The sequence below is a fragment of the Shewanella sp. A22 genome (assembly GCF_053850585.1).
In genome coordinates this window covers 1-44,522 of sequence record NZ_JBSQBN010000019.1, presented here as the reverse complement: position 1 = coordinate 44,522, position 44,522 = coordinate 1, and the positions used below count along the sequence as shown (strand labels likewise).

Sequence of the window (44,522 nt, the reverse complement as noted above, 5' to 3'; positions counted from 1 at the left end):
TCTCAGGTATTCCACTTCTGTGTTACATCGATTTAAAAGGCAACAACCATTTCTACATCAATGTGCCTTGAATTGAAAAACCTGAGAGACTCTGAACTGACCAGATATTTAATGAGATTGGTATTACGTCGTATTTAGGTTGTTTACACTTAGTTTGGCCCAAACATCCTTTGCCATTGCACTTCAAACACTTCCCCTTCTTCAACCACGTTTTGTGTATTGATTTACTGTATTTATTGCTTTTTAGTACTTTTTTTGAAAATAAATGAATTTTTTTTCAAAAAAACCAATTTGTTCGGGCTTGTTGATCTGGCGACTAAACTCATATTTAAAGCGCTAAAATACAAATGAATTATTACGTTGACGTTAACGTAAGATTAAAACGGTTGTTTAAATCATCTTTGCAAATGATGGTACTTAATATACTGTTTTGTATGGTTAATTTTCAATTACGTATAGGTAAGCTCAAAACGTTATCAAATTGTTTAATTCAACGTTATAGACTAAAGTTTAGTAATGATTTATTTACACTTGGTTTTTTAATTACAACCTTTTTTACCAAATGGGCATGTTGGTAAATTGGTAAGATGATTTATCATAACTCAACTTAAAGTATAAGCTCCATTTCATTATTTGCCTATTTTTCAACTGTTTGTGGTTTTTAATTGGCCTTGGTAAGACCAATTTATGTGATCGGGAACAATAGGTTTTAGATTGTTTGGTAAAGGTCAGACTGTTGCAATTACAAACGTTTTTGGTTAGTTTTTAGTACGAAACAGACATTTGAAAGTTTTTGTTGATAACGATTTGCATCACTGAGCCTTACACTTGTTAACAAAATGTTTGAGCTCATAAATATCTATCACTAAAGCATAATACTAATAAGCTTTACTGAAGATGAGAGTGAGACGAATAGGTCGATAACGCCTAATAACAGTGAATGATAATAATCAACATCAAAACAAACAGCATTTAGGGAGCCATTATTATGACAGCAGAACAATTGGTAGCTCAGTACGGTAAGTCAACAGCAAATGCTGATGAGTCGCTTAAAACCGACCTAACGTTTATTGGTCCTACTGTTAATGGGCAAGATGAAGTCTTTAATTCTGGCGCGGTGGCTTTCCTTGACTCTTTATGTGCCAAGTTTGCAGATGAAGTGCCTGAACTATTAAAGCAGCGTAAACAAAAGCAGGCTCGTATTGATAATGGCGAATTACCAGATTTTTTGCCTGAAACTCGTGCGATACGTGATGGAAGTTGGACTATTCGCGGTATGCCTGAAGATTTAACTGATCGACGAGTTGAAATCACTGGACCAGTTGATCGTAAGATGATTATCAATGCATTAAATGCGAACGTAAAAGTGTTTATGGCTGACTTTGAAGATTCATTAGCGCCGAGTTGGACAAAAATTGTCGAAGGACAGATTAACCTTCGTGATGCTGTTCGTGGTGATATTGAATTTACGGCACCTGAAACAGGTAAGCATTATGCTCTGAACCCTGACCCAGCGGTATTGATTGCTCGTGTTCGTGGACTACATTTGATTGAAAAACACATCGAATACAAAGGTCAAACCATTCCCGGTGGTTTAGTCGATTTCGCAATGTACTTTTATCATAACTATCGCCAATTGCTCGCTAAGGACTCTGGACCTTATTTTTATATTCCTAAATTGGAAAGCCATGTTGAAGCGCGCTGGTGGGCAAAAGTGTTTGCGTTTACGGAAGAACGTTTCTGTTTACAGCCTGGAACAATTAAATGTACCTGTTTAATTGAGACCTTGCCTGCGGTGTTTGAAATGGAAGAAATCTTATATGAGCTTCGTTCAAATATTGTTGCATTAAACTGTGGCCGTTGGGATTACATTTTCAGCTATATCAAGACGTTAAAAAATTATCCAGATCGAGTATTGCCAGATCGTCAGGCGGTGACCATGGATACCAAATTTTTAAGTGCTTATTCTCGTTTACTGATTAAAACCTGTCACAAACGTGGTGCATTAGCCATGGGCGGTATGGCTGCATTTATCCCTGCTAAAGATGCCGAGACGAATGAGAAAGTATTACAAAAAGTACGTGGTGATAAAGAGCTTGAAGCTCGTAATGGTCACGATGGTACTTGGGTTGCGCACCCTGGTTTGGCTGATACAGCCATGAATATTTTTAATGAATATATTGGTGGCGATAGGACTAATCAATTGCACATCACTCGTGACGTTGATGCACCAATTTTAGCAAGTGAGTTACTTGAACCATGTGACGGCGAACGTACTGAAGATGGTATGCGTTTAAACATTCGTATTGCTTTGCAGTATATCGAGGCATGGATCCAAGGTAATGGTTGTGTCCCTATCTATGGTTTGATGGAAGATGCCGCTACAGCAGAAATATCACGCACTTCTATTTGGCAGTGGATCAAGCATGAAAAGAGCTTATCAAATGGCAAGCTTGTGACAAAAACCTTATTTAAAGAAATGTTGAAAGAAGAAATGGTTAACGTGGAGAAAGAGCTAGGGACTGAGCGCTTTAATGCTGGTCAATTTACTAAGGCCGCCGCGCTATTTGAACAAATTACTACTTCTGATGAGCTAGTCGATTTCTTAACATTACCAGGATACGAACTGTTAACAGCGTAAAGTATAAAACCAAATATTAATTACAACACTAATGAATTAGGCAAAGTTGATATATTCACTTTGCCACCCTCATACAGGAAGGAGCAATACTATGACTACACAATTAACTCGTCAGCAACAGGTTGATGCAATTAAAAAAGATTGGGCAGAAAATCCACGTTGGAAAGGCGTAAAACGTCCTTTCACTGCAGAAGAAGTAGTGGCATTACGCGGTTCTGTTGTGCCAGAAAACACAATTGCGAAGCGTGGGGCTGCGAAGTTGTGGGAACTGGTTAATGGCGGTGCTAAAAAAGGCTATGTTAACTCACTCGGTGCATTAACAGGGGGCCAAGCTGTACAACAAGCTAAAGCGGGTATCGAAGCCATTTACCTTTCGGGCTGGCAGGTTGCTGCAGACGCTAACCTAGCGGGCACTATGTACCCAGACCAATCATTGTACCCAGCAAACTCTGTACCTGCTGTTGTAAGCCGTATCAATAACTCTTTCCGCCGAGCTGACCAAATTCAGTGGGGCAAAGAAGTTAATCCAGGTGATGATAATTACACTGACTATTTTTTACCTATCGTTGCAGATGCAGAAGCGGGCTTTGGTGGCGTACTAAATGCATTTGAGTTAATGAAGTCGATGATTGATGCGGGTGCAGCAGGTGTTCACTTTGAAGACCAATTAGCATCAGTTAAAAAATGTGGCCACATGGGCGGTAAAGTTTTAGTACCGACTCAAGAAGCTGTGCAAAAGCTAGTTGCAGCACGTTTGGCGGCAGATGTTAGTGGTGTTGATACTTTGGTTATTGCACGTACTGATGCCAATGCAGCTGATTTAATGACATCAGATTGTGATGAGTATGATCGTGACTTTGTTACAGGTGAACGCACAAGTGAAGGTTTTTACCGTGTTAAAGCTGGCTTAGATCAAGCGATATCTCGTGGTCTTGCTTATGCACCTTATTCAGACCTAATTTGGTGTGAAACCGCTAAGCCATGTTTAGAAGAAGCGAAGAAGTTTGCTGATGCTATCCATGCACAATACCCAGATCAACTACTTGCTTATAACTGCTCTCCTTCGTTTAACTGGAAGAAGAACTTGGATGATGCAACTATTGCTAAGTTCCAACAAGAGCTATCGAACATGGGTTACAAGTACCAGTTCATCACGTTAGCGGGCATTCATAACATGTGGTACAACATGTTTGATTTGGCCTATGACTATGCTCGCGGTGAAGGCATGAAGCACTATGTTGAAAAAGTTCAAGAACTTGAATTTGCTGCAGCTGAAAAAGGTTATACATTTGTGTCGCATCAGCAAGAAGTGGGCACTGGTTACTTTGACCAAGTTACAACGTGTATTCAAGGCGGCAAGTCTTCTGTTACAGCCTTAACGGGTTCAACTGAAGAAGAACAGTTTTAACCGTTAGTTTTACTGTTTTACAAGTTTGGTCACTTTGTGACTGTTGTAACCCCGTACGGCTCACCTACAGGTCGTGCGGGATTTTTATCCAACTATGATGGGTCATAAGTGAATGCTTTGTTGTTGACTTTGATTATGTGGGTAACTTCCTACCCGTAAGCTTTTCCAACCACGAATTTGTGATTGCGGCTCTTGTGAGCCGTTTTTTTTTTACATTTTTGCTTGATCGAAAACTCTCCTCTTGGGTATTTTTTTAGACCTGTGTATAACAACCGACATTCAATCCATCACTCTTTGATGAAATTGAGTATACTAAAATCAACATTTGTTACATTTAGGTTAATTGTTTTTTGAAACCCATCACTCAGCAGAAAGGGGCGGATTACTGGACCAAACGGATCAGTGATGAAGAAATGCCTGCATTATGCTCAACGGTAAGAGACTTAGAGAAACTCGCCAAAGATGATGTATCTTCTTTAGCCTTACTCGGACGGAGTGTGATGCATGATAACGCGCTCACATCGCGTATTTTACGTGTTGCAAATAGTGCTATTTATAATAAAGGCATTAATCCTGTATCGACAGTAAGTCGTGCAGCAGTGGTATTAGGCTTTGATACTATCCGCAATATATGTATTACCGCTAAACTGTTGGCTAATTTACTTGAAAGTCATCACCTTACAGAAAGTGTCTATAAGCGCTTATTAAAACTCATGGCACAATCGTTTCAAGCGGCAATGCTTGCTAGGATGATGATGAATGACAGAGATGATTCATTACGTGAAGAAGTGTTTATTGCTTCATTATTGTATCGGATAGGTGAGAGTGCGTTTTGGAGTATGGGGGGAGAAATTACAGAACTGCTCGATAGAAAATTATTAGCCACTGACGATCAAACAGAACAAAGTTCGTTGATACGGTCTGAACTCGGAACATCGTTTCCCCAGTTAACTCAGAGTATTGCCAGAAGTTGGGGGTTAGGTGAAGTACTGATTAAGTCATTGGCGCAACCTAATGAACGCATGCCTGAAATTCGTTGTATATTTCTAGCGGATAAATTATCGGAAGTGGTATCTCAACCTGTCATAGATACTGAAGAATTACATAAACGTCTTTCCCAAGCTGCAAACATGTTAGACATCAGTGTGGCTGAATTTACAGAAAAGTTTATTGATTGCAGCAATGTTACCCATAAGTTAGCTATTGAATATGGTGCTAAAGCTATTGTGTCATATTTACCCCATACGGAAGACGTATTAGCACATGCCGACGCGGTAGTTGAACCTGTGTTGATAAGACAATCTAACCAAGGTTATCAACTAACAAAACTCAGACAGCTTACTCATTATGCCGTGGTCAAAACGGATTTTAATCAAATAATACACACGGCTTTGGAAGGGATGTTAACGGGGGTTGGATTGGATAGATGCGGTGTCTTGCTGCTATCACCTAGTCGTAAATTATTACAACCTAGGGTCATGATTGGTGATGATATTGATTTGTTAAAACAAGCTTTTGTGATTGAACTTGATAATCCACAATCTGTTTTTACCCAATGTGTTCAACAAAAAAAGAGTATTTGGGTTAATGCGCCAACTGAAGCAGAATGTAAGGTACAGATTAATGATGCATTGGTTGAACGTTTTTCTAGTAATGGTTTTTTGCTGGCTCCATTGGCTGTTGGCGCAAAAGTTTTAGGTGTATTTTATGCCGACAGACATGGCTCTGTTAGAACATTTGAACAAGAAGATTTTGACAGTTTTACGCATTTTAGTGAGCTAGCAAATGTCTGTTTTGGTACATCGATGACATAGTACTATTTATTAATGATAATAATCGGTAATTTATCGGTTTGATTATTGGTGTTATGGTGGTTGCCATGACCACCATAACACTATGTTATTACTGCATAATTAAACTGGTAATGCGTTTTGCTTTGTCATTTGGAATAGGAAAACTTAAGTGGTATTGGGCAATTTTCCACCCACTTTCAGTTTGTACTAATGCCCCTGTACCTCTGCTTACGCCGTAAGCTGGACTATATAATTGCTCATCAAATAAAATCGTGTCATCTATTTGCAGCAGATGACGAGATTTAACTTCATAACGCCAGCCTTTAGTTGGTTTAGCATAACGCTCAAACTCAACCATACTCCAACGCTCAGAGGCATCAGTGCCAATAAACACAGCTTGTGGATGATAAAGCTTAAAGTAAGTGGCCCAGTCTGCCACTGCCGCACTCTCATGTAATTGATTTAATAAAGCACTAACGGCTTGGCTGTCTTTAGCGGATAAACCTTGGCTATCGATTAACTCATTTTCTTGGTCGATATTTTTAATTATCGCTTCGCTTTCGGAGCTAATATGTTGACTCACCTGTTTATTTTTTTGTGCGACTTGACTTTTTTCTGGTGCAGACTCATCGGCTTCAGTGGCGTGTAAGTCGAAGGCCGCCACTGTTGTTATTAACACGGCAATAAAACCGAGTCGGTGAATAATTGATTGCATAGTATCCCTTTAAACGTAATGAATTATTATCTTGGTACTTTTTAATGCCAATTAATGGGGTCGAGTTGATAAAATTGGCTTAATTCTTCATACAATTGTTGATGTTGTTGGTAAAGCTCCACTGGTCGTTCAAAAAATGTTTCACTTATCACTGCAAAAAACTCTGCCGGATTGGTTGCACCATAATAGTTAAATAATGACGGGATATGTTGTTGAGCGCAATGTTGAAGTTGCTCAAATTCTTTTCCTAATGTGGCAGACCATGAACGATACGAAGTGATATCGTGCAAGGGTGGGGCGCCATTAGCGGTACCATCTTCTTGATCAAGTTGGTGAGCGAACTCGTGTATAACCACATTACTACCATCGAATGGATCTGCAGCACCTTCAAGTGTGCTGTTCCATGACAATATAACTTTACCATACTCCCAAGATTCGCCCAGTAATACATTACGTTGGCTTGAATGTACACCTGCATGATCCACTCGATTCTGCTCAACAATGAATGCACTAGGATAAACTAGAATTTGTTTCAATTTAGGGTAATAGTTCGTGTTGCGGTTGAGCAATAATAAACACGCTTGGGCTGCAATGGTGACTTTGACTTCATCATTAATTTTGAAACCGTCACAACCGACAAACTGTTTTTCGTCAATAAACACTTGAATATGTTTTTTGAGCTGAAGCTGTAAATCAGTTGGCATGGCTTTGAAATAAGGAAAACGTTTTTTGAGTATATTACGCCACCGTGTTGGGAAAGGCTTACTAGTAATAATTTGACGTTGACGATTAATACGCCATTGGCTACTCATAATCCATCCAACAGCGGTTATTGATGTAACGAGTAATATTACCATCGCGATCATAGAGTTGCCCTTGCGCCTAGAGAGATCAACAGCATATCGTGTCTCAAAAAAAGATTAACCCCGATGATCAACAAACCTTCAATGTCGAAGGGGCACTTACATTATTAACTCAAAATTACGGTAAGATTTGAGTTTGCATGCTTGAGCATGATTTCGCCTTTTTGACGCTATAAAAGATTAATGGGGTGGCTAGCTAACTAATTCAAGCTTCAGTGATAACTAAATTATGATTAAGATGTACAGGCTTAGATTTTTGCAATTTACATATTGTGTGTTTGGGTTAACTTAGGCAACACAGTTTTAGTTGTTATTGCCTCTTGGTTAAGCTTATTAGCGCAGTTACAATTGCGTAATTATCATAGAACCATGGGGTTCATAAACAATGAATGAGCAGCAGTTATTAGACGCGATTAATCAAACTATGCCATTTGGCAAATATGCTGGTCGAAAATTATTACAGTTACCTGAACCTTATTTAGTGTGGTTTCATTCTAAGGGATTTCCCGAAGGGAAGTTGGGCGAGCAACTCGCATTGATGTATGAAGTAAAGCTTAATGGGTTGGAAGAAATGCTACAGCCGTTGTTAAAACGTTAAAATGGAAGAGTCATAAAAGCCTAGGGACGAGATTGCTTCGCTATTTATGTGCCGCAGCTAAGGTAATTATGTTTCTTGCTGTTAGTGCTTCGAGTCGAGATCGCATGACGAACCTCTCCCTAGTCTGTTAATGGTTTTTTCATGTAAAAACCGTTAAATGTTTGACCGCGTTTTTGTTGATAGCTTGTTTGTTGCAAAACAAACCCCATTTTCTCAAATAACGGTTTAGATAAATATGAGGCGTCAACACTCAGCACTGGATATTGTTGCTGCTTTGCCCAATGTTGTAGATGTGTGTAAAGCGCGTAAGCGACACCTTGGTGTTGATAGTCTGGCTGCACATATAGACAGTCGATATAGCCGCGATGGGCGAAATGAGTCTCTAGACTAATAAAACCGACAACCTGCTGATTATTTAGCATTAACCACGCTTTGTTTTGTTTATATTTTTGTTGCCAAAATTTTGTTGATCGCGGAGCCGATGACCATGCATCGAGTTTGATAGCAGGGTATCTTGGGTGAACAATTGCTTGTACTGCCGTATGATATAATTGGCTGACTTGAAGTGCATACTGTGGTGAAAAATCAACAATTTGATTCGTTTGTTTTATTGCGTTTTTCATAAAAAAGACCAATCGCTAAGATTGGTCAATTATGAAAGGTTTTCACCGTAAAACGAACTATTTTTTAGCAATATTTCCGACAAACATGATTTTATCAAATGTTCTATTAAGGCTTGAACTTTTAAAATCAGTCATCCACATTTGCTCAGAAACTTCAACTTTGTCGCCTTTATTTACTTCAGTTTGCGGACCTGCAGCCCAATATGTTTGATCCGCTTCTTTTAACTGAACATAGGTATAACCACCGCCGTTCATGGTGTCGAGTACTTCACCTTGATGTAAAGCACCTTGAGCCCATGCAGAAGAAACACCTAAAGCCAAGGTGGCAGCGGCAGCAAATGCGATTAATTTAGCTTTCATGTATGTATTCCTATTTTGCTTATAAAGGGAAGTAAAATATTATGTTTACGCTATTTAACCATCTAAGCTCTTAAAGGTCTGTGATCTACCGCGAATTATTGTTGTCTATCAGATGTTAGGCATTATGAGTTTACCGTTTAATCATTGTGGCTAATGTAGTGTACATTTGCGAACAGCAATCCATTAATGAGATGGCCATGTTGGCTGACAAAATCGACAAAAGCTTCTGATAATGTTTGATGACTAATGGGTTGTTGCCAATGAGCATGTAACAGTGCTTCATAACCTTCTTTACCTGCCGCAGTATAAGAACTTGATACGCCTAAATACAATTTATTGGCTTCAAGTTTTTGCCATTGATCTTGCTTGTATATCTCAATTTTGGTGATCCTTTGGCCTTTAGTTTGTTTACCATCATAGAAGTAACGTAAACCATAAGGATATGGAAAACTACCAGCACCTGTACCCATTATGCCATTATTCGTCGCAGAATTTATGGATGACTCAAGCGCTTCGATAACATATTTACCCTGAATTTTATACAAGGTAAGTGGGAGTTCGAATGGTAAAATACGCCCTACAACATCGGCTAGCGATAGTTGGCCTTTATGCAGCGACTGCCTAACCCCGCCAGCATTGTGTAATGCAAAATCGATTGACGGTTCAATATTTTTAGCGGCTTTATACATACTACGACTAATCCAAGGCGCTATTTCACTTCCGTGAGGTAAATGTTTACTGGGTAAGCGCGTATGAATAAAGTCTCGTGGAATATGGGCCAAAATTTGATTTTCTATGGCATCTAATGACGGCCTATATTGGGTGCGTATGACAGAGTGAATCACTTCATCATGTTGTGCGCCTTTAATGTTAGGGTGAGCAAAAAGCTGTTCAATTACTTTTGTTGCTGTATTACTGTCAATGCATTTACCGTTTGGGGTGGTTACGGTGATATTGTTATCAAGCATAAAATAGTTGTTGCCAAGCAGTTCGACTATTTTGCCGTGCTGATCAAAACAAATGTCAGCCAGCCCAATTGTTTCAGCGTATTTTCCTGCATGCAAAATGGGGGTTGAATTGATTGTTTCGGCATACGGGATATTACTCCAACCGATATCACTGAGTTCACCTTGAAGTGTATGTGAGTGCCCACCTACAATTAAGCTTATTCCATCAACTTTTGATGCAAGCTCCCGGTCTTGGTCTAAGCCTAAATGGCTGAGTACAATAATGTGTCGAATACCTTGATGCTGCAAACGTTGTATTGTGCGTTGGGTCGTTTCTATTGCATTAACAAAATGCGTGTCAGGGTCGGGTCTGGCAATTAAACGCATTTGGTCTAAGGTAATCCCAATTATCGCGAGTTTTGTGTCATGAAAGGGTTTAATTAACACTTTGGCGGTTTCGGTTGAATCATCAAAATCGTATAGCATAGGGTGGCCGTAAAGTCGGCCTGTTTTGAGGCGGTCTTCTTGGCTTAAATCCATATTGCCTGCAAGTACAGGAAAATCGATACGATTTAAGAATGCTTGAACTGGACTGTTACCTGCATCAATTTCGTGATTACCCAGAACCATAGCATCTGGTTTTAGCAAGTTGAGTAAATGGGCGTTGGCTGCGCCTTTAAATTCTCTAAAGTACAAGGTACCTTGAAAACTATCACCACCATGTAAAAATAAAAAAGGTGATTGCTTGGCTATTGCTTGCTGTCTAGCTTGCTCAATTTGATAACCCAAACGTGCGTAACCACCAGAATATGCTTCGAGGGAATAAATTTGTTGTTGGTTCTCGATGCTAAACTGAACGGGGCTGGGTTCAAAATTGGAATGGGTATCATTAATGTGGGCTAAGGTTAACGTATAGCGTTGCTTCATAATTTCCCTCTTTAATTGGAAATAGATTCTAGCATTAATTTATCAATATTGGGCGCCAAATAACGTGAGTGTTTGGATTTTATGGTGATAACAAGGCTACTTTGATTACTAGCTAATCTTGGCAAGCATCTGTATAATTCGCCGCCCTGTTACAGGTTTTGGTGTTTGAGGTTAGGCAGATGAGTGAAAAGAAAATCAATTTATTAGATCTTGATCGTAAAGGACTGCGAGCATTGTTCAGTGAGATGGGCGAGAAGCCGTTTCGTGCCGATCAATTAATGAAGTGGATCTATCACTTTGGTGTCAGTGATTTTGAGGAAATGAGCAATATCAACAAAGTATTGCGCACAAAATTGGCTGCGAAATGCGAAATTGTTGCGCCTGAAATTGCGAGTTTCCAGAAGTCTAATGATGGCACCATTAAATTTGCTATCAATGTCGGACAAGGTCAGGAAGTTGAGACGGTTTACATTCCAGAAGAAGACCGTGCGACCTTATGTGTGTCGTCACAAGTCGGTTGTGCTTTAGAATGTACTTTTTGCTCTACTGGTCAACAAGGGTTTAACCGTAATTTATCTGTATCTGAAATTGTCGGTCAAGTTTGGCGAGTGTCGCAGTTTTTAGGTTTCCACAAAGACACCGGTGATCGTCCTATTTCAAATGTGGTCATGATGGGCATGGGTGAACCTCTACTTAATCTTGCTAACGTTATCCCTGCAATGGACATTATGCTAGATGATTTTGGTTTTAGCTTATCCAAACGCCGAGTGACGCTGTCGACTTCTGGTGTTGTTCCTGCTCTTGATAAATTAGGTGATGTCATTGATGTCGCATTAGCCGTTAGTATTCATGCACCAAACGATGAACTGCGTGATGTATTGGTGCCGGTTAATAAAAAGTATCCACTGCAAGAATTTTTGGCGGGTATTCGTCGTTATTTAACCAAGTCTAATGCTAATCGCGGCCGTGTCACGGTTGAATATGTGATGCTTGATCATATCAATGACAGCACAGACCAGGCACATGAACTCGCTAAATTGATGAAAGATACGCCATGTAAGATTAACCTAATTCCGTTTAACCCGTATCCTGGGTCTCCTTATGGTCGCTCGTCTAATTCACGTATCGACCGTTTTTCAAAAGTATTGATGGAATATGGTTTAACGGTCATTGTGCGTAAAACCCGTGGTGATGATATTGATGCAGCTTGTGGCCAATTAGCTGGAGATATTCGTGACCGGACGAAGCGTTTAGCAAAAAAACAAATGCAACAGAGCCAGATTTCAGTCACAATGGAATAACTTGTTGTTTGCATAGATAATAGGCTTATAAATGAAGCACGGAATGCAAAATATTTGTCTGATCAGTTTAGTTGCCTTATTTGTCACGGGTTGTGTGACAGAGCGCACTTATAGCGGAACTGATACCCCTGTAGCTGAACGCCAATTTGATAAGCAGGGGGCTGCAAGGGAACGCATGCAGCTTGGGCTAACTTATCTCAGTCGAGGCAATAGTGAACAAGCCAAGTATAATTTAAATAAAGCGGTAAAATATGCGCCGAATATCAGTGAAGTTCACATGGCAATGGCATATTATTATCAAACCGTTGGTGATATAAAACGAACTGAAGAGTCATACAAGAAAGCCATTAGCCTTAGTGATGTAACTGGCGATGCGCGTAATAATTTTGGCGTGTTTTTATGCCAGCAGAATAAGTTTGTTGAGTCTGAAAAAATGTTTCTCGCTGCGATTGAAACACCTAATTACACGCGTACCGCATCGAGTTATGAAAACTTAGGGGTATGCAGTCGCAAAGCAGGAGATAAAGAAAAAGCGCGACAGTATTTTAATATGGCGTTAAAGTATGATCAAAGAAGACAAATAGCATTATTAGAATTAACCGAGTTAGCCATGGAAGATGCTGACTACGGCAATGCGCGCAACCAACTCGCAAGATACCATCGAGTTGTGAGTGAATCTGCAGAAAGTTTAGCCTTAGGGATAAAGATTGAGCGGGCGGCGAATGATTTAGAGGCCGTAAAACGATTTGGCATTTTATTAATTGCGAAGTTTCCTGCATCTCCACAAGCCAAAAATTATAGAGCTAACTTGAATTAATGACTAAAGAATTCGAAGTAGAACAAGAAGACGCTGAGAAAGCGACTTTACTAAAGGATGTTGTTACTGCTGGCGCTATTTTAAAAGCGGCTCGCGAAGCAAAGGGGATCTCAATTGAGACCGTAGCAACCCAATTACATTTACGGCCCAAGATTATTAATGATCTTGAAAATGATACATTTGAAAATATCGCCTCTACTACTTATGTGAGAGGTTATGTTAAAAATTATGCACGTTTAGTGAATGCCGATATTAGCCAAATTCAACAATGTTTAGCGCATCAATTACCCGAAATTGTTGCGCCTACAATGCAAAGCTTTTCACGTAAAACAACTCATCAAGCCCGTAACAGTCGCCTTAATTTAGTCACTTATTTTATTGCTGCGGTTTTGATTGCGATGTTAGTTGTGTGGTGGGTTCAGAAATCATCATTGTTGACGAGTGTTGATTTTTCTAAACCCACAGTTGAAGAAATAGCCGCAGAAAGCAACCAGCTTGAACCACAACAAATCATGGTAAGTGAACCTGCGCAGTCCAATGGCAATGAGTTAGAACAAGTCGCGGATAACCGCAATGTTATGGACACAGCAAATAAGGCTGCAATAGAAGCCGAAGATAAACTTATCCAAATCGCACAAAATAATGCTAATACTTCACCGGCAAGTAATGGTGTAGAGTCGACTCATACCGAATTAGCGTCAACCGCAACAGACTCAGATCTCGCTAATAGCGACAGTATTTTAACGATAGAGTTTTCTGGTGACTGCTGGGTAAACGTGACCGATGCGAATGGCAAAGTGATTGTTGATGGCGTGAAAAAGGCCTCTCAAAAAGTTGAAGTTCGTGGTAAAAAACCTTTTAAAGTGATTCTTGGTGCTCCTCAAGTTGCCAGTATCAATTTAGATGGCAATAATGTCAGTTTAGCTGAGTTTGCCAATGGTCGAGTAGCAAGATTAACCCTGCCTAAAGCATCATAGTGCTTTAGCAACAGTAGAGCATATTTGCATGTATAACGAATCCCCAATTATTCGCAGACCATCTACACGTATTTATGTGGGCAATGTGCCTATTGGTGATGGTGCGCCGATTGCTGTCCAGTCAATGACGAATACAAAAACCACCGATGTTGAAGCAACAGTGGCACAAATTCGAGCATTAGAAAAAGTCGGTGCAGATATTGTGCGTGTTTCAGTGCCAACGATGGATGCCGCAGAAGCGTTTAAATTAATCAAGCAGTCTGTCAATGTACCGTTAGTTGCTGATATTCATTTTGATTACCGTATCGCCCTTAAAGTGGCTGAATATGGGGTTGATTGTTTGCGCATTAACCCAGGTAATATTGGCAATGAAGAACGCATTCGCAGTGTTGTTGAATGCGCTCGTGATAAAAATATACCTATCCGCATTGGTGTTAACGGCGGATCGCTTGAAAAAGATTTAATGGACAAATATCGCGAACCAACGGCTGAAGCATTATTAGAATCAGCCATGCGTCATGTCGATATTTTAGACCGTTTAAATTTCGATCAATTTAAGGTTAGTGTTAAAGCCTCTGATGTTTTTCTTGCCGTTGAATCGTATCGTTTACTTGCTAAACAAATTCGTCAACCTTTGCATTTAGGCATTACTGAAGCGGGTGGTATGCGTTCTGGTTCTGTAAAATCTGCTGTTGGTTTAGGGATGCTATTGGCTGAAGGCATCGGTGATACTTTACGTATTTCACTGGCTGCGGATCCGGTTGAAGAAATTAAAGTTGGCTTCGATATTTTGAAGTCTTTGCGCATTCGTAGCCGTGGTATTAACTTTATCGCTTGTCCTTCTTGTTCTCGCCAAGAGTTTGATGTGATTAGTACCGTTAATGAACTTGAACGCCGTCTTGAAGACATTACTACGGCAATGGATGTGTCTATCATTGGTTGTGTCGTTAATGGCCCAGGTGAAGCGTTAATTTCGGATATCGGCTTAACTGGCGGTCATGCTAAGAGCGGTTATTATGATGGCGGCGTACGTCAAAAAGAACGCTTCGACAATAATAGTATTGTTGATGGTTTAGAAGCAAAAATCCGTGCTAAAGCGAGCATGATGGCTAATCGAATTGCGATTAGCGACAAAACCGAATAATCATTAATTCTTCGCATGACAGCTTATATGTTGTGCATGTTGAGGTTATATTTACACATTATTAGCACTAGCTAATTAAAGAATTGGGCACGTTAACTGTGGCAAAGCAAATCCAAGCTATTCGCGGAATGAATGATATTCTGCCTACGCAAAGTCCTTTATGGCAAAAAGTCGAAGCGGTATTACGTTCATCTGTTAGTGCATTCGGCTATAGCGAAATTCGCACACCTATCGTAGAAAGTACTGATCTTTTCAAACGTTCTATCGGTGAAGTTACCGATATTGTTGAAAAAGAAATGTATACGTTTGAAGATCGTAACAGTGATAGCTTAACCTTACGTCCTGAAGGTACCGCTTCAACGGTGCGAGCCGGTAATGAGCACGGCCTTCTTTATAACCAAGAACAACGTTTATGGTATATGGGGCCGATGTTTCGCCATGAGCGTCCGCAAAAAGGTCGTTATCGTCAATTTCACCAGTTTGGTGTTGAAGTGTATGGTATTGGCAGTGCCGATATTGATGCTGAAGTATTAATGTTATCTGCTCGTTTATGGGATCAATTGGGTATTAAAGAGCATGTAGCATTAGAGCTCAATACGTTAGGAGACCCTGCTGAACGTGCTGCTTATCGTGATGCCTTGATTGCTTTTTTAGAGCAACATAAAGACAAATTAGACGAAGATAGCCAACGTCGGATGTATTCAAATCCATTACGCGTACTCGACAGTAAAGACCAGCAAGTGCAAGCTATTTTAGGTGATGCACCAGCCTTGATGGATTACCTTGGTGAAGACTCTAAGACACATTTTTCAACTTTATGTGAACTCTTAGACGCGGTTGGCATCCAATACATCATCAATCCTCGTTTAGTGCGTGGTTTAGATTATTATAACCGTACTGTATTTGAATGGGTTACCACTAGTTTGGGGTCTCAAGGTACGGTATTAGCGGGTGGACGCTATGACGGTTTAGTTGGCCAGCTCGGTGGCAAAGATACGCCAGCTGTTGGTTTTGCAATGGGTCTTGAGCGTATAGTGCTGTTACTTGAAACACTTGAACTCACCAGCGATATTGCCCCTGAAGTGGATGTTTATGTCACTGCTATGGGCGATAATTGTGTTGTTGAGGCCATTAAAGTAGCACAAGAGTTGCGTCAACAGTTGCCAACGCTTAAAGTCATGAGCCATTGCGGTGGTGGTAACTTTAAGAAGCAAATGAAACGTGCTGATAAAAGTGGTGCACAGATTGCGTTAATTATTGGTGAAAATGAAGTAGCCAATAACCAAGTCGCTGTAAAACCGTTAAGAACAAACAATGAACAACAATTGGTTACGCGTAGTGAACTCGTAGCTAAAATTGCAGAACTGATTTAAGAACAGATTTTAAAGGGGAAGTGCAAGTGGAAATTTATAGCACAGAAGAACAACAAGTAGATGCTATCAAGCAGTTCTGGAAAGATTATGGTACTTCAATTGCCGTAGGCGCAGTTGTTGGCTTAGGCGGCCTATATGGTTGGAATACTTATTCTGATATGAAAGTGAAGGCGGCAGAAGACGCATCTGAGTCATTTCAGTCTATCGTTACTCAGTCGACTAATCCTGCTGCATTATTGGTTCAGGCAGAAAGCTTTACATCAGAACATGATCAACAAGGTTACCAAGCATTACTTGAATTAATGGTTGCAAAATCTGCGGTTGAAGCTGGTGATTTAGCAAAAGCTGAAGCCTCATTTACCAAGGTTATTGCCGCACAACCTGGTTCAGGTTTAGGTATGGTTGCAATGCTCCGCTTAGCGCGTATTCAAGCTGAGCAAAATAATTTAGGTATGGCGTTGGCTACGTTAGAACAGGTCACAGATAAAGCATTTGCATCGCAACGCGAAGAATTAAAAGGCGACTTTTTAGTGCGTCAAGGCGATTTGGATAAAGCCAAATTAGCTTATCAAGCAGCAGTGGATAATGGTGGTGCGTTAGCCAGTCCAGCGCTGACCATGAAATTAGACAATCTAAATAAGGCATAAGGAATTTAGCCGATGAAGTCGTGGTGTAAAAATCTACTTGCCCTTGGGTTAAGTGTTGCTCTGATGTCTGCTTGTTCTTCAAGTGATGTTGAAGAAGAGCCTGTAAGTGAACTCGTTGATATTCAAGCGACAGTGTTTCCTCAAATTAGCTGGGACACCAGCGTAGGTGATGGTGTAGGGGATTATTACTCGCAGCTTCGTCCTACTGTCCGTTATGGAAAATTATTTGTTGCTGACCGTGGTGGTGTGATTGTTGCGTTTGACGAAACAACGGGTGATGAGTTGTGGAAACAAGACTTCAATGATGCCTTTGAAAAGCAACTTGAAACCAAAACCAAAGGTGTTCGTTTAGCGGCTGGTGTCACCGCGGCACGTAATAAAGTTTTTGTTGGCGGTGAGACGGGTTTATTGGTTGCGCTTGATGAAGCTACAGGTGATGTAGTGTGGTCTGCACAAGCTAATGGCGAACTATTATCAGCACCTTCTGTCGCAGAAGATGTAGTTGCTGTTAATACCAGTAAAGGCGCATTTGAAGCATTTGATATTGATAACGGTAAAAAGTTATGGACATATGAAATGCAGCTGCCCAACCTTACCTTGCGCGGTACCGGTTCTGCCGCTTATGAAGCGGGTGGTTTCTTTTTAGGCACTGCAGATGGCAAAGTGGCTGTGGTGGTTAAAAGCAATGGTCAGGCAGCATGGGAACAAACCGTTTTTAACCCAACGGGTGCTAATGAGTTTACTCGTATGGCTGACATCGATATGACGCCATTGATATTGGGCGAAAATCTATATGTAGTCAGTTACAATGGTAATTTAGCTTCTATGGAGCTGCGCAGTGGTCGCGTAGTGTGGTCGCGTAAATATTCAAGCTTTAATGAGTTAGCGTCTGCAGGTGCCAGCTTGTATTTAGTGGATGATCATAGCCGTATTTACTCTGTCGACCGCCGCAACGGCTTAGAGTTGTGGAGTAATGTAGAGCTTCAAAATCGTGAGCTAACATCTCCTGCGGTATTAAATAATTATCTTATCGTGGGTGACTTTGAAGGTTACTTGCATTTTATTGACCGTAATAATGGCAACATTGTTGGTCGCATTCAAGTTGATAGCGATGGACTATATGGTCAGCCTTTAGTGGTTGATGACAAAATTTATATTCAAGGACGTAGCGGCAAAGTTGCAGTCGTGACCTTGGACAAAGAAAAGCAAATGAATGTACAGGAAGATACCGAAACTGATGCGGAATAAGTCCTAGCACTATTTTGCATTAATTAAGGTATAATATCCTCACTAGAGCCCCTGGAAGCGTTCCGGGGGCTTTTTATTGAAAAGTTTTTTAGAGGCAAAATCATGATCCCTGTAGTGGCCCTTGTCGGGCGACCCAATGTTGGTAAATCGACATTATTTAACCGTCTTACACGTACTCGTGATGCGTTAGTTGCTGATTTTCCTGGCTTAACACGTGACCGTAAATATGGCCGTGCATTTTTAGCTGGGTATGAGTTTATCGTTGTTGATACTGGTGGTATTGATGGTAGCGAAGAAGGGATCGAAACCAAAATGGCTGAACAGTCATTGGCGGCGATTGAAGAAGCTGATGTCGTATTGTTTATGACAGATGCTCGTGCAGGTCTTACTGCCGCCGATTTAGCCATTGCTCAACATTTACGCAGCCGCGATAAGGTCACTTTTGTGGTTGCCAACAAAGTTGATGGCATTGATGCCGACTCTGCTTGTGGTGAGTTTTGGTCACTTGGTCTAGGTGAAGTGTATCAAATGGCTGCCGCACAAGGCCGTGGCGTAACCAATATGATTGATTATGCGTTAACGCCTTATGCTGAAGCCATGGGTATTGTTCGTGAAGTAGACGAAGAAGGCGAACAAGTCGAGCGTGAATATACTGAAGAAGAAGCTGAAGCGGAACAGACTCGACTACAAAACTTACCTATTAAACTTGCCATTATTGGTAAACCTAATGTGGGTAAATCTACACTTATTAACCGTATCTTAGGTGAAGAACGTGTCGTCGTTTATGACGAACCAGGCACCACTCGTGACAGCATTTATATACCTATGTCTCGAGAAGGCCGTGAATATGTTTTGATTGATACAGCTGGTGTTCGTCGTCGTAGTAAAGTGCATGAGGTTATCGAGAAGTTTTCGGTGATTAAAACGTTAAAAGCCGTTGAAGATGCTAACGTGGTACTTTTGGTTGTTGATGCAAGAGAAGGAATCGCTGAGCAAGATCTTGGATTATTAGGCTTTGCGTTAAACGCTGGTCGTGCGTTAGTTATTGCGGTGAATAAGTGGGATGGTATTGACCAAAAAGTGAAAGATCGAGTAAAAAGTGAACTTGATCGCCGCTTAGGTTTTATCGATTTTGCGCGTATTCACTTTATTTCTGCTTTGCATGGCACTGGTGTTGGACATTTGTATGAGTCGATTGAAGAAGCTTATGACAGTGCAACTCGTCGAGTGAGCACTTCTATGTTGACCCGTATCATGCAAATGTCACAAGATGATCACCAGCCACCATTGGTGAATGGTCGTCGCGTGAAATTAAAATATGCTCATGCTGGCGGCTATAATCCACCGATTGTGGTGGTGCATGGTAACCAAGTGAGTAAACTGCCTGACTCATATAAACGTTATATGATGAATTACTTCCGTCGTTCATTAAAAGTGGTTGGAACGCCTATTCAGCTTCGTTTCCATGAGGGAGCCAATCCGTTTGAAGGTAGAACAGAGAAGCTAACTCTAGGACAGGAACGTCGTCGTAAACGTGCTATGAGCCACATTCGCGATCGTAAGAAGTAATCTCCTTTTTTGTGAGACTGTATTTCTTGTGTAAAGAGCCTGACTTGTTCAGGCTTTTTTGTGGGTCACTTATTGAATAGAAGGGGATAGAATGAAGCAAAAAATAGTCGGTTATCATGTGGATGAAGAGCATCATTGGGTTGCTGTATTGGCCTGTGGGCACTTTCAGCATGTACGTCATGATCCCCCTTGGACAGTGCGTCCGTGGGTGACGACGGTAGAAGGTCGGCAACAACAATTGGGGATGATTCTTAATTGTAAAAAGTGCGATATTGCGGCACCGCCAGATAGTCTCGGTTAGATTGAATTCTCCTATCTTAAGACGTTAAATCACCCGTGGTTCGACACCACCATAAATACGCGGCAATGTAAGTACATATCATGCTGTCCATTACCATTGATAACCAAAAAACATCGAAAAAAGCTTGATTTGCATGACTCAATACCAAGCTAACAAAAAACAGCTTTTCAATGATCGCAATGCAAAACAGCGGTTTTATCCAAGCTGAACGCACCATCGCAATAAAAAAACTGCATCCAACCATTAATACCATAAATCCCCAATGCTGAATAAATATCGTGTCACTGGGCTGATAGGTTAGTTTGTTAAGGTTCGGGGCCGCCCACTGCGGGAATAAGGTATAAAGTCCGCCTAATGACGTGCCTATCCCGGCGATGAATAATGCCACCTGCCGAGTTTTTTGAAAAAATGAGTCATGTGTGAATCCGTTCATCGTTATCCATAAGTGACTGTTAAGATTTTTGCGTGATAATGGCCTCCATCATCGCAATTCTATCGAGGTTTATATGCAAACACAGACTACTTATTATCCGCTACTTCATCGACTCATTCATTGGGGATTGGCATTGACCATGATGATCATGTTATTAACCGTATTATTAAGGCTTGGGTGGATGGAGAAAAACCATATGGCCGCCATAATTCATCAAGGCTTAGCGAAAATCGATGTGATGATTACCGACAAGCAAGCTGTGAGCATAGCCAAAAGTATTCGTGGTGTTATGTTCCAGTGGCACATTTATTTTGGTTATGCTGTAGGCGTATTTGTGACAGCACGGTTTATTCATATGGTTAAGTTTGGTCTGCATTATCCATCACCATTTTCACGCCAAGCGACAACCAAACAAAAGTTTCAGGCATGGGTGTATTGGGTGTTTTATGCTGGCGTAGCGTTATCGGTAATAACAGGTTTGTTGCTGAAGTTTGGTCCAGAAGCAATAGAAGAGCAGGCTGAAACCATTCATAAGTTGGCTTTGTGGTATTTCATTCCATTTACAAGCTTACATTTAGCTGGAATTTTAGTGGCTGAGGCTGGCCATGAAAAAGGCATCGTGTCAAAAATGATTGGAGGATAGTTTTCTTGTAAATTTCCATGAAAATGGTTGTTCTTTTTGTCATTTAGTCGGCTAGTTTCATTGCTTAAGTAAACCTTAAGATTGGTAATTTACTTTGTAAACTATCAAATTATTAGGCGAAAATATGATGTCAAAGAAGTTATTTTCACACTTAAGTCCGTTAACCATTGCAGCCCTAAGTTTGCTCTTGGGGCTTAGTGTAAGCATAACGGCTCAAGCCACCCCATCATTGGATCATAAACTGATTGATCAACAAGGACACGCTGTTAGTTTACAACAATTTGCAGGCAAAGTGGTTTATGTCGATTTTTGGGCTTCTTGGTGTGGTCCGTGTCAAAAGTCGTTCCCGTGGATGAATGCCATGCAAGCCAAATATCAACAACAAGGACTAGAGGTTGTTGCCATTAACCTGGATGTAGACACTGCACTTGCCCATGAGTTTTTGGCTCAAATGCCAGCACACTTTACTCTTCGTTTTGACCCTGAAGGTGATATTGCCCAAGCTTTTGACCTACAAGGCATGCCAAGTAGCTTTTTGTTCAATCGTAAAGGTGAATTAGTACAGACTCATATGGGCTTTTTTACCGAAAACATTCCCGCCTACGAGCAAGAAATCCAAATGTTGTTACAGGAGTAAATTCATGACAAAAGCGTTATATCACCCCTTTGCCAAGGCTGCAGTCGCATTAGCTATTGCCAGTAGTTTGGTTGGATGTTCTAGCCTAGGTGTACAACCTTGGGAAAAAGAGCAATTTGCTCGTGAAGACATGGCCTTAAACAGTGAAAAGCTCGACTTGGCCCTAGATGACCATATTTATTTTAGTAAAGAGGGCACCAGTGGTGGTCGTTCTTTAGCGGGCGGAGGTTGTGGATGCAATTAACATCTAAACAAAACATTGCTAGCGCATTAGCCATTGCCAGCTGTAGTCTAATTAACCAGCAAGCCCATGCTGCTGAAACGTCGTCGGGTAATGATGAATGGAAAGTCGATGCCGCCATTATGTATTATGGCGAGCAAGATCGTGTTCAAGCTGCTGAAGCCATTGGTAATGTACAAAAATCATTTGGTGATACTTCGTTATTAGACATGAAAATTGTGGTCGACAGCTTAACTGGCGCATCAGCTTCTGGTGCGGTTGCACAAAATGATAGTCAAACTTTCACTCGCCCCTCAGGCGATGGGCTGTATACCGTAGATTCTGGCGATACTCCGCTTGACGATACCTTCCATGATACTCGTGTTCAGCTGAGTGCTAATTGGCAAGAAGTGCTTAATCAAGATTGGACTGGTAATATTGGTGTGTATGGCTCGAAAGAGTTTGATTATTTATCCATGGGCATTAATGGTGGGCTTGAGCGTAGTTTTAATAAAAATAATACTACCTTGTCGTTATCGGGAGCCTTTACCAATGATGTTGTCGATCCCGTTGGCGGTCGCCCTGTTGCAATGTCAGAAATGGTGTTTCGTGGCAATTATGACAACGATGCCGATTATCAAGCGGCCTTTGATCAAACTCGTTTAGCTGGTGATGATACTAAACAAACTAGTGATATTATGTTTGGTGTGACTCAGATTATTAATCGTAATTGGTTGATGCAAGCTAATTATGGTTTATCAAGTGTGTCAGGATATATGACTGACCCATATAAAATCTTAAGTGAAGTTGATGTTAATGGTGTCACTCAAGCTTACCGTTACGAGAATCGTCCAGACTCACGTCTAAAACACAGTGTATTTTTACTCACCAAAGGTGCATTGGATTCAGGGGTAGTTGATTTTTCATATCGCTATAGTACTGATGATTGGGAGATTCAATCGCATACTTTAGAAACGCATTACCGCTATAATTTTAGTCCAACTATGTACGCACAATTGCACTTACGTTATTACCAGCAGCAAGCCGCTGAGTTTTATCAACCATTTTTGATGAGTGGCGATGCAATACCTGAATATGCCAGCGCGGATTATCGCATTGGTGATATGACGGCTTATACCATAGGGCTTAAATTTGGTCAGCATTTATCGGGTGGACATGAACTAAGTTATCGTATTGAGTATTATCAGCAAAATCCTGAAAATAATGGCACTGAGATACCTGGTCAGCTACAAAACTACGATTTATTTCCTTCTGTGAAGGCGATAGTAGCTCAAGTGAGTTATTCGTTTTAAGATGAACGTATCATCAATAAACAGAGTGATTTAATTTGCTTGAACCAATCAAAACAATGTCAAAAGCCCCAAAGGTGATGAGCTTACAGCCTCGTCCTTGGGGCTTTTTAGGTTCATTTAGCGCTATGGCTAGTCCGTGTGAATTATTAATGGCGGTTGATGACGAGCACATAGCGAGGCAAATGCTGAACATTGCTTATGATGAAGCAAAGCGTATAGAACATAAATTCAGCCGTTTTATTGAAGGTAACGTGGTGTGGCAGTTAAACCATGCCCAAGGTGAAACCACACCGATCGATGCCGAAACAGCACATTTATTTCAGTTTGCTCAACAGTGTTTTCAATTAAGTGAATCGGCATTCGATATCAGTGCTTGTCCATTAATGGCGTTGTGGCGCTTTGACGGTAGCCATGGTGTGCCGTTACAAACTGAGATTGATGCAAGTTTGCTTAAGGTGGGTTTTGCTCGTATTGCATTAACTAACAACAGCGTTTGTATGCCAGCAGACATGAGTGTCGATTTTGGCGGTATCGGTAAGGAATATGCGGTTGATCGCACCGCACAAACTTTAGTGAATCGTTGGCCAAATTATTCGGTATTAGTCAACTTTGGTGGCGATATTGCTTGCCCAATTCTCAACAATAATGGCTGGCAAGTGGGGATTGAAAATCCTCAAAAACTTGACAATGCTGCGGCACTGTTAACCATTCGCCAAGGGGCATTAGCTACTAGTGGTAATACTCGCCGCTATATTGAGGTAGATGGTAAACGCTATGGGCATATTATTAACCCTAAAACAGGCTACCCCGTAGAGCAGGCGCCGTTATCTGTTACTGTATTGGCCCCTAATTGTGTTATGGCGGGTATGTTAGCGACTATGTCGATGTTAAAAGGGCCGGATGCAGAGGTTTTTTTACAGCAACAAGGTGTTGATTTTAAGGTGTTTCGTTAATGATAAAGGAAAATGAATGCGGGTATTATTAATAGAAGACAATAAGCTTTTAGCGCAAGGTATCGTTATGAGCTTAGCCAAAGAAGGCATTCAGGTTGATCATTTAGCATCATATCATCAAGCTCAAGTCGCCTTAAACAATGAAGATTTTAGTGCAATTATTTTGGATCTTAGTTTACCCGATGGCAATGGTGCCGACCTGTTAAAACAGTGGCGCAAAAATGGTGTTTCGTTACCCATTATTGTGTTGACCGCAAACACGGATTTTGACACCCGCTTAATGTGTTTAGATATTGGCGCCGACGATTATTTAAGTAAGCCTTTTGATGTAAGAGAGCTGATTGCCAGACTAAAAGCGATTATTCGTCGTCAGCATGGTTTAGACCATAACCAATTCAGCTATGGGACATTAACCATTGATTTTACTCGCTGTGAAGTGCATTTTCGTGATCAACTGATTTCTCTTTCTCGGCGTGAATACCAATTATTGTTAGAATTCGCTCAATCTGCTGGGCGTGTGTTGACCCGAAATCAGCTAGAGCAGTTAACTTATGGTTGGGATGAAGTTGGCAGTAACTCGATTGAAGTGCATATACATCATTTACGTAAAAAAACCGCCACTGAATTGATTAAAACGGTACGAGGTATTGGTTATATTTTAAATGAGATCGCATAATTTATTGATGAGTGAGATAAATTAAATGGTCGATAGCCCCAAGCTGCCGATTGATAGTATTCAGTTCAATAAGGACATTATGTTTTCATTACGATTATTACTTAGTTTGATTATGCTAGTCGGTATTGTCCTCACGGTAACCTTCTCGAGCATACTAAGCACCCGTGATGCCATACATGAAGTGGAAGAGTTGTTTGATGCTCAAATGGTACAAACCGCCAAAATGCTTGAACAATTTTATGTGGATCAGCTAACAGAAGATCAGTTGGCACAATTGATATCTCAGCCAATCTTATTTCATGTCGATGATTCGAAAATTGAAACATTTGCTGAGCAAGCCAATCCTAGTACCTTATCTTATGAACACAAATTATCTTTTCAATTATTGTCTAGTTCAGGGCAGATACTGGCGTATTCTGACAGTTCTGGGGAACAAAAATTAACCACTTTTACCCCAGGTTATGATACTCGTAGCATAAACAATGAATTATGGCATGTGTACAGTTTTTTCTCAGAACCGCACCAAGTCTGGATCATTACTGCGCAGCGTGATGATGTTAGGCAAGAGTTAGTGTCATTAATCATCAGCAACAATTGGCGAGCACCGTTAATCATTACCCCTATTATGATGTTTTTTATGTTGGTGCTAACTTATTACTTATTTAAACCAGTTAAGTTATTAGAACGCCATTTAGACAAACGTCCGGCCCAAGACTTAAGCCCAATCAATTTCACTCTACCGACGGAATTGGCATCCACCCAAAAAGCGCTTAACAGCTATCTACTGCGTATTAGCGAGACTATGATCCGTGAACGTCGTTTTAGTGCCGATGCAGCCCATGAACTTAAAACCCCATTAGCCATTATAAAGTTACACAGCGACGGCTTAAGCGACGTGCTGAGCAGTCAATCCCCAGACGTTAAGCAAGCTACCTTGCCTTACATTGAAGCTATAGGCGAGGGGGTAAATCGTATTAGCCATACAGTAGAGCAGTTGTTGTTATTATCACGAGTTGATGCCATTGAGGCGTTAAATAAAACCGATTGTAAGCTGCAGAATATTATAGAGAATGTGATAAATCAGTTAGTACATATCATTGCCGATTACGAGTGGTATATCGTTGTGCCTAAAGATATGATCATCAATGTCGATCCGTTTTACATCGAATTAGTACTGAAAAATATTATCGAAAACGCCTGTAAATATAGCCCTACAGAATCATTGATAAGCATTAAGGTTACTCAGGACGAGCAACAGACTATGATTTGTGTGGCTGACCAAGGTTGCGGTATGTCAGATGAGGAAATTGCTTTAGCCAAAAATCGATTTTATCGTGTCGATGAAAACACCTCACAAGGTGCGGGTTTAGGATTGTCTATTTGTCAGCACATTATCAGCTTACATCATGGCGAGCTGACTTTTAGTCGGGTACAACCTCATGGACTGGATGTGTGTATCGTATTACCTCGCGCACAAGTTTAATTTAAATCGATAAAAACAACATGAGAAAGGTTATCGACTCATATTGTTTTTATCTGTTATCTGCTACCTGATTACTGCTTACTGTCTTTCTCTCGATGACTTATTTTCCCTTGACTGGCTAGTGCGTGATGATGAACTATCACGTTGCTTGCTCACTGAGCGTGAAGCCTGCTGAGGCGCAGATCTAGTCGTTGAGCGAACTTGCGTTTTTTGCGGTTGACTCCTGCTAGTTTGCTTAACTTGCTGTTGTTGACTGCGCATCTGGTTAACTTGCGGTTGACGTGCTTTTTCAACTCGGGTGTTACGCTGAGCTTGTTGTAATGTTTGTGTACCTGGCTTACTTGTTACATTAACTACTGATTTTGCCTCATTTCTAGGGTTAGTTTTGGCAACATCGCGTTGACGACTATAGCTTGATTTTATTGGCTCACCTTTACGATCAAATGACTTAGTGTTTGTAGTCGGTTGACGTTGCTGACTTAACTCGCGTTTTAACTGGGTGCTTTTGTGTTTAGCTTGGTCATTGTGGTTCACACTTCTTACCACTGCTTTCTCGCTGCGTTTGTCTTGCTTAACGCTGTGGCTTACCTGTTGACGTTTAGGTTCACGTGAATAACTCACTGGCTGATTACGTTTTTCATAATGGCCATTGTAACGTTTACTGATCACCTGGCTGCGATACGCCACGCCCTTGCGATGTTTAGGTTTATGTTGCCAATGTTGGGCACCATTGCTGTAACTTACTTTACGTGGTGTGTAGTAACGATAGTGTTGACGTACAGGTACCACAATCACACGGCGGTCATGCCACTGGAAACCACTAAAGAAGAAGTTAAAGCTAATGCGTACTCCGCTGTTCCAATAAATGGCACTGTGGTTAGGGCGATAATGCACATAAGCTGGCGCATTCCAATAAATTGGCGGGTACCGGTTCCAGCGCCAGTTGCCGTAAACGATACGGCTGTCGTAATAAGGCACATAAATGATTTCTGGACGAACCGATTCAATGATAATCCTGCGTTCAACTCGCGTGACTTTTACTTGCTCAAGGTTGGCCAAATTATTGGCTTCATCAGCTTGTTGTCTTAGGGTTTGAATACTGTCTAGCATTCGGCCTTCATCTTGTAAAAATGCATCGCCTACACTTTGGGTCCAAGCTAAATCATCATTTAAACGATCGAGAACATTAGGGAAAGCCACTAAGGCTTTTACGCTTGGGTCCCAGTCTTGTGACTCAACTGCTGTCATTATTTGGTTTGTGTCGTTATTACCTTGGCTTGATAACCAACGTTTGGCTTGGACAATTTCTAACGGATAAGTAGACGCAATTAAGATATGCGTTAATAAACTGTCAGGATATAGTGCAATGGGGGCGAGCATTTGGGCTAATTCAGCATCGCTAACAACTTCATCTTGGGCGGTGTAAGTATATGACTCTGTTGGTTGCGCTGCCTGCACATGTGTTAATGGCATACAAACCAAGGCTAAGGCGAGTAATGCCTGAATGGGTACGTGAATGGCTTTTTTCATGTTATCTCCAGTGTCATTGATGACTGTTAACTCGATAATAACGAGTCGAAGATGAACATAAGCTGAAGGCTAAAAAGTGATTAGGTTTTTAAGCCAAGCGAGACATATGCGATCTATTGCCTAAGTGTGGGTTATTAATGTGTAAATTCAAACTCAAATACTGCGCCGCCTAAGGTAGCTGATTGACTTACTGTAAGTGTGCCGTGATAGCTGTTGACTAGGTCGCGCGCAATCGCCAAGCCAATGCCATGGCCTTGCTCGTATGTATCTGCGCGCATGCCTCGTTCAAAAATCTGTTGTTGTTTATCTATCGGCACTCCAGCGCCATCGTCTTCCACACAAATTCGTAAACGATTTTGCTGTTGCTTTACCGTCACCAAGACCTGGTGTTTGGCGGCTTTGCAGGCATTGTCGAATACATTGCCGAGCATTTCGGTTAAGTCCGCCCCATCGCCTTTAAAGCGGGCATCTGGATCGCCCTGATACTCAATACTGAGCTGTTGTTGTTGGTATATTTTGCTTAATGTGCGCACTAAGCTGGCAACAATATCGTCGACACTGACCCCTAAATGCCAACCGCTGCCAGCAGCACTTTGAGCCCGTTTTAGTTGGTATGCGATAATTTGATTAATACGATTAATTTGTTTCAGCGATGCGTCACTTAAATCAGCTTGTGTTTGCATTACCGCAAGTGGGGTTTTTAAGCTATGGGCAAGGTCTGCCAGGGCGTTGCGATAACGTTTGCGCTGGTTTTGTTCGGTTTGCAGTAAGGTATTTAATTGTTTGGCCACTTTTTGCAGTTCTACCGGATAGTGGTTACTGAGTTGTGTTGAAGAACCTTGCTCTACTGCACTGAGCTCTTGGCTAAATTGACCTAAAGGCTTTAGCGTCCATAGCAACCAGCTTAACTGAACAATAACTAATAAGGCGGTTAAAATAAGTAACCAAGTCCACAAGGTATTAGAGAAGTTTTTGATTTGTTGTAAGTATTCTTGTTGGTCTTTTATAATGTGCAGCGTCATCGTGAAAGGTTGTTTGCTGGTGGCAAAACTAACGCTAAAGCTATATATCAGCTGTGGCTTATCATTAATGATGACTGAATTGAACACGCTTTTACCTGTTGCGAGTATGGGTAAGTTAATTGGCGTGTCTAAACCTAAAAAAGAGTGAGAGGCCCACAGTGGTTGGCTGTCTTTGGTGGTAATTAACGCATAAAGACCAGAACCAATTACATTAAACTGATTTTCGAGTAAATGTTCTGGCATTTGCAGTTGATTATCTTCAACTTCTGCCATTGCTAACACTAAATAAACATATGCTTTTAATTGGTTTTTAGCGGCCACATTTATTTGGGTTTCAAAGGCATTGTATACTGTTACACCAATAATAGGTAATAACACCAAAATTAGCAGTAACGCACTAATAACAATGCGAACTTTAAGTGAGTCCAGTAATTTATTCATGCTGACCTAATTGACGCAGTCGATACCCTTGGCCGCGCAAAGTTTCAATTAGTTGGTACTGGTTGTCTGGATCGAGCTTTTTGCGAAGGCGACGAATAAACACTTCAATAACGTTAGAGTCTAAGTCAAAATCTTGATCATAAATGTGTTCAATTAAACTGCTTTTCGAATGCACCGAACCTGGATGTAACATAAGGTATTCAAATAATTTGTATTCAGACCCACTTAAATTAACGCTTTGGAGATCCTTTTTAATCTCTAAGCTGCGGGTATTAATACTAAAGGGACCGTTTTGAATCACAGGGCTGGCTTTACCTGCCGAACGCCTAATTAATGCATTGATACGGGCGACTAATTCTTCTAGTTGAAACGGCTTACTTAAATAATCATCAGCGCCAGCATCTAATCCAACCACTTTGTCTTGCCAGCTGTCTCGAGCGGTTAAAATGATAACTGGGTAGCTGATGTTTTGCTCTCGTAATTGGCTGATTAATGACAAGCCATCGAGCTTAGGTAAACCAACATCTATAATAGCCACATCGTATTGATATTCTTGCGCTTGAAATAAACCTTCTTCACCATCGCTTACGACATCAACAGTATACTGCGCTTCAATAAGATGTTGTTTGATATTATCTTGTAAGGCTAAATCGTCTTCAACTAATAATAATCTCATGGACTAGTTCCTTGTGACCGAGCCATTGCTGGCGTCAATTGACACATAAAAAATTACCCCATCATTGGTGAGTAATTTAACTCGATACCCTGGATGTCCGTTGACATTAGCTGATTGTACTTTTAACACTTTGCCTGAATAACTGCGTTTGGCTATTTGAATGGCTTGTTGTGAACTGGTCACGACTAAATTATTGTCTTGGCGATTATTTTTAGGGCCTGGGACAAGCTGTAACCCAGCGGATGAACTTAATGCAGACACCAGCGAAGTACCAGCAAAGCTGGGTGATGACATTACTAATATTAAGCCTAATAGAGTGGCACTGAGCTTGAGCATACGCTGCATTGTATTAATCCTAATAACCTCATTATTACTAGTGTAAAAGATCCCTTTTTATATAGAAACATCTACTTATAACTCAACTCAGTATAAGAGAAGTGATAAGTCGATATAAACCGCTTTATTTCAAACTAACCAATGTCTGAATGTTTTGTCAGTACAGTATACGGGGTAACAGATGAACATTAACTGAATAACAAGTATTAGCAGCCTTATTGGGTATTAAATAATGCTGCGGAGTTGATGTTCAGCTTGTGTTCATTTTAAGTGGGCTTTAATGATTGCAACATTTACGGTTGTGAGGAATAACCATGAAACAACATTCAAATAAGATGCTCAACATAGCCCCAAGTCGTAAACAGTTTCAGTTGGGATTAAGCTTATGTGTTGCTTGTGCGTTAGGGCTAAGTTCAAGTGCGGCATTCAGTGCTGAAGAGTCTACTAGTCAAGTGAGTGGTGCCTTTAGTCAAGCGCGCCAACTTGATACCTCTGCAATCATTTCAGACACTGAAACTCAACAGCGAGTAGCAGAGCTACATCAACAAGCAATGGTGTTATCTGGTCGTGCGGCGACGACTCAAAAAGTGACTCGTGAACAAATGATGGCTTTACATCAAAAAGAGGCTGCGACTAAAGAAAGCCAACAACAGCGGGTTTTAGCTCAGCAAAATCAGGTGGTTTACTATGACTTCTCGTTCTATGGTGCCGACTCTTTTTTACTTGAAGACAACGATTACGACGGTTTTTATCAAACGTTTAGTGTGATCTTTGATGCTGATATTAATAGTAGTGCCGGTGATATTCAAAGTGATGTATTTGCTGAGCTGTATTTAAGTCAAGACGGTGGCCCTTGGATTCATTATTATTCGACTGACGTTTTTAGTTTGTATTCTAATTCTAGCGATGATGATTATGAAGTGATGACGACCTTGGCTAGTGGTTATCAAACCGATCATTATGATGTATTAATAGATTTGTATGAGTTGGGCTATGGCGACCCCGTGGCAACGGTGAGTAGCGACAACGCGAATCATCTTTATGCTTTACCACTTGAAAGTAGTGATCGTGATACTGTTTATGTTGAAGAGGTGTATATCGAAACTGAGCATTCTGGCGGGGCTTTATCTTGGTTAAGTTTTGGCTTGCTTGGGAGCTTTGCTTGGTTTCGTCGATTTTATATGAACAAAAAATAACGCAATGATTGAATTTATCTAAGGTAGAATCGAGGTTTTTGATATTGTTAGTTTTTATTTATCATCAAGAATAAGTCATTCAATCTCTGTTTGGAGTAATAACGTTATTCCATGTCTTAATCCAAACTGAGGTTATTTAGGAGTGTGTATGCTAGTTAAGTTAAAAACATCGTTGTTATGCGGTTCATTAATGGGGGCGACACTGTTGTTGTCTGGTTGTCAATTACCTAACCCTTATACAGGCGAATCAGAAAATGCCAAAGCGACCAATGGTGCAATTATAGGTGCAATTGGCGGTGCAGTTATTGGTGTGGCCTCATCAAGTAAAAGCGATCGCGGTAAAGGTGCGTTAATTGGTGCTGCATCAGGTGCTGCTGTCGGTGGCGGTATTGGTTATTATATGGATGTGCAAGAGGCTGAGTTACGTAAACAACTTAGTTCAACGGGTGTGAGTGTGACTCGAAACGGTGACACTATTGTATTGAATATGCCCAATGAAGTGACCTTTGCCGTTGATCAAACCGTCTTAAGTTCACGCGCTAAATCAGTATTAAACAGTGTGGTATTAGTTGCCAAAGAATATGATGATACTCGCTTAAACGTGATTGGTTATACCGACAGTTCGGGTTCTGACTCTTACAACCTGCGTTTATCGCAAGTACGAGCAAGTGAAGTTGCCCAGTATCTTACGAGCCAAAACATCAGTGGTTCACGCGTATCGTCTACTGGTATGGGTGAGTCTAGCCCAATTGCAAGCAATGCTACTGCAAGTGGTCGTGCTCAAAATCGCCGCGTAGAAATAGTGCTAACGCCTATAGGTAAGTAATATTTTAAGGTGATTCAAGGCAAAAATGGCACTAAGTGATTGATTCACTTAGTGCCATTTTTTATGATTATATTTGCTTGTTAACCCGTCTATGTAGCGTGTTTACCACGACTTATCATAACTATTTAGTTATTTAACTATTGAGGCTATGTTGCCTTGTGCAAGTTGAGTGTTAATTTCATCCCCCGATTTTACATTAGCAATATCAAATAATACTTTGCCATTGTTGTCTTTCGTTATTGAATAACCACGACTTAATGTGGCCAACGGACTCACAGTGTCAAGCTGATGTGCAGCGTTAGTCAGTTTTTGTTCTGATTGCGTCAATTTATGCTGTATTACATCAACCAAACGAGTTTGCAGGTATGACAATCGATTCGTTTCTAGGGTTAGAGTATTAATCGGCGATCGTTGCTGTAAGCGATTATGTAATTGCTGGTGGCGTAAAGTTAACCGGCTGAGCTTATGCTGTAAGGCATTTTCTAAACGCATTTGTATTTCATCAAAACGTTGTTCAAATTGCTGCAGTTTACGTTGTGGCTCATGGCGTTGCAGTTGATGGGATAACTGAGTTAAGCGTCCATACTGCTGTAATTGGTAATGTTTCATGCCTTGTTGCATACGCGATAACAACAATGCCAATTTTTCTGCTTTATTGCCTTTGTCTTTTGACAATAACTCTGCACCTGCGGACGGTGTTGGCGTGCGAACATCGGCAACATAGTCACTAATGGTGGTATCAATTTCATGACCAACAGCACTGACAACCGGTAAGGCGCTATTATAAATAGCATGGGCTAAATGTTCGCTGTTGAAACACCATAAATCCTCTAACGAACCGCCTCCACGGGTAAGCAGCAGAACATCAACTTCCATGCGTTGGTTTGCAGCAACAATCGCTTGGCAGATTAATTGGCTGGCCGTGGCACCTTGTACTTGAGTGGGGTACACAATCACTTCGATAGAGGGATCTCGACGTGCTAATACATGCAATATGTCTCGTAGTGCTGCGCCTGTTGCCGATGTAATGACCCCAATTCGTTGGATATTGGTTGGAATAGGGCGTTTGGTTTCTAGTGCAAATAAGCCTTCAGCGGCCAATTTTAGTTTTAATGCTTCAAATTCTTGTGCCAGTAGTCCGTCACCTGCAGGTAACATTGACTCAAGTAGTAGTTGATAATCGCCACGAGGTTCGTAAACGCTGATGGAACCTTTAATTAACACCTGTTGACCATTGATGGGTTTAAAGCGAACAGATTGATTACGGCCCTTAAACATGGCACAACGAACCTGTGAATGAGCGTCTTTTAAAGTGAGATACCAATGCCCAGAGCTGGGTGCCGAAAAGTTTGATATTTCACCATTTAGCCAAATTTTACCGATTTGACCTTCAAGAATATGCCTCACTTCGCTATTTAATTGCGACACACTGTAAACATTGTTTTTTGTGGCACTCATGAGAGTTCTCATTCTAACGTTAATAAAAATCTATTTTCCATTTACCAACAGCAATATGCAAGGTATAATCTCGCCGCAATATTTCACCTCAAATCCTACTTACTAGGGAGATGTTGCCATGTTACGTTTACTGAAAGATGCACTAACCTTTGATGATGTGTTGTTGGTTCCTGCCCACTCGACCGTACTCCCTAATACCGCAGTTCTTAAAACTCGTTTAACGAACAAAATCGAATTAAATATTCCACTTGTGTCTGCCGCTATGGACACTGTGACTGAATCTCGTCTTGCGATTGCGATGGCGCAGGAAGGTGGTTTAGGGTTTGTTCATAAAAACATGAGTATTGAGCAACAAGCCGAAGAAGTCCGTAAAGTTAAAAGTTATGAAGCCGGTATTGTTCAAGACCCCGTTACTGTTACCCCCGCCACCAGCCTTACTGATTTACGTTTATTAACTGAACGTAACGGTTTTGCCGGTTACCCCGTGGTAAATGACGCACACGAGCTTGTGGGTATTATTACGGGGCGTGACGTGCGGTTTGTGACGGACTGGAGCAAAACGGTTGCCGACATGATGACGCCCAAAGATCGTCTCGTCACCGTGACGGAAGGCACTAAATTAGATGAAGTGCAAAAGTTAATGCATTCTCATCGTATTGAAAAAATCTTAGTGGTTGACAGCAACTTTAAACTTAAAGGTCTCGTCACTGTTAAAGATTTCGAAAAAGCGGAACGCAAGCCAAACGCATGTAAAGACGAATTAGGTCGTTTACGTGTTGGCGCAGCAGTCGGCGCAGGTCCTGGCAATGAAGAACGTGTTGACGCGCTCGTAAAAGCCGGTGTTGACGTGTTATTGATAGACTCATCGCATGGTCACTCAGAAGGCGTATTACAGCGCATTCGTGACACCAGAGCAAAATACCCTGACTTACAAATTGTGGGTGGCAACGTTGCCACTGCATCTGGCGCACTTGCGCTAGTTGAAGCGGGCGTTAACGCCGTTAAAGTGGGTATTGGCCCAGGTTCAATTTGTACTACTCGTATTGTAACGGGTGTTGGTGTGCCACAAATTACTGCGGTATCAGACGCTGCAGAAGCGGTTCTAGCGTTAGGCATTCCAGTGATTGCTGATGGCGGTATTCGTTTTTCTGGCGACTTAGCCAAAGCATTAGCCGCAGGTGCATCATGTATCATGGCGGGTTCTATGTTTGCTGGTACTGAAGAAGCCCCTGGTGAAACTGAACTTTACCAAGGCCGAGCTTATAAGTCATACCGTGGCATGGGATCGCTAGGCGCAATGGGCCAAACTCAAGGTTCATCTGATCGTTACTTCCAAAGTGACAACGCTGCAGACAAACTAGTGCCTGAAGGGGTTGAAGGCCGTGTGCCTTACAAAGGTAAGTTGAAAGAAATTATTCACCAACACATGGGCGGTTTGCGTTCATGCATGGGCTTAACGGGCTGCGCTACCATTAAAGAGTTAAATGAAAAAGCGCAGTTTGTAAGAGTGACTTCAGCAGGTATGGGTGAGTCACACGTACATGACGTGACCATTACCAAAGAAGCACCAAACTATCGTTCATAATTACTGTAAGGGCGACATTATGTCGCCCTTGTTTATTAGCGCTAATGTGCCCGCATCAGTTGGATGCGAGTTATTACACTTAATTAATATGTAAAGGTTATTCATGAGTAATATTCACGATCATAAGATTCTAATCCTCGATTTTGGTTCTCAGTACACTCAACTTATTGCGCGTCGTATCCGTGAAATTGGTGTGTATTGTGAGTTATGGGCGTGGGATGTGAGCGAAGCGCAAATTCGTGAGTTTGCCCCAAATGGAATTATTTTAGCTGGTGGCCCTGAAAGTGTTACTGCAGATAATTCCCCTCGGGCACCTGAATATGTGTTTACTGCCGGAGTACCTGTTTTAGGTATTTGTTACGGCATGCAAACCATGTCAGAACAGCTTGGTGGCAAAGTGATTCAAGGCGTGGGTGAAGGTGAGTTTGGTTACGCACAAATTGAATTACAAACCCCATCAGCCTTGTTTAAAAGCATTGAAGATGCCGTAAGCGCAGAAGGTAAACCATTGCTTGATGTGTGGATGAGCCATGGTGATAAAGTGTCGGCAATCCCTGAAGGCTTTGTGACTGTTGCAAAAACCTCAACTTGCCCTTTTGCGGCGATGGCCAATGAAGAGAAAGGTTTCTATGGTGTACAGTTTCACCCTGAAGTGACCCACACTCGCCAAGGTCAGCGTATGCTAGAGCATTTCGCGCTAGACATTTGTGGTTGTGAGGCTAATTGGAAACCATCATCAATTATTGAAGATGCCATTGAGCGTTTGAAAGAACAAATTGGTGATGATGAAGTCATTCTTGGTTTATCTGGTGGCGTAGATTCATCTGTTGTGGCGATGTTATTACACCGCGCGATTGGCGATAAACTCACCTGTGTGTTTGTTGATAACGGCTTATTGCGTTTGAACGAAGCCGATCAAGTGTTAGAAATGTTTGGCGATCATTTTGGGCTTAATATTGTCCATGTTGATGCTGAAAACCGTTTCTTAGATGCGATGGCTGGTGAGGCAGAACCTGAAGCTAAACGTAAAATCATTGGTCGTGTGTTTGTAGAAATTTTCGATGAAGAATCAAAAAAATGTGTTAATGCTAAATGGTTAGCGCAAGGGACTATTTACCCTGACGTAATTGAATCAGCAGGCAGTGCTACGGGTAAAGCCCATGTCATTAAGTCGCACCACAATGTTGGCGGTTTACCTGACGACATGGATCTTGGCTTAGTTGAACCGCTGCGTGAGTTATTTAAAGATGAAGTGCGTAAAATTGGTTTAGAGTTAGGTCTGCCGTATAACATGCTTTATCGTCATCCGTTCCCTGGGCCTGGTCTAGGTGTGCGTGTACTGGGTGAAGTGAAAAAAGAATATTGTGATTTACTTCGTAGCGCCGATGCGATTTTTATTGAAGAACTGCATAAAGCTGATTTATATAATAAAGTTAGCCAAGCCTTTACGGTGTTTTTACCGGTTCGTTCGGTAGGCGTAATGGGTGATGGCCGTAAATATGATTGGGTTGTATCGCTGCGTGCGGTAGAAACCATCGACTTTATGACTGCACATTGGGCCCATTTACCATATGATTTCTTAGGTCGCGTTTCTAACCGGATTATCAATGAAGTCGATGGTATTTCACGTGTGGTTTATGATATTTCAGGTAAGCCACCAGCAACAATCGAATGGGAGTAACCCAGTAGGGGGTAACCCTAGTTTGATTTAAAAAAGACGCTGCGGCGTCTTTTTTATTTGCTAGAATACTGAGCATAACAATTACCTAGGTTAATAGCGTGACAGATATTCCAAAGACACCCGTTTCACCAGCTGCTAGCTCATTAGTTAATACCGCGAATGGAGCCGTTAACGAAATTCAGTGTGCAATTGATGAAAAGTGGATGCGGTTAGCAATACAGCTTGCTGAACAAGCAGAACTTAAAGGCGAAGTTCCTGTGGGGGCCGTGTTGGTTAAAGACGATGTGATGATAGCCAGTGGTTTTAATCTGAGTATTTTACATCATGATCCAACAGCCCATGCTGAGATGGAGTGTATTCGCCAAGCTGGTAAGGTGTTAGAGAATTATCGTATGCTCGACACCACTTTATATGTCACCTTAGAACCCTGCACTATGTGTGCTGGAGCCATGGTGCACAGCCGTATTGCACGGGTCGTTTATGGCGCAGATGATTTAAAAACCGGCGCGGCGGGTAGTGTGATTGATTTGCTGCGACACCCAGCTTCTAATCACCAACTTGAAGTCTCTTCAGGGGTGTTGGCTGATGAGTGTGGGGCGCAATTAAGTGCGTTTTTTAAGCGTCGTCGAGCCGAAAAAAAAGCTCTCAAGGCGCTGGCAAAAAGACAGACTGATTGAGAGCTTTAATATACTGTAACTGTGTTGGTTTAATTGATATTCTATGATGATTAGAAGATTAAGTATTTGTTTCCGTCAGTAAAAAATGTGCTCGTATGCGATTTCGAATGCGGTTTTTGTGCACTTTAAGCATGACACGACGACGTGACATGGTGTTGCTTATCGATCTTCTTCTCATAGCGTGAGCCCTTAATATTGGCCAACCTTACCAAGGTTGTTGGTAAATAACATGTGTAAGCATGCTTTATAACGGTATAGATAAAGCTTATATTACCTGATTTTTATGACGATTATCATATAGCATGCTAGCGATAGTCCATCGGGAATAAATATTATTCTGCTGAAACTCGTACATCGGCGTTGTCTTCTTCCGCAATGACTTCAATTTGTTCGTTATCTTCGATAACTTCCATCTTTTTGGTTTGATTATCGACCCAAACTAAGGTGTCGTAGTATCGACGAATGCTGTCTACATAATGCACAGCTTCACTGCCGCGAGCATAGCCATAACGTGTCTGTTTATAGTATTTAGATTGTTGTAGTAAAGGCAAAACTTTTTTAACATCACGCCATGCGCTGGGATCCATTTCCATTGATTCCGTTAATCTACGTGCGTCTTCCACATGACCTAAGCCTATATTGTATGAGGCTAACGCAAACCAAATTCTCTGGGCTTCAGGGATAGAATCTGGCAATCTTTCCATCATGTCTTTTAAATAAAATGCACCACCACGAATACTTTGTTCTGCATCTAAGCGATTATCTACCCCGACATAACTTGCAGTGGGTTGGGTTAGCATCATCATGCCTCTAACACCTGTCGGCGAACGGGCGCTGGGGTTCCAATGTGATTCTTGGTAGCTAGCGGCGGCCAATTTACGCCAGTCTAATTCTCCTGAATACTGCTCGAAAAAACTGCGATATTCAGGGAGAATGTTATCAATGGCGCGAATAAAGGCGCGGGTATCGACATAATCAAAGCGTTTAACATGACCAAAATATTTTTCGTTTAAATGCTCAAGTGTTCCCGCGCGTCTTTCTTTATGCCAAAAGGCTAACAGTTTGCTCATTAAACGATCGCTGTTATTCGGCGGTAAAAGCCACACGACTTCGACTTTTTCTTCTAAAATCATTCCCGCGCGCAGTTCGGGTAAAAAACGTTGATTGATCAATAAACTATTTGAATCTGAGATTGTGTAGTTAAGCTCACCGTTGGCAATTAATGCAAACAGTTCTTCATTGTCTTTGTCGTTCACCTGATTCCACATCAACTCTGGATAGTCTTTTTGTAATTTAGTTAAGGTGTTAACCGAAGAAGAGTTTGCCATGACAGTGATTTCGCCCGACAGCGTGCTAATGTCTTTCGGTTCTGGCGTACCTTCTTTATACACCAACACTTGATTGACTTTATATAAGGTCGGCCCGAGCTTAAATTGTTGGCTGCGGTTTGGGGTTTTGGCGATACCTGCAGCAATGATATCTATTTTATTTTCTTTTAATGCGGCGAATAATTGCTTGCGATTTGTGTACGGGATCATCTCTAACGGGACGGCCAAATAATCAGCAAAGCGCTGCGCCATTTCAAAATCAAAGCCACTTTCGCCCAGTTCAGAATTAAGATAAATCTGTGGGCCGTACAAGGTCCCTACCTTTAATACGGTACGCTTAGGTGCAGGCGCAGCTATATCAACTTGTTGAATATCAACAGGTTGGCAAGCGGATAGTATCCCGCAGAGCAAAATTAACAATAAGCTTTTGATCATATTTATTAGTTGGTTATCTTTAGTTGTTTCGTCAAATCTCATATGAGTAATGTGTCAGAAACGAATGTAATACCGATTGAATAGCCTTTAAATATGTAGGGGGTAAGGGGCTTTTTTTGCTTACTTTATCAGGAGTTTTCCTAAACGCCTATAGTTGTACGAATAACGCTCATATTATGGTTTTTTTTTGTTCGATATAAAGTTGTCATCAACGAAATACGACCGAGGCTTCTTTATCATCCGAGGTCAGTGTTTTCGACACCTTTTTCCTGCATTTTCGCTTACTCATATTGCATAACGATACCTCATTCGTTCTGTGTTGAATCACAGCTAACAGATTCATCATGAAAGATAAACGGGTCAACAATAATGCTAGATATTTTTGCTATAAGGAAACACTGTTTTCACCCGTGCTTAAAGGTGATTTGTAGTGTGCAATTCCCTATAATAGCGCCAATTCTGACCCTGCTATTATATTATAAGGTGAATAGACGTGATTGAGATCATTCGCGGAGCCCCAGCACTATCTGCATTTAGAGTTCAAAAACTCATGGAGGCTTGCGAAAACGCAGCCATTCCAGTATCTCAAATTTATGCTGAGTATGTTCATTTAGCTAATTTGAGCGAACCACTAGATGATAATGAGCGCCTTCAGTTAGAAACCATTCTTACCTACGGACCGGCTATCGAGTCCCACGCCCCACAAGGTACATTGTTATTTGTCACACCTCGTTCTGGCACCATTTCTCCTTGGTCTTCTAAAGCAACAGACATCGCCCATAACTGTGGTTTAGGTAAGGTTAAGCGTCTTGAACGTGGTATTGCTTACTATGTTGAGGCTTCAGCATTAACCGCCGCCCAACAAAAACAACTGCAAGGTTTGTTACACGACCGCATGGTTGAAGTCATTTTGCCAGCATTTAAAGATGCAGAAGTGTTATTTGCTCACACTGAACCCGCTAAGTTTAGTAGTGTGAATATTCTGGCTGAAGGTCGTCGCGCATTAGAAGTGGCTAACGTGAAGTTAGGCTTGGCACTTGCAGATGATGAAATTGACTATTTAGTTGAAAACTTTGTTCGTTTAAAGCGCAACCCAAACGACATTGAATTAATGATGTTTGCTCAAGCAAACTCAGAACATTGCCGCCACAAAATATTTAATGCTGATTGGACAATCGATGGCGAAGTACAGGCAAAGTCATTGTTCAAAATGATTAAAAACACTTTCGAAATGACACCTGATTACGTGTTATCGGCTTACAAAGATAATGCCGCGGTGATGACGGGTTCTGTTGCGGGTCGTTTTTTCCCTGATCCCGATGGTGTTTATCACTATCACACTGAACCAATGCACGTGTTGATGAAAGTTGAAACGCACAACCATCCTACCGCCATTAGCCCTTATCCTGGTGCGGCTACAGGCTCTGGTGGTGAAATTCGCGATGAAGGTGCCACTGGTCGAGGCTCTAAACCTAAAGCGGGCTTATCTGGTTTTACCGTTTCTAACTTAAAAATCCCTGGCTTTGTACAACCCTGGGAAGCTGATTACGGTAAGCCAGACCGTATTGTCACACCATTAGAAATTATGCTCGAAGGGCCACTTGGTGGTGCCGCATTTAATAATGAGTTTGGTCGCCCAGCGTTAACCGGCTATTTCCGTACATACGAGCAATTAGTCTCTAGTCATAATGGTGTTGAAGTTCGTGGTTATCATAAGCCAATCATGATTGCTGGTGGCTTAGGTAATATCCGTGAAGAACATGTTCAGAAAGGCGAAATTACCGTGGGCGCTAAGCTTATTGTGCTTGGCGGACCTGCAATGAACATTGGTTTAGGTGGTGGTGCAGCATCTTCTATGGCGTCTGGTCAGTCTAGCGAAGATTTAGATTTTGCATCGGTACAACGTGAGAATCCAGAAATGGAACGCCGTTGCCAAGAAGTGATCGACCGTTGCTGGCAATTAGGTGACACCAATCCTATTCAATTTATTCACGATGTGGGTGCGGGTGGATTATCAAATGCATTCCCTGAGTTAGTGAATGATGCCGATCGTGGTGGGGTATTCAATTTACGTAATGTTCCTTCAGACGAGCCTGGTATGAGCCCGCTTGAAATTTGGTGTAATGAATCACAAGAACGTTATGTATTATCGGTTGCACCAGAGAACTTACAACAGTTTGCTGATATTTGTGCCCGTGAACGCGCGCCATTTGCGGTTGTTGGTGAAGCAACCGCAGAAATGCATTTAACCCTTGCCGACAGCCATTTTAACAACAAGCCGATTGATTTACCGCTTGAAGTTTTGTTAGGTAAAGCACCTAAAATGAGCCGTGATGTGGTGACTTCCCAAGCGGTATCGCCAGCGTTAGATCAAACTAAAATTGATTTAAAAGATGCCGTTAAGCGCATTTTAACCTTGCCAACCGTGGCAGACAAAACCTTCCTTATCACCATTGGTGACCGTTCCGTTACGGGGTTAGTGAATCGCGACCAAATGGTTGGCCCATGGCAGGTGCCTGTTGCTGATTGTGCGGTTACCGCATCAAGTTATGACAGTTACTGCGGTGAAGCGATGTCGATGGGTGAGCGTACTCCGTTAGCTTTACTCAACTTTGACGCCTCTGCCCGTATGGCGGTTGCTGAATCGATTATGAACATTGCTGGTACTGATATTGGCTCGTTCAAGCGTATTAAATTGTCTGCTAACTGGATGTCGCCAGCGGGTCATCCAGGTGAAGATGCCGGTTTATATCAAGCCGTTAAAGCGATTGGTGAAGACCTTTGTCCAGAACTTGGTATTACGATTCCGGTTGGTAAAGACTCCATGTCGATGAAAACTGCATGGGAAGATGATGGCACTCAAAAAACCGTTACTTCACCTATGTCGTTAGTTATCACCGCCTTTGGTGTGGTGCAAGACATTCGTAAAACGGTAACGCCAGAACTTCGCGGTGATAAAGGTGACAGCGCATTATTAATGCTGGACCTCAGTAATGGCCAAAATCGTTTAGGCGGTTCTTGTTTAGCCCAGGTTTACAGTGAACTAGGTGATATCGCACCCACTTTAGATAAAACCGCTAACTTGGCTGGTTTCTTTGAAGTGATGCAGCAGCTAGTCGCTGAACAAGCCGTTATGGCTTATCACGATCGCAGTGACGGTGGCTTATTTACCACTTTAGTGGAAATGGCATTTGCTGGTAATACAGGGTTAGCGATTGATTTAGCTAGCTTGAATGGTACTGATTTAGAACGTTTATTTAACGAAGAGCTTGGTGCTGTAATTCAAGTCAGAGCAGCCGACGCTATCGCCATTGCCACACAATTTGAGGCTAAAGGCGTAACATGTAATCACATTGGTGGCTTACATGCGGCAGATAACATTAGTATTAACGATGGCGAGCGAGTGATGTTTGCTGATAGCCGCACGGCATTACGCACTTTGTGGTCAGAAACCACTTATCGCATGCAAGCGCTGCGTGATAACCCACAATGTGCGAAAGAAGAGTTTGAGCTTAAGCAACAAGCAGATGCACCAGGCTTAACAGTCAAGTTAGGATTTAATCCAAGTGAAGATGTGGCCGCACCTTATATTCTTAAAGGTGCAGCACCTAAAATGGCTATTTTACGTGAGCAGGGTGTTAACTCCCATGTTGAAATGGCAGCCGCTTTTGACCGAGCTGGTTTTGAAAGCCGCGACGTGCACATGTCAGACATTTTATCTGGACGAATTAGTTTAGAAGAATTCCAAGGCCTTGTGGCTTGCGGTGGTTTTTCATACGGTGACGTACTCGGTGCTGGTGAAGGTTGGGCGAAATCGATACTGTTTAATGATCGTGCCCGCGATGAGTTTAGTCGCTTTTTTGAACGCGATTCAAGCATTGCGCTTGGAGTATGTAATGGTTGCCAGATGTTGTCTAACTTGAAACAAATTATTCCAGGTAGCGAGCATTGGCCGCATTTTGTGCGTAACCGTTCAGAGCGTTTTGAAGCGCGATTCAGTTTGGTTGAAGTGCAGCAAACACCGTCGGTATTCTTTGAAGGTATGGTCGGTTCGCGTATGCCTATTGCCGTCTCCCACGGAGAAGGTTTGGCCGAATTTGCCAATGCACAAGCATTAGCAAATGCAGAAGCATCAGGCACTATTGCGCTGCGTTATGTTGATGGCCATGGTCAAATTGCAACTCAGTACCCAGAAAACCCAAATGGTTCTGCTAATGGGTTAACCGGTATTTGTACTACCGATGGTCGTGTAACAATTATGATGCCGCACCCTGAGCGCGTATTTAGAACCGTTGCCAACTCGTGGCACCCAGAAAGTTGGGGTGAAGACAGCCCATGGATGCGCATGTTCCGTAATGCACGAGTGAAGATCGGTTAATCCCAAAATCACTTAGAATAAAATGTAAAAAGGTGGCTCAACAGAGCCACCTTTTTTATTGCTTATACAAACGCCATTAATGTGCTGTTCAGTCTGAGTTGATCCCAAGGGTTGGTTTTGCACTGTCTATTAGCTTAATACGATGTTGACGTATAATACCAATCTCATTAAATATCTGGTCAGTTCAGAGTCTCTCAGGTTTTTCAATTCAAGGCACATTGATCTAGAAATGGTTGTTGCCTTTTAAATCGATGTAACACAGAAGTGGAATACCTGAGAGATTCCATTCTGGCGGGTTTCAAAGTCCTTTATGCTTCGTTAGATGCTTTCAAAATACGACTGC

Annotated in this window: 38 protein-coding genes; 26 read left to right on the top strand and 12 right to left on the bottom strand. The window is 41.6% G+C overall.

The features are described 5' to 3' along the window. Nucleotides 1-988 precede the first annotated feature (988 nt). From aceB to ACWXWT_RS05565, 3 genes are all read left to right on the top strand, one after another. A complete protein-coding gene (gene aceB, locus ACWXWT_RS05575; protein WP_456040629.1) occupies nt 989-2,641 on the top strand; it encodes a malate synthase A in 1,653 nt (550 codons plus the stop codon). A gap of 91 nt (nt 2,642-2,732) precedes the next feature. Beyond that, complete coding sequence (gene aceA / locus ACWXWT_RS05570) at nt 2,733-4,049, top strand: isocitrate lyase (RefSeq protein ID WP_456040628.1); 1,317 nt, start codon at nt 2,733-2,735, stop codon at nt 4,047-4,049. Between the two features lie 350 nt (nt 4,050-4,399). Further along, nucleotides 4,400-5,863, top strand: a complete 1,464-nt coding sequence (locus ACWXWT_RS05565; RefSeq protein WP_456040627.1) for an HDOD domain-containing protein — start codon at nt 4,400-4,402, stop codon at nt 5,861-5,863. An 88-nt stretch (nt 5,864-5,951) separates the two neighbouring features. On the opposite strand, the gene ACWXWT_RS05560 is transcribed toward ACWXWT_RS05565, so the two are convergent. Then, entirely contained in the window at nt 5,952-6,557 is a 606-nt protein-coding gene (locus ACWXWT_RS05560) for a nuclear transport factor 2 family protein (RefSeq protein WP_456040626.1), read from the bottom strand. 41 nt (nt 6,558-6,598) lie between these two features. Continuing rightward, the gene (locus ACWXWT_RS05555) at nt 6,599-7,423 is read right to left on the bottom strand and encodes a M90 family metallopeptidase (RefSeq protein ID WP_456040625.1); all 825 of its coding nucleotides are present in this window, start codon (nt 7,421-7,423) and stop codon (nt 6,599-6,601) included. A 382-nt stretch (nt 7,424-7,805) separates the two neighbouring features. On the opposite strand from ACWXWT_RS05555, the gene ACWXWT_RS05550 reads away from it, so the two are divergent. Further along, nucleotides 7,806-8,018 (top strand): DUF3820 family protein, encoded by a 213-nt coding sequence (locus ACWXWT_RS05550; protein ID WP_124730169.1) that lies wholly within the window; start codon nt 7,806-7,808, stop codon nt 8,016-8,018. Between the two features lie 119 nt (nt 8,019-8,137). On the opposite strand, the gene ACWXWT_RS05545 is transcribed toward ACWXWT_RS05550, so the two are convergent. The 3 genes from ACWXWT_RS05545 to ACWXWT_RS05535 form a co-directional block, all read right to left on the bottom strand. After that, nucleotides 8,138-8,641, bottom strand: a complete 504-nt coding sequence (locus ACWXWT_RS05545; RefSeq protein ID WP_456040624.1) for a GNAT family N-acetyltransferase — start codon at nt 8,639-8,641, stop codon at nt 8,138-8,140. A 57-nt stretch (nt 8,642-8,698) separates the two neighbouring features. Continuing rightward, the gene (locus ACWXWT_RS05540) at nt 8,699-9,001 is read right to left on the bottom strand and encodes an NrfJ (protein ID WP_456040623.1); all 303 of its coding nucleotides are present in this window, start codon (nt 8,999-9,001) and stop codon (nt 8,699-8,701) included. A 137-nt stretch (nt 9,002-9,138) separates the two neighbouring features. Further along, nucleotides 9,139-10,875, bottom strand: coding sequence for a bifunctional metallophosphatase/5'-nucleotidase (locus tag ACWXWT_RS05535; RefSeq protein WP_456040622.1), 1,737 nt, complete (start codon nt 10,873-10,875; stop codon nt 9,139-9,141). 179 nt (nt 10,876-11,054) lie between these two features. Between ACWXWT_RS05535 and ACWXWT_RS05530 the strand changes: the two genes are divergently transcribed. The 9 genes from ACWXWT_RS05530 to ACWXWT_RS05490 all read left to right on the top strand — a co-directional run bounded on the left by ACWXWT_RS05530 (nt 11,055) and on the right by ACWXWT_RS05490 (nt 20,252). Continuing rightward, a complete protein-coding gene (locus tag ACWXWT_RS05530) occupies nt 11,055-12,176 on the top strand; it encodes a bifunctional tRNA (adenosine(37)-C2)-methyltransferase TrmG/ribosomal RNA large subunit methyltransferase RlmN (RefSeq protein WP_456040621.1) in 1,122 nt (373 codons plus the stop codon). Nucleotides 12,177-12,207: 31 nt separating this feature from the next. Further along, the gene (pilW, locus tag ACWXWT_RS05525; protein ID WP_456040620.1) at nt 12,208-12,993 is read left to right on the top strand and encodes a type IV pilus biogenesis/stability protein PilW; all 786 of its coding nucleotides are present in this window, start codon (nt 12,208-12,210) and stop codon (nt 12,991-12,993) included. Then, the gene (locus tag ACWXWT_RS05520; protein ID WP_456040619.1) at nt 12,993-13,970 is read left to right on the top strand and encodes a RodZ domain-containing protein; all 978 of its coding nucleotides are present in this window, start codon (nt 12,993-12,995) and stop codon (nt 13,968-13,970) included. The genes pilW and ACWXWT_RS05520 overlap by 1 nt, the downstream gene beginning before the upstream one ends. A 28-nt stretch (nt 13,971-13,998) precedes the next feature. Then, nucleotides 13,999-15,114 carry a flavodoxin-dependent (E)-4-hydroxy-3-methylbut-2-enyl-diphosphate synthase gene (gene ispG, locus ACWXWT_RS05515; RefSeq protein ID WP_456040618.1) on the top strand — a complete coding sequence of 372 codons (1,116 nt, stop codon included), beginning with the start codon at nt 13,999-14,001 and terminating at the stop codon, nt 15,112-15,114. A gap of 98 nt (nt 15,115-15,212) precedes the next feature. Then, nucleotides 15,213-16,487 (top strand): histidine--tRNA ligase, encoded by a 1,275-nt coding sequence (gene hisS / locus ACWXWT_RS05510; RefSeq protein WP_456040617.1) that lies wholly within the window; start codon nt 15,213-15,215, stop codon nt 16,485-16,487. Between the two features lie 26 nt (nt 16,488-16,513). Next, nucleotides 16,514-17,134: a tetratricopeptide repeat protein gene (locus tag ACWXWT_RS05505; protein WP_456040616.1), complete on the top strand. Its 621-nt coding sequence runs from the start codon at nt 16,514-16,516 to the stop codon at nt 17,132-17,134. 12 nt (nt 17,135-17,146) lie between these two features. Next, nucleotides 17,147-18,382 carry an outer membrane protein assembly factor BamB gene (gene bamB / locus ACWXWT_RS05500; protein ID WP_456040615.1) on the top strand — a complete coding sequence of 412 codons (1,236 nt, stop codon included), beginning with the start codon at nt 17,147-17,149 and terminating at the stop codon, nt 18,380-18,382. A 102-nt stretch (nt 18,383-18,484) separates the two neighbouring features. After that, a complete protein-coding gene (gene der / locus ACWXWT_RS05495) occupies nt 18,485-19,951 on the top strand; it encodes a ribosome biogenesis GTPase Der (protein WP_456040614.1) in 1,467 nt (488 codons plus the stop codon). Nucleotides 19,952-20,042: 91 nt separating this feature from the next. Continuing rightward, on the top strand, nt 20,043-20,252 hold the full coding sequence (locus tag ACWXWT_RS05490; protein ID WP_456040613.1) for a DUF3565 domain-containing protein: 210 nt from the start codon (nt 20,043-20,045) through the stop codon (nt 20,250-20,252). A gap of 16 nt (nt 20,253-20,268) precedes the next feature. On the opposite strand, the gene ACWXWT_RS05485 is transcribed toward ACWXWT_RS05490, so the two are convergent. Further along, on the bottom strand, nt 20,269-20,685 hold the full coding sequence (locus ACWXWT_RS05485; protein ID WP_456040612.1) for a hypothetical protein: 417 nt from the start codon (nt 20,683-20,685) through the stop codon (nt 20,269-20,271). A gap of 73 nt (nt 20,686-20,758) precedes the next feature. Between ACWXWT_RS05485 and ACWXWT_RS05480 the strand changes: the two genes are divergently transcribed. The 7 genes from ACWXWT_RS05480 (at nt 20,759) to ACWXWT_RS05450 (ending at nt 26,610) form a co-directional block, all read left to right on the top strand. After that, complete coding sequence (locus ACWXWT_RS05480) at nt 20,759-21,328, top strand: cytochrome b/b6 domain-containing protein (RefSeq protein WP_456040611.1); 570 nt, start codon at nt 20,759-20,761, stop codon at nt 21,326-21,328. A gap of 127 nt (nt 21,329-21,455) precedes the next feature. Further along, entirely contained in the window at nt 21,456-21,965 is a 510-nt protein-coding gene (locus tag ACWXWT_RS05475; RefSeq protein WP_456040632.1) for a TlpA disulfide reductase family protein, read from the top strand. Nucleotides 21,966-21,969: 4 nt separating this feature from the next. After that, nucleotides 21,970-22,209, top strand: a complete 240-nt coding sequence (locus ACWXWT_RS05470; protein WP_456040610.1) for a DUF4266 domain-containing protein — start codon at nt 21,970-21,972, stop codon at nt 22,207-22,209. Further along, nucleotides 22,200-23,498 (top strand): DUF3570 domain-containing protein, encoded by a 1,299-nt coding sequence (locus ACWXWT_RS05465; protein WP_456040609.1) that lies wholly within the window; start codon nt 22,200-22,202, stop codon nt 23,496-23,498. Before ACWXWT_RS05470 ends, ACWXWT_RS05465 begins: the two co-directional genes overlap by 10 nt. Nucleotides 23,499-23,554: 56 nt before the next feature. After that, nucleotides 23,555-24,451, top strand: a complete 897-nt coding sequence (locus ACWXWT_RS05460) for an FAD:protein FMN transferase (protein WP_456040608.1) — start codon at nt 23,555-23,557, stop codon at nt 24,449-24,451. A 16-nt stretch (nt 24,452-24,467) separates the two neighbouring features. After that, nucleotides 24,468-25,127 carry a response regulator gene (locus ACWXWT_RS05455; protein ID WP_456040607.1) on the top strand — a complete coding sequence of 220 codons (660 nt, stop codon included), beginning with the start codon at nt 24,468-24,470 and terminating at the stop codon, nt 25,125-25,127. Nucleotides 25,128-25,206: 79 nt separating this feature from the next. Then, the gene (locus tag ACWXWT_RS05450; protein ID WP_456040606.1) at nt 25,207-26,610 is read left to right on the top strand and encodes a sensor histidine kinase; all 1,404 of its coding nucleotides are present in this window, start codon (nt 25,207-25,209) and stop codon (nt 26,608-26,610) included. Nucleotides 26,611-26,688: 78 nt separating this feature from the next. On the opposite strand, the gene ACWXWT_RS05445 is transcribed toward ACWXWT_RS05450, so the two are convergent. The 4 genes from ACWXWT_RS05445 to ACWXWT_RS05430 all read right to left on the bottom strand — a co-directional run bounded on the left by ACWXWT_RS05445 (nt 26,689) and on the right by ACWXWT_RS05430 (nt 30,624). After that, nucleotides 26,689-28,140 carry a DUF3300 domain-containing protein gene (locus ACWXWT_RS05445; protein WP_456040605.1) on the bottom strand — a complete coding sequence of 484 codons (1,452 nt, stop codon included), beginning with the start codon at nt 28,138-28,140 and terminating at the stop codon, nt 26,689-26,691. Nucleotides 28,141-28,274: 134 nt separating this feature from the next. Beyond that, nucleotides 28,275-29,603 (bottom strand): ATP-binding protein, encoded by a 1,329-nt coding sequence (locus ACWXWT_RS05440; RefSeq protein WP_456040604.1) that lies wholly within the window; start codon nt 29,601-29,603, stop codon nt 28,275-28,277. Continuing rightward, on the bottom strand, nt 29,596-30,279 hold the full coding sequence (locus tag ACWXWT_RS05435; protein WP_456040603.1) for a response regulator transcription factor: 684 nt from the start codon (nt 30,277-30,279) through the stop codon (nt 29,596-29,598). Before ACWXWT_RS05435 ends, ACWXWT_RS05440 begins: the two co-directional genes overlap by 8 nt. Nucleotides 30,280-30,282: 3 nt before the next feature. Then, nucleotides 30,283-30,624, bottom strand: coding sequence for a PepSY domain-containing protein (locus ACWXWT_RS05430; RefSeq protein ID WP_456040602.1), 342 nt, complete (start codon nt 30,622-30,624; stop codon nt 30,283-30,285). Nucleotides 30,625-30,929: 305 nt separating this feature from the next. On the opposite strand from ACWXWT_RS05430, the gene ACWXWT_RS05425 reads away from it, so the two are divergent. After that, complete coding sequence (locus ACWXWT_RS05425; RefSeq protein WP_456040601.1) at nt 30,930-31,811, top strand: choice-of-anchor H family protein; 882 nt, start codon at nt 30,930-30,932, stop codon at nt 31,809-31,811. A gap of 148 nt (nt 31,812-31,959) precedes the next feature. Then, nucleotides 31,960-32,637 (top strand): OmpA family protein, encoded by a 678-nt coding sequence (locus ACWXWT_RS05420; protein ID WP_456040600.1) that lies wholly within the window; start codon nt 31,960-31,962, stop codon nt 32,635-32,637. Nucleotides 32,638-32,766: 129 nt separating this feature from the next. Here ACWXWT_RS05420 and xseA read toward each other — a convergent pair whose 3' ends face one another. Next, complete coding sequence (gene xseA, locus ACWXWT_RS05415) at nt 32,767-34,095, bottom strand: exodeoxyribonuclease VII large subunit (RefSeq protein ID WP_456040599.1); 1,329 nt, start codon at nt 34,093-34,095, stop codon at nt 32,767-32,769. Nucleotides 34,096-34,213: 118 nt separating this feature from the next. On the opposite strand from xseA, the gene guaB reads away from it, so the two are divergent. The 3 genes from guaB (at nt 34,214) to tadA (ending at nt 38,038) form a co-directional block, all read left to right on the top strand. Further along, the gene (gene guaB, locus ACWXWT_RS05410) at nt 34,214-35,680 is read left to right on the top strand and encodes an IMP dehydrogenase (RefSeq protein ID WP_456040598.1); all 1,467 of its coding nucleotides are present in this window, start codon (nt 34,214-34,216) and stop codon (nt 35,678-35,680) included. A gap of 103 nt (nt 35,681-35,783) precedes the next feature. Then, nucleotides 35,784-37,361, top strand: coding sequence for a glutamine-hydrolyzing GMP synthase (gene guaA, locus ACWXWT_RS05405; RefSeq protein ID WP_456040597.1), 1,578 nt, complete (start codon nt 35,784-35,786; stop codon nt 37,359-37,361). 188 nt (nt 37,362-37,549) lie between these two features. Next, nucleotides 37,550-38,038, top strand: a complete 489-nt coding sequence (gene tadA / locus ACWXWT_RS05400; RefSeq protein ID WP_456040631.1) for a tRNA adenosine(34) deaminase TadA — start codon at nt 37,550-37,552, stop codon at nt 38,036-38,038. 332 nt (nt 38,039-38,370) lie between these two features. On the opposite strand, the gene mltF is transcribed toward tadA, so the two are convergent. After that, nucleotides 38,371-39,801, bottom strand: coding sequence for a membrane-bound lytic murein transglycosylase MltF (gene mltF / locus ACWXWT_RS05395; protein ID WP_456040596.1), 1,431 nt, complete (start codon nt 39,799-39,801; stop codon nt 38,371-38,373). Nucleotides 39,802-40,297: 496 nt separating this feature from the next. On the opposite strand from mltF, the gene purL reads away from it, so the two are divergent. After that, entirely contained in the window at nt 40,298-44,179 is a 3,882-nt protein-coding gene (gene purL, locus ACWXWT_RS05390; protein ID WP_456040630.1) for a phosphoribosylformylglycinamidine synthase, read from the top strand. Nucleotides 44,180-44,522 lie beyond the last annotated feature (343 nt).

What these genes read in the sequence shown, in the direction of transcription:
- aceB (WP_456040629.1), top strand. Translation starts at nt 989, where the DNA reads ATGACAGCAGAACAATTGGTAGCTCAGTACGGTAAGTCAACAGCAAAT.
- aceA (WP_456040628.1), top strand. Translation starts at nt 2,733, where the DNA reads ATGACTACACAATTAACTCGTCAGCAACAGGTTGATGCAATTAAAAAA.
- ACWXWT_RS05560 (WP_456040626.1), bottom strand. Translation starts at nt 6,557, where the DNA reads ATGCAATCAATTATTCACCGACTCGGTTTTATTGCCGTGTTAATAACA.
- ACWXWT_RS05555 (WP_456040625.1), bottom strand. Translation starts at nt 7,423, where the DNA reads ATGATCGCGATGGTAATATTACTCGTTACATCAATAACCGCTGTTGGA.
- ACWXWT_RS05550 (WP_124730169.1), top strand. Translation starts at nt 7,806, where the DNA reads ATGAATGAGCAGCAGTTATTAGACGCGATTAATCAAACTATGCCATTT.
- ACWXWT_RS05545 (WP_456040624.1), bottom strand. Translation starts at nt 8,641, where the DNA reads ATGAAAAACGCAATAAAACAAACGAATCAAATTGTTGATTTTTCACCA.
- ACWXWT_RS05540 (WP_456040623.1), bottom strand. Translation starts at nt 9,001, where the DNA reads ATGAAAGCTAAATTAATCGCATTTGCTGCCGCTGCCACCTTGGCTTTA.
- ACWXWT_RS05535 (WP_456040622.1), bottom strand. Translation starts at nt 10,875, where the DNA reads ATGAAGCAACGCTATACGTTAACCTTAGCCCACATTAATGATACCCAT.
- ACWXWT_RS05530 (WP_456040621.1), top strand. Translation starts at nt 11,055, where the DNA reads ATGAGTGAAAAGAAAATCAATTTATTAGATCTTGATCGTAAAGGACTG.
- pilW (WP_456040620.1), top strand. Translation starts at nt 12,208, where the DNA reads ATGAAGCACGGAATGCAAAATATTTGTCTGATCAGTTTAGTTGCCTTA.
- ACWXWT_RS05520 (WP_456040619.1), top strand. Translation starts at nt 12,993, where the DNA reads ATGACTAAAGAATTCGAAGTAGAACAAGAAGACGCTGAGAAAGCGACT.
- ispG (WP_456040618.1), top strand. Translation starts at nt 13,999, where the DNA reads ATGTATAACGAATCCCCAATTATTCGCAGACCATCTACACGTATTTAT.
- bamB (WP_456040615.1), top strand. Translation starts at nt 17,147, where the DNA reads ATGAAGTCGTGGTGTAAAAATCTACTTGCCCTTGGGTTAAGTGTTGCT.
- der (WP_456040614.1), top strand. Translation starts at nt 18,485, where the DNA reads ATGATCCCTGTAGTGGCCCTTGTCGGGCGACCCAATGTTGGTAAATCG.
- ACWXWT_RS05490 (WP_456040613.1), top strand. Translation starts at nt 20,043, where the DNA reads ATGAAGCAAAAAATAGTCGGTTATCATGTGGATGAAGAGCATCATTGG.
- ACWXWT_RS05485 (WP_456040612.1), bottom strand. Translation starts at nt 20,685, where the DNA reads ATGAACGGATTCACACATGACTCATTTTTTCAAAAAACTCGGCAGGTG.
- ACWXWT_RS05480 (WP_456040611.1), top strand. Translation starts at nt 20,759, where the DNA reads ATGCAAACACAGACTACTTATTATCCGCTACTTCATCGACTCATTCAT.
- ACWXWT_RS05475 (WP_456040632.1), top strand. Translation starts at nt 21,456, where the DNA reads ATGTCAAAGAAGTTATTTTCACACTTAAGTCCGTTAACCATTGCAGCC.
- ACWXWT_RS05470 (WP_456040610.1), top strand. Translation starts at nt 21,970, where the DNA reads ATGACAAAAGCGTTATATCACCCCTTTGCCAAGGCTGCAGTCGCATTA.
- ACWXWT_RS05465 (WP_456040609.1), top strand. Translation starts at nt 22,200, where the DNA reads ATGCAATTAACATCTAAACAAAACATTGCTAGCGCATTAGCCATTGCC.
- ACWXWT_RS05460 (WP_456040608.1), top strand. Translation starts at nt 23,555, where the DNA reads ATGTCAAAAGCCCCAAAGGTGATGAGCTTACAGCCTCGTCCTTGGGGC.
- ACWXWT_RS05455 (WP_456040607.1), top strand. Translation starts at nt 24,468, where the DNA reads ATGCGGGTATTATTAATAGAAGACAATAAGCTTTTAGCGCAAGGTATC.
- ACWXWT_RS05450 (WP_456040606.1), top strand. Translation starts at nt 25,207, where the DNA reads ATGTTTTCATTACGATTATTACTTAGTTTGATTATGCTAGTCGGTATT.
- ACWXWT_RS05445 (WP_456040605.1), bottom strand. Translation starts at nt 28,140, where the DNA reads ATGAAAAAAGCCATTCACGTACCCATTCAGGCATTACTCGCCTTAGCC.
- ACWXWT_RS05440 (WP_456040604.1), bottom strand. Translation starts at nt 29,603, where the DNA reads ATGAATAAATTACTGGACTCACTTAAAGTTCGCATTGTTATTAGTGCG.
- ACWXWT_RS05435 (WP_456040603.1), bottom strand. Translation starts at nt 30,279, where the DNA reads ATGAGATTATTATTAGTTGAAGACGATTTAGCCTTACAAGATAATATC.
- ACWXWT_RS05430 (WP_456040602.1), bottom strand. Translation starts at nt 30,624, where the DNA reads ATGCAGCGTATGCTCAAGCTCAGTGCCACTCTATTAGGCTTAATATTA.
- ACWXWT_RS05425 (WP_456040601.1), top strand. Translation starts at nt 30,930, where the DNA reads ATGAAACAACATTCAAATAAGATGCTCAACATAGCCCCAAGTCGTAAA.
- ACWXWT_RS05420 (WP_456040600.1), top strand. Translation starts at nt 31,960, where the DNA reads ATGCTAGTTAAGTTAAAAACATCGTTGTTATGCGGTTCATTAATGGGG.
- xseA (WP_456040599.1), bottom strand. Translation starts at nt 34,095, where the DNA reads ATGAGTGCCACAAAAAACAATGTTTACAGTGTGTCGCAATTAAATAGC.
- guaB (WP_456040598.1), top strand. Translation starts at nt 34,214, where the DNA reads ATGTTACGTTTACTGAAAGATGCACTAACCTTTGATGATGTGTTGTTG.
- guaA (WP_456040597.1), top strand. Translation starts at nt 35,784, where the DNA reads ATGAGTAATATTCACGATCATAAGATTCTAATCCTCGATTTTGGTTCT.
- mltF (WP_456040596.1), bottom strand. Translation starts at nt 39,801, where the DNA reads ATGATCAAAAGCTTATTGTTAATTTTGCTCTGCGGGATACTATCCGCT.